The sequence below is a fragment of the Paenibacillus sp. CCS19 genome, from assembly GCF_033239625.1.
GTDB lineage: Bacteria > Bacillota > Bacilli > Paenibacillales > Paenibacillaceae > Paenibacillus_T.
In genome coordinates, this window is the sequence record NZ_BTCK01000042.1 from 1 (window position 1) to 57,553 (window position 57,553).

General features: G+C 52.6%; 54 protein-coding genes and 2 riboswitches. Of the genes, 6 read left to right on the forward strand and 48 right to left on the reverse strand.

The features are described from left to right. On the reverse strand, positions 1 to 1,295 hold a 1,295-nt coding region (locus SBI19_RS23085; RefSeq protein WP_317971885.1), incomplete at its 3' end, for a polysaccharide biosynthesis protein. Positions 1,296 to 1,506: 211 nt separating this feature from the next. Here SBI19_RS23085 and SBI19_RS23090 point away from each other — a divergent pair. Beyond that, on the forward strand, positions 1,507 to 2,097 hold the full coding sequence (locus tag SBI19_RS23090; protein WP_317971886.1) for a copper amine oxidase: 591 nt from the start codon (positions 1,507 to 1,509) through the stop codon (positions 2,095 to 2,097). Between the two features lie 86 nt (positions 2,098 to 2,183). Next, complete coding sequence (locus SBI19_RS23095; RefSeq protein ID WP_317971887.1) at positions 2,184 to 2,912, forward strand: metal-dependent hydrolase; 729 nt, start codon at positions 2,184 to 2,186, stop codon at positions 2,910 to 2,912. A gap of 541 nt (positions 2,913 to 3,453) precedes the next feature. Here the strand turns inward: SBI19_RS23095 and spoVT are convergent. The 12 genes from spoVT to SBI19_RS23155 all read right to left on the reverse strand — a co-directional run bounded on the left by spoVT (position 3,454) and on the right by SBI19_RS23155 (position 18,183). Further along, a complete protein-coding gene (spoVT, locus tag SBI19_RS23100; RefSeq protein ID WP_317971888.1) occupies positions 3,454 to 3,996 on the reverse strand; it encodes a stage V sporulation protein T in 543 nt (180 codons plus the stop codon). A 378-nt stretch (positions 3,997 to 4,374) separates the two neighbouring features. After that, positions 4,375 to 6,081, reverse strand: coding sequence for a cobalt ECF transporter T component CbiQ (cbiQ, locus tag SBI19_RS23105; RefSeq protein ID WP_317971889.1), 1,707 nt, complete (start codon positions 6,079 to 6,081; stop codon positions 4,375 to 4,377). Continuing rightward, positions 6,038 to 6,394 carry a PDGLE domain-containing protein gene (locus tag SBI19_RS23110; protein WP_317971890.1) on the reverse strand — a complete coding sequence of 119 codons (357 nt, stop codon included), beginning with the start codon at positions 6,392 to 6,394 and terminating at the stop codon, positions 6,038 to 6,040. The genes cbiQ and SBI19_RS23110 overlap by 44 nt, the downstream gene beginning before the upstream one ends. Further along, positions 6,366 to 7,025 carry an energy-coupling factor ABC transporter permease gene (locus SBI19_RS23115; protein WP_317971891.1) on the reverse strand — a complete coding sequence of 220 codons (660 nt, stop codon included), beginning with the start codon at positions 7,023 to 7,025 and terminating at the stop codon, positions 6,366 to 6,368. Before SBI19_RS23115 ends, SBI19_RS23110 begins: the two co-directional genes overlap by 29 nt. 241 nt (positions 7,026 to 7,266) lie before the next feature. Beyond that, positions 7,267 to 8,091: an ABC transporter ATP-binding protein gene (locus SBI19_RS23120; RefSeq protein ID WP_317971892.1), complete on the reverse strand. Its 825-nt coding sequence runs from the start codon at positions 8,089 to 8,091 to the stop codon at positions 7,267 to 7,269. Positions 8,092 to 8,103: 12 nt separating this feature from the next. Continuing rightward, positions 8,104 to 9,939 (reverse strand): allophanate hydrolase, encoded by a 1,836-nt coding sequence (gene atzF, locus SBI19_RS23125; protein WP_317971893.1) that lies wholly within the window; start codon positions 9,937 to 9,939, stop codon positions 8,104 to 8,106. Continuing rightward, positions 9,939 to 13,637, reverse strand: coding sequence for an urea carboxylase (gene uca, locus SBI19_RS23130; RefSeq protein WP_317971894.1), 3,699 nt, complete (start codon positions 13,635 to 13,637; stop codon positions 9,939 to 9,941). The genes atzF and uca overlap by 1 nt, the downstream gene beginning before the upstream one ends. 139 nt (positions 13,638 to 13,776) lie before the next feature. After that, positions 13,777 to 14,424 (reverse strand): urea amidolyase associated protein UAAP2, encoded by a 648-nt coding sequence (locus tag SBI19_RS23135; protein ID WP_483312328.1) that lies wholly within the window; start codon positions 14,422 to 14,424, stop codon positions 13,777 to 13,779. 78 nt (positions 14,425 to 14,502) lie between these two features. Next, a complete protein-coding gene (locus SBI19_RS23140) occupies positions 14,503 to 15,228 on the reverse strand; it encodes an urea amidolyase associated protein UAAP1 (RefSeq protein WP_317971896.1) in 726 nt (241 codons plus the stop codon). 30 nt (positions 15,229 to 15,258) lie between these two features. Continuing rightward, positions 15,259 to 16,152: an ABC transporter permease gene (locus SBI19_RS23145; protein WP_317971897.1), complete on the reverse strand. Its 894-nt coding sequence runs from the start codon at positions 16,150 to 16,152 to the stop codon at positions 15,259 to 15,261. Positions 16,153 to 16,167: 15 nt separating this feature from the next. Further along, positions 16,168 to 17,175, reverse strand: coding sequence for an ABC transporter substrate-binding protein (locus tag SBI19_RS23150; RefSeq protein WP_317971898.1), 1,008 nt, complete (start codon positions 17,173 to 17,175; stop codon positions 16,168 to 16,170). 55 nt (positions 17,176 to 17,230) lie between these two features. Beyond that, positions 17,231 to 17,393: riboswitch (guanidine-I (ykkC/yxkD leader) on the reverse strand. A gap of 619 nt (positions 17,394 to 18,012) precedes the next feature. Continuing rightward, complete coding sequence (locus SBI19_RS23155) at positions 18,013 to 18,183, reverse strand: hypothetical protein (RefSeq protein ID WP_317971899.1); 171 nt, start codon at positions 18,181 to 18,183, stop codon at positions 18,013 to 18,015. Between the two features lie 80 nt (positions 18,184 to 18,263). On the opposite strand from SBI19_RS23155, the gene SBI19_RS23160 reads away from it, so the two are divergent. Further along, positions 18,264 to 19,688, forward strand: coding sequence for an ABC transporter substrate-binding protein (locus SBI19_RS23160; protein ID WP_317971900.1), 1,425 nt, complete (start codon positions 18,264 to 18,266; stop codon positions 19,686 to 19,688). Positions 19,689 to 19,783: 95 nt separating this feature from the next. Here SBI19_RS23160 and urtE read toward each other — a convergent pair whose 3' ends face one another. The 5 genes from urtE to urtA all read right to left on the reverse strand — a co-directional run bounded on the left by urtE (position 19,784) and on the right by urtA (position 24,619). Next, the gene (gene urtE, locus SBI19_RS23165) at positions 19,784 to 20,479 is read right to left on the reverse strand and encodes an urea ABC transporter ATP-binding subunit UrtE (protein ID WP_317971901.1); all 696 of its coding nucleotides are present in this window, start codon (positions 20,477 to 20,479) and stop codon (positions 19,784 to 19,786) included. Continuing rightward, positions 20,457 to 21,248 carry an urea ABC transporter ATP-binding protein UrtD gene (urtD, locus tag SBI19_RS23170; RefSeq protein WP_317971902.1) on the reverse strand — a complete coding sequence of 264 codons (792 nt, stop codon included), beginning with the start codon at positions 21,246 to 21,248 and terminating at the stop codon, positions 20,457 to 20,459. The genes urtE and urtD overlap by 23 nt, the downstream gene beginning before the upstream one ends. After that, positions 21,214 to 22,302 carry an urea ABC transporter permease subunit UrtC gene (urtC, locus tag SBI19_RS23175; protein ID WP_483312327.1) on the reverse strand — a complete coding sequence of 363 codons (1,089 nt, stop codon included), beginning with the start codon at positions 22,300 to 22,302 and terminating at the stop codon, positions 21,214 to 21,216. The genes urtD and urtC overlap by 35 nt, the downstream gene beginning before the upstream one ends. 14 nt (positions 22,303 to 22,316) lie before the next feature. Beyond that, complete coding sequence (gene urtB / locus SBI19_RS23180) at positions 22,317 to 23,222, reverse strand: urea ABC transporter permease subunit UrtB (protein ID WP_317971903.1); 906 nt, start codon at positions 23,220 to 23,222, stop codon at positions 22,317 to 22,319. Positions 23,223 to 23,359: 137 nt separating this feature from the next. Further along, positions 23,360 to 24,619: an urea ABC transporter substrate-binding protein gene (gene urtA / locus SBI19_RS23185; protein WP_317971904.1), complete on the reverse strand. Its 1,260-nt coding sequence runs from the start codon at positions 24,617 to 24,619 to the stop codon at positions 23,360 to 23,362. Between the two features lie 528 nt (positions 24,620 to 25,147). Between urtA and SBI19_RS23190 the strand changes: the two genes are divergently transcribed. Further along, entirely contained in the window at positions 25,148 to 26,608 is a 1,461-nt protein-coding gene (locus tag SBI19_RS23190; protein ID WP_317971905.1) for a GGDEF domain-containing protein, read from the forward strand. Positions 26,609 to 26,666: 58 nt separating this feature from the next. Here the strand turns inward: SBI19_RS23190 and SBI19_RS23195 are convergent, their stop codons facing one another. The 20 genes from SBI19_RS23195 to SBI19_RS23290 all read right to left on the reverse strand — a co-directional run bounded on the left by SBI19_RS23195 (position 26,667) and on the right by SBI19_RS23290 (position 47,607). Then, entirely contained in the window at positions 26,667 to 27,788 is a 1,122-nt protein-coding gene (locus tag SBI19_RS23195; RefSeq protein ID WP_317971906.1) for a peptidylprolyl isomerase, read from the reverse strand. A 183-nt stretch (positions 27,789 to 27,971) separates the two neighbouring features. Further along, entirely contained in the window at positions 27,972 to 29,096 is a 1,125-nt protein-coding gene (locus tag SBI19_RS23200) for a peptidylprolyl isomerase (protein WP_317971907.1), read from the reverse strand. Beyond that, entirely contained in the window at positions 29,083 to 32,610 is a 3,528-nt protein-coding gene (gene mfd / locus SBI19_RS23205; protein ID WP_317971908.1) for a transcription-repair coupling factor, read from the reverse strand. The genes SBI19_RS23200 and mfd overlap by 14 nt, the downstream gene beginning before the upstream one ends. A 169-nt stretch (positions 32,611 to 32,779) precedes the next feature. Further along, on the reverse strand, positions 32,780 to 33,010 hold the full coding sequence (fin, locus tag SBI19_RS23210) for an anti-sigma-F factor Fin (protein WP_317971909.1): 231 nt from the start codon (positions 33,008 to 33,010) through the stop codon (positions 32,780 to 32,782). Positions 33,011 to 33,169: 159 nt separating this feature from the next. Beyond that, entirely contained in the window at positions 33,170 to 33,517 is a 348-nt protein-coding gene (locus SBI19_RS23215; protein ID WP_317971910.1) for a hypothetical protein, read from the reverse strand. Positions 33,518 to 33,678: 161 nt separating this feature from the next. Continuing rightward, positions 33,679 to 34,239: an aminoacyl-tRNA hydrolase gene (gene pth, locus SBI19_RS23220; protein WP_317971911.1), complete on the reverse strand. Its 561-nt coding sequence runs from the start codon at positions 34,237 to 34,239 to the stop codon at positions 33,679 to 33,681. Positions 34,240 to 34,435: 196 nt separating this feature from the next. Then, the gene (locus tag SBI19_RS23225; protein WP_317971912.1) at positions 34,436 to 35,104 is read right to left on the reverse strand and encodes a 50S ribosomal protein L25; all 669 of its coding nucleotides are present in this window, start codon (positions 35,102 to 35,104) and stop codon (positions 34,436 to 34,438) included. 83 nt (positions 35,105 to 35,187) lie between these two features. Then, positions 35,188 to 36,588: a bifunctional UDP-N-acetylglucosamine diphosphorylase/glucosamine-1-phosphate N-acetyltransferase GlmU gene (gene glmU / locus SBI19_RS23230; RefSeq protein ID WP_317971931.1), complete on the reverse strand. Its 1,401-nt coding sequence runs from the start codon at positions 36,586 to 36,588 to the stop codon at positions 35,188 to 35,190. A gap of 123 nt (positions 36,589 to 36,711) precedes the next feature. Continuing rightward, on the reverse strand, positions 36,712 to 36,996 hold the full coding sequence (gene spoVG, locus SBI19_RS23235; RefSeq protein ID WP_110046107.1) for a septation regulator SpoVG: 285 nt from the start codon (positions 36,994 to 36,996) through the stop codon (positions 36,712 to 36,714). 127 nt (positions 36,997 to 37,123) lie between these two features. Beyond that, entirely contained in the window at positions 37,124 to 37,519 is a 396-nt protein-coding gene (locus tag SBI19_RS23240; protein ID WP_191207116.1) for a RidA family protein, read from the reverse strand. Between the two features lie 30 nt (positions 37,520 to 37,549). Beyond that, positions 37,550 to 38,374, reverse strand: a complete 825-nt coding sequence (gene purR, locus SBI19_RS23245; RefSeq protein WP_317971913.1) for a pur operon repressor — start codon at positions 38,372 to 38,374, stop codon at positions 37,550 to 37,552. Between the two features lie 202 nt (positions 38,375 to 38,576). Continuing rightward, complete coding sequence (gene ispE / locus SBI19_RS23250; RefSeq protein ID WP_317971932.1) at positions 38,577 to 39,431, reverse strand: 4-(cytidine 5'-diphospho)-2-C-methyl-D-erythritol kinase; 855 nt, start codon at positions 39,429 to 39,431, stop codon at positions 38,577 to 38,579. A gap of 171 nt (positions 39,432 to 39,602) precedes the next feature. Beyond that, on the reverse strand, positions 39,603 to 39,788 hold the full coding sequence (locus tag SBI19_RS23255) for a small, acid-soluble spore protein, alpha/beta type (RefSeq protein WP_110046103.1): 186 nt from the start codon (positions 39,786 to 39,788) through the stop codon (positions 39,603 to 39,605). Positions 39,789 to 39,984: 196 nt separating this feature from the next. Next, positions 39,985 to 40,257: a biofilm formation stimulator Veg gene (gene veg / locus SBI19_RS23260; RefSeq protein ID WP_317971914.1), complete on the reverse strand. Its 273-nt coding sequence runs from the start codon at positions 40,255 to 40,257 to the stop codon at positions 39,985 to 39,987. A 144-nt stretch (positions 40,258 to 40,401) separates the two neighbouring features. After that, positions 40,402 to 41,298, reverse strand: coding sequence for a sporulation peptidase YabG (gene yabG / locus SBI19_RS23265; protein ID WP_317971915.1), 897 nt, complete (start codon positions 41,296 to 41,298; stop codon positions 40,402 to 40,404). Positions 41,299 to 42,093: 795 nt separating this feature from the next. After that, positions 42,094 to 43,005 carry a 16S rRNA (adenine(1518)-N(6)/adenine(1519)-N(6))-dimethyltransferase RsmA gene (rsmA, locus tag SBI19_RS23270; RefSeq protein WP_317971916.1) on the reverse strand — a complete coding sequence of 304 codons (912 nt, stop codon included), beginning with the start codon at positions 43,003 to 43,005 and terminating at the stop codon, positions 42,094 to 42,096. 3 nt (positions 43,006 to 43,008) lie between these two features. Next, the gene (gene rnmV / locus SBI19_RS23275) at positions 43,009 to 43,575 is read right to left on the reverse strand and encodes a ribonuclease M5 (protein WP_317971917.1); all 567 of its coding nucleotides are present in this window, start codon (positions 43,573 to 43,575) and stop codon (positions 43,009 to 43,011) included. 121 nt (positions 43,576 to 43,696) lie between these two features. Continuing rightward, complete coding sequence (locus SBI19_RS23280) at positions 43,697 to 44,848, reverse strand: resuscitation-promoting factor (RefSeq protein ID WP_317971918.1); 1,152 nt, start codon at positions 44,846 to 44,848, stop codon at positions 43,697 to 43,699. 240 nt (positions 44,849 to 45,088) lie between these two features. Further along, positions 45,089 to 45,291: riboswitch (cyclic di-AMP (ydaO/yuaA leader) on the reverse strand. A gap of 180 nt (positions 45,292 to 45,471) precedes the next feature. Further along, positions 45,472 to 46,257, reverse strand: coding sequence for a TatD family hydrolase (locus SBI19_RS23285; protein WP_317971919.1), 786 nt, complete (start codon positions 46,255 to 46,257; stop codon positions 45,472 to 45,474). Between the two features lie 51 nt (positions 46,258 to 46,308). After that, positions 46,309 to 47,607 carry an HD domain-containing protein gene (locus SBI19_RS23290; protein WP_317971920.1) on the reverse strand — a complete coding sequence of 433 codons (1,299 nt, stop codon included), beginning with the start codon at positions 47,605 to 47,607 and terminating at the stop codon, positions 46,309 to 46,311. A gap of 285 nt (positions 47,608 to 47,892) precedes the next feature. Here SBI19_RS23290 and SBI19_RS23295 point away from each other — a divergent pair, with 285 nt between their 5' ends. Next, entirely contained in the window at positions 47,893 to 48,147 is a 255-nt protein-coding gene (locus SBI19_RS23295) for an AbrB/MazE/SpoVT family DNA-binding domain-containing protein (RefSeq protein WP_006038197.1), read from the forward strand. A 292-nt stretch (positions 48,148 to 48,439) separates the two neighbouring features. Here SBI19_RS23295 and rsmI read toward each other — a convergent pair whose 3' ends face one another. From rsmI to SBI19_RS23345, 10 genes are all read right to left on the reverse strand, one after another. Next, positions 48,440 to 49,378: a 16S rRNA (cytidine(1402)-2'-O)-methyltransferase gene (gene rsmI / locus SBI19_RS23300; protein WP_317971921.1), complete on the reverse strand. Its 939-nt coding sequence runs from the start codon at positions 49,376 to 49,378 to the stop codon at positions 48,440 to 48,442. Further along, entirely contained in the window at positions 49,375 to 50,148 is a 774-nt protein-coding gene (locus tag SBI19_RS23305; protein ID WP_317971933.1) for a tRNA1(Val) (adenine(37)-N6)-methyltransferase, read from the reverse strand. Before SBI19_RS23305 ends, rsmI begins: the two co-directional genes overlap by 4 nt. Before the next feature lie 172 nt (positions 50,149 to 50,320). Beyond that, a complete protein-coding gene (locus SBI19_RS23310; RefSeq protein WP_483312329.1) occupies positions 50,321 to 50,707 on the reverse strand; it encodes an initiation-control protein YabA in 387 nt (128 codons plus the stop codon). Between the two features lie 61 nt (positions 50,708 to 50,768). Further along, positions 50,769 to 51,572 (reverse strand): PSP1 domain-containing protein, encoded by an 804-nt coding sequence (locus SBI19_RS23315; protein ID WP_110046093.1) that lies wholly within the window; start codon positions 51,570 to 51,572, stop codon positions 50,769 to 50,771. Between the two features lie 4 nt (positions 51,573 to 51,576). Beyond that, positions 51,577 to 52,554 carry a DNA polymerase III subunit delta' gene (gene holB, locus SBI19_RS23320; RefSeq protein ID WP_317971923.1) on the reverse strand — a complete coding sequence of 326 codons (978 nt, stop codon included), beginning with the start codon at positions 52,552 to 52,554 and terminating at the stop codon, positions 51,577 to 51,579. Between the two features lie 108 nt (positions 52,555 to 52,662). Further along, complete coding sequence (locus SBI19_RS23325; RefSeq protein ID WP_317971924.1) at positions 52,663 to 53,103, reverse strand: YaaR family protein; 441 nt, start codon at positions 53,101 to 53,103, stop codon at positions 52,663 to 52,665. Positions 53,104 to 53,157: 54 nt separating this feature from the next. After that, positions 53,158 to 53,487 carry a cyclic-di-AMP receptor gene (locus SBI19_RS23330; RefSeq protein ID WP_317971925.1) on the reverse strand — a complete coding sequence of 110 codons (330 nt, stop codon included), beginning with the start codon at positions 53,485 to 53,487 and terminating at the stop codon, positions 53,158 to 53,160. A 72-nt stretch (positions 53,488 to 53,559) separates the two neighbouring features. After that, complete coding sequence (gene tmk / locus SBI19_RS23335) at positions 53,560 to 54,192, reverse strand: dTMP kinase (RefSeq protein ID WP_317971926.1); 633 nt, start codon at positions 54,190 to 54,192, stop codon at positions 53,560 to 53,562. A 91-nt stretch (positions 54,193 to 54,283) separates the two neighbouring features. Further along, positions 54,284 to 55,852, reverse strand: coding sequence for an aminotransferase class I/II-fold pyridoxal phosphate-dependent enzyme (locus tag SBI19_RS23340; RefSeq protein ID WP_317971927.1), 1,569 nt, complete (start codon positions 55,850 to 55,852; stop codon positions 54,284 to 54,286). Positions 55,853 to 55,967: 115 nt separating this feature from the next. Further along, the gene (locus SBI19_RS23345; RefSeq protein ID WP_317971928.1) at positions 55,968 to 56,162 is read right to left on the reverse strand and encodes a sigma factor G inhibitor Gin; all 195 of its coding nucleotides are present in this window, start codon (positions 56,160 to 56,162) and stop codon (positions 55,968 to 55,970) included. 229 nt (positions 56,163 to 56,391) lie between these two features. Between SBI19_RS23345 and SBI19_RS23350 the strand changes: the two genes are divergently transcribed. Then, entirely contained in the window at positions 56,392 to 56,922 is a 531-nt protein-coding gene (locus SBI19_RS23350) for a hypothetical protein (protein WP_317971929.1), read from the forward strand. Positions 56,923 to 57,553 lie beyond the last annotated feature (631 nt).

The window sequence follows — 57,553 nt, forward strand, 5'->3', positions numbered from 1 at the left end:
CCGTGCGCGGGCACGAGCGCGGCGTTCAGCGCCGCCTTCAGCGCAGCTGCGCCAAGCAGCAGCAGCGCCGGCAGCTTCACGCGGCCGCAGCCTTGAAGCACAGCCGCCGACACCGTCGAAACCGCCGCCGCAAGCGCCGTCAAGCCTATCCATGCAAAGGTTCCCGTCGCATGATCATCGGCGAACAGCATAACATTGATTGGCCTCGCAAGCAAGGCGATGCCTAGTGCCGCGCCCGTTCCAATCCACCATGAAGCCCTCAGTCCCAGCCCTGCTTGCTGACGTAATTCCTGCCAACGCTCTCCGCGGGCAAGAGCCAGTGACGGAACCATCGCCGATGCGGCAGCGCCGCTAATCATCGCAACAAGCTGGACAAGCGTCTGCCCACGGCTGTATAAGCCGAACTGCGCCATTGCCTCAGCCCCATGCAATCCCGTGCCGATTAATAGCCGCGGCACCATGAAGACGTCCACAACAGCTGCCAGCGGCACGACAATCGCACCGAACGCCATCGGAAAAGCAATACTGGCCAGCTCTTTCATCTCGACAGAGAGCCGCCGCTGCTTGTTCCTATGCGTCTGCTCCCACTTGGCATGGCACTCTGCGGATAAAGTCGCTGCCTGTTCACCATCTGCCGATCCTCTTGATCTGCGCTTGTTCCAAGCCATCAGCGCCATCGCCGCAAGGGCGCCTGCACCGGATCCAGCCATCGCGCCGGCAGCCAGCTCCGAGTCCTCCCACGCACTGGACAATCCCCATGCGAGCAGCGCCGCCATGACCGCTACTCGAACAAACTGCTCCACGACCTGTGAAGCTGCCGATGCAGCCATCTCATTGTGGCCTTGCGAATAGCCGCGAAGGGCCGACAACGCTGGAACGAACCATAGCGCGAAGGCAACGGAACGAATAGCCCCCGATGTGTTTGCATCGCCAACCACCGAGGCGATATACGGCGCTCCAAGCCACAGCAGGGCAAAGCCCGCCGCTCCGGAAGCGCCCAGCAGCCAGAGCGCTGCCCGCCTCGCCTGCAGCGCTCCCGCCCGATCTCCATCGGCGAGGCGTCTGGCGACGACGATCGCAACGGCCGGCGGCAGACCGGCCGTCGCCGCCACAAGCAGCAGCTGATAGAGCGGATACACCGCATTATAAATGCCGAAGACGCGGTCGCCGGCTAGATTTTGCAGCGGTATTTTTTGCAGCACGCCAAGCAGCTTGGACACCAGCATCGCCGCAGCCATCAGCAGGGCGCCGTTCCATGCTTGCTTATGCGCCTCTTGTCCCGTCACACTGTTCATTCTGATCGGTTACCTTCCATTCCATACGATTGCTTCATTATAACAGGAAACGACAGATAAGCGCCCTATCCACGGTCCTAACTCAGCGAAAATAAAGCGTTAACAAGCGCTAGAAATTTGTTGCGGAAAATAGCCGATTTTGTACAACTTTCCAGCGATTTGTGCATCTAACTAAATGTTCAAACAATTATGACTTAGAGGAGGTCCACCATTGAAGGCAAAGACGTTCAAAACCGTCCTCGTTTCCATTGTCGCGTTGTGCTGTTTCGGTGCTAGTGTCGTGTATGGGGATGCGCTGACGAAGAAAATCCGCGTTTTTGTAAACGGTCAGGAGCTGTTCAACCTTGGCGTTGTGGTCGATGACAGACCGTATCTTGCGGTTGATGCTGTCAATAAACAATATAAAGGGATTACGGCATGGGACGAGAAGAAGCAGACCGTCAGCATCAATACGCCTAACGTTCATATGATCACGAAGGACGGTAATTCGATTTTCGGCGGGGTGGATAAAGGCAAGAAGGTTTCCTTCAACGTATTCGCACAGATCGACTCTCTTGAGACCGACATCTCTTCTTTCAAAATCACGCTGGTCGATCCGTACGGCAGCGAGACGCTGATTGAAGAGCGCAAAACGGGTCAAAGCAATTTCCCCGACAAAGGGAAGACGAATTTCTGGATCAACAGCTCTGAGCTTACATACAAATTCACCGTCACCGGCGACTACACGGTACGCTTCTACATGAAACCTGTCGGAGACGATAATTCGTATATCGTTTCGGAGAAATTGATTATCTGCACGTAATCCGAAATATGCAAACATATGTTTGCATATGACTGCTTATTCCACTACAATAGGGATATCGCTTAGTTGAAAGGCGGTGTGCCCTATTGAAAGGCTCCTCGCATCTTGTCGTCAGCACCGGCATATCGCTCGCATTGACTGCACTAATCCAACCAACACTCACACCCATGGCGGCAGCAGCCGCCGTCATCGGCAGTCTGCTGCCGGATCTCGATGAACCGAATGGACTGCTCGCGAACCGTACGTTCCCGAAGGCGGCTATTCGTACGCTTCAAGTCGTTCTCTTGCTCGCAGCAGGAGCTGTCGTCTGGTTAACCAGCGCACAATATCCTTTGAACTTGGCCGCAGGCGCGGTCATTGGATTGTCCGCTTTCGCCTCCATCCGCTGGCTGCGCACAATGCTCATGCTTATCGTGGGCGGCGCGCTCACGGTTGGCGGCGTCATCTACGATACGCGGCTGTCCGCCGCCGGCTTGACGCTCGTCGTCAGCTCGCTCGTGCCGCATCGCGGGTTCACGCATACGTTGTACGCGACAGGACTGTGGACCGCCGCGCTTTATTGGATGGCGCCAGACGAGCTTAGCGTACCGATCGCCGGCGGCTTGTCGTACCTGCTCCATCTGCTTGCGGACGCCTTGTCGCAGCGCGGCATCCAGCCGCTGCCGCCGATTCCTTGGAAGCTCCGGGTCCCGCTCATGCGCTCGGGCAAATTCAGTGCCGCTGTTGTGGAGACGGCAGCCATCGGCTTTACCTTCATTCTCGTCTGGATCGTCTTCGTCCAGATGGGCTATTGGCGGCTGTGGATCGGCTTCTAGCCGATGACGGTATGACTGCCTGCATAGCTGGAATGTCTGCATGAAACAATAAACCTTTTCAAAGCTCGCATCCGTTTCGTCTCCGATGAGCAGCACGATGCACGAGCCTGAGAAGGTTTGTTTTGTTAGCGGTCTGCCGAGCATATTTAAACGGAACGGTTGCCAGAATGGCAATTGTCGTACAATCGTTAAGAATTGAACCTTAACGGTTGCATTAACCGTTAATGGAGGCTGCCAGCACTCTGTTCATCGAGAAATGATCCGATAAGCGCAATAGCAACCGTTCGTATCGGAAGCGATTCGTTTCAAACCAAATAAGCACTGTCACAACCTTCGGACCGCAGACTCGATCTGACAGATAGGCTGCACTACGCGCGCTGCAACTGTCGTCCGGAGGCTCCTGCGCCTCCTCGCACAACAAACAGCCTTCTCCCTGAACCGCGGCATCGGCCTGGCAGGGGAAGGCTGCATATGTGTATGAGAGTTGCGCGCGAGACTTAAACGCGGTCGCTCATCCTCGAATGGCCTCGGTAGAGGGTTTCTATTGCTCCATTTGCTTGCCGAGGAAGCCGGCAGCGGTCTCCGCCATCTTTTGTTCCATTTGCGACATCTTGACGCCGTCATCCTTCGAGAGCAGAACGACCGTTCCGATCGGATCTCCGCCTGCAATAATCGGCGCAGCGACGTAAGAAGCGAACGTCTCGTTGATGTCCTTGATCAGCTCGATGTTGCCGCTTGATGTCTCAACAACCGTCTTGCGATTTTCCATACAATTTTCCAGCACAGATCCAACCGACTTGTCTAGAAATTCCTTCTTGGATGCGCCGGCGACGGCGATAACGGTATCCCGGTCCGAGATAAGCGTGATATGGCCTGTGCTCTCGGACAGCGATTCCGCATATTCCTTCGCGAAGTCGCCCAGCTCGCCAATCGGGGAATACTTCTTCAAGATGACCTCGCCGTCGCGGTCCACGAAAATTTCGAGCGGATCGCCTTCGCGGATGCGAAGCGTCCTCCGTATTTCTTTCGGGATTACTACACGGCCCAGATCGTCGATGCGACGCACAATACCAGTTGCTTTCATGTCTTGTTGCCCCACTTTCCCTGAAGATTTTAAAGTCCACTGGTTACCTGCCGCCGGTAATCGCATTGTGAAGCGTGTCCTAATGACAAATGTATAAGCGTTGAGAAACCGCGTTTCGAGGTTGGTTTTATCGCCAACAAGAATTTGTTCTTTCCTATACCCCGGAAACCCATTAATTCTTATGTGGTAGAAAACCGCCGCTTGTCCGTCCGCTTATATCGAAGAAGGGATGCTTGGAACTTGACCATAGTATTCATCCCCTCCCATATTCTTATTCGTCGCCTTATCGGCGACAAAAAAGGCAAGGTGTTCGCCGTTTGGCAGCATTTATTCGGTCGTTACGCCGGCTGGGAATTCATCGCTGCATTGGGCTCGCAATTATCCTTCCCGCTGGCGTGTTTCTCCATCCATCCGGTTAACAGATCTTAATTTGAGCGCCTCGCTGCCCCGCATAACGAGCTGCCAGATCGCTTGTGCCGCGTCCTGAACCGTTCTTGGCTGAATATGTCCTTGATCCTGCAGCAGCCGGAATGGCCGCACCAGTCTTGGCAGATGCAGATCCGCGCTCGACAACAACTCGGGGTCGAACAGCAGGTCCGGCGTTCCGGAAGCGAGCAGCTTGCCTTCCTTCATCATTAGAATATCCGTTGCCCATTCCGCGGCAAAATCAACATCATGCGTCGCAACGACGATGGTTAATCCATTCCCGTGCATCGTCTCCAGCAGCTCCTGCAGCTGGTCGCGGCTCTTCGGGTCGAGGAACGCCATCGGTTCATCGAGAACGATGACATCCGGTTTCATGGCGAGAACGCCTGCAATCGCAACCCGCCGCTTCTGTCCATAACTGAGTTCGAACGGCGAACGGCCGTTGAAGCCATCGAGCCCGACGGCATGCAACGCCTCGGTCACCCGCTGATGTACCGCATGCTCATTCAGTCCGAGATTGCGCGGACCAAAGGCGACATCTTCGCCAACGGTCGGCGAGAAAATCTGATCGTCCGGGTCCTGATATACAACGCCGATTCGTTGTCTTAACAACGGTGCATTGCCGCTGGACATTCGCTTACCGAATAAGCTCACCTCACCAGAAGAGGGCTGCTCCAGCCCATTGAGCAGCGCAATGAGCGTTGATTTGCCCGCTCCGTTCGGACCCATCAGCGCCACCTTGGCTCCCTGCTCAATGTTGAAAGACATGCCGTTCAGCGCCTGGCGGTTCCCATAATGAAAGGTGACTTCCCTCACCTCAATGGCTGACGTCATAACGCCACCCTCCCTCATAATTGTCGATGTATCTGATGAATTTGATCGATCTGTATCAATGGCTGCTGCCGTAGCGCCTGAACGGATTGGTGTCATCCCCATCCCCCCGCCGAATCCGCCCCGCGCCGCAATCGACTGATAAATTCGCCCGCTCCGGCTGTATGCCCGAACGAACAGAACGCCGAGCAGTTCGCCTAATCGATGCCATGTCCTGCGTCTTCTGCGCCAGTCCTTTAATTGAAGACCGCGGGCGCGCTGCGCATGGAGCATCCCGCTCGCTTCGTCCCGAAGAAGTCCTGTATAACGCATCATAAGAACTGTCATCTCGAGCAGCACGGCAGGCATGCCAATGGCTCGAAGGCTCGCGATAAGCTGATACACCGGTGTTGAGAGGATCAAGTACGTTAGGAGCAGATTGGCGCATATAATCTTCAGCAGCAGGACAAGCGCATGCCTAGCTCCTTCCGCCGTCGCCGTCCAGCCGCCAACATGCATCAGCGCAGTGCCGCCATCCGGATGCTGGAACGGAACAAGCACGATCGTACCCAGCGCGAACGGAATGATAAGCAGCATGCGAGAGAGGATGGATCGCAGCGGTTGTCCGCGCCACAGCATCCACAATAACAAACATCCTGCCGCTCCACTAAGAACGGCAGGATGTCTGAACAGCATCAAGGTTGCCAATAATCCGAGCACCGACAGGACGCGTCTGCGTGACTTCCGAATCGGCTGCTGCTTGGGCGCAGCTTCAGCTGCGTTATGGTTAGTTGTCTCCATTGTGTCAGATGCGATCGATTCTTTCCCATTCATCTGTTCGCTGCTCATGACGCCCTCCTCCACTTCTCGTTAACGAACGAGTTAAACCAAATAAAACAACTGCCATGACGAGAATGCCGATTCCGCCCGCCAATCCAATCCGTACAGCCGTCCATGGGATGCCCGCGACCTCGTAGTCCGGAATGACAGCCAGCTCGTTAACGACTGTTCCCTTCTCTAAGAATCCATGGTCCTCCGCCACACGTTCCAAGCCGTCCGGATGCGGAGATGCCCAAGGCGACAACAGACAGGCAATCGCAATCGTAAGGAAGGCGAGTATGATCCACCGTTTTCTATGCTCGGTTACGCGATAGGCGTTCATGCCCCACTCCTCCTCCCGTCATGGCTGTGTTTCGCTCCATTAGATAACCGGTCACCAGCATCGTAATAAAACCTTCTCCGATTCCGATCAGCATGTGCCAGCCAACCATTGCGGTCAACGCTGTCGCCAGGTTGAAAGTACCGGACAATGCCAACAGGATAGCCACGCCCGCCGAGGCCGCCACAATGGATAGCCAAGCTGACATCCACGCGAAGATCGCTCTCCCTTTTCCTTTCAGAAGCTTAATACCTAACATATAGCTGCCATACCCTACAAAACAACCGATAAAGCCGGTACACAGCACATTTGCCCCAAGCGCCGTAATCCCGCCATCCTGATACACGACGGCTTGCACGAGCAGAACCGCCGTCATAACGATCGTACCGATCCATGGACCGAACAGAATCGATACCATCGTACCGCCGAGAAAATGCCCAGAAGTCGCGCCAGCAATAGGAAAGTTAATCATCTGCGCAGCGAAAACAAATGCACCCACAAGCGCAATAAGCGGCACTCGCTTCGGCTCCAGCGCAAGCTTCGCATGGCGAATGCTGTACGTTACAGCCCCTGCCGAGACCGCTGTTGTTGTAATCCACGTCTTCGCATCAAGAAACCCGTCTGGAATATGCATACGATAAATCCCTCAATTCTTATGTTAGATTATCTAACATCCTCGTTTTCCCATTATCATGCATCCCCTTCTGTTCGTCAAGTAGTTTGAAAGGATCATTTTGGTTGCGATTAGTTACTCCCTTGTCGGATTAGCCGGACAAAATGACGCATGCACCAATCCCGCCGCTGTCGATTAGCCATTAAGCTAATCCGAAAGCAAGCTTCGATTGGTGCATGCATTCATCGTGGCAAGCATCCATTTAGTCATGCTTCAGCAGCTGCGCCAGCTCGCGCTTCATCTGCAGAAACGCCGGTAGCTCACGCACATCTGCAGTCCGTTCTGCCGGAAGGTCTACGCGGAACTCTCGAATGATTCGTCCCGGATGCGCCCCCATCACGACGATGCGCTGCGACAAGAAAATTGCCTCGTCGATATCATGGGTAATGAACAAAACGGTCGTCTTCTCCTTCTCCCATACCTCAAGCAGCATCTCCTGCATCTCAACCTTCGTCTGTGCATCAAGCGCGCCGAATGGCTCATCCATCAGCAGCACTTTCGGACGATTCGCCAATGCCCGAGCAATCGCGACGCGCTGCTTCATCCCGCCCGACAGCTGCTTCGGATAAGCAGAAGCGAACTTCTCCAGACGGATGATCCGGAGCCAATGGCTGGAGATGCCGCGGCGCGCAAGCGTCGGAACGCCTTTGAGCTTCAGGCCATACTCAATATTCTCCCGAACAGTCAGCCATGGGAACAAAGTGTACCCTTGGAACACCATGCCGCGCTCTGCGCCAGGGCCGATAATATCCTCCCCGTCTATCATCAGCTCGCCGGAGGTTGCATCTTCAAGTCCAGCAACGATGCGCAGCAGCGTTGACTTGCCGCAGCCGGATGGGCCGAGAATTGTAACGAATTCGTTCCCGCCAATCGTCAGGTCGATGTCCTTAAGCGCTTGGAACTGGCTCTTGCGGGACTCATACACTTTCTGAAGGTTATGAATGGCGATCCTTCCACACTCCGCACCCGTGCTTTGCTGTGCACGCAGCTCATTCCCTACTGTCACTGCTTCGCTCGTCCTTTGCATCTGAACCCCTCCTTATGATGTCACACTGCTCCGTTGATTCTGATAAGCACGCCAGCCGCCCCACGCCGTAATATCGATCGCGGTCTGCTCGGCATACGCTTCGCAGATAAAGCCCGACACCTCTGTTCCATCCGCCAGCTCGACCTTACCGATACCAAGCGGCGCTGGAATAGCCGCAGTGAAACCGCCGAATGCCGCGACGGGCATCTCCCACACTTCCAAGGCGATCGACGCGCCGCCCTCTGGCAGCTTAATCAATCCCGGCTTCGCCGGCGTTGTAGCCAGCTCCAATAGCCTGTAACGCGCAGCCGTATAGGTTTCTTCTACGAAATGCGCTCCGCACCCCTGCATCTGCTGCTCCAACGGGAACCCTCGCATATGCAAGCCGCATACCGCAACCCGCATCATGGCCGCCGGCACTTCCACAGCAGAGGTTCCAGATTCATTACTCGCCGAAGTAGACTGTATGTCTGTGACAACATCATTCGTGCCTATTAACTCCCGCTCCCCGGCAAACCGCTCGGCAACTCCACGAATAAGACCTTCCTGTTCGGCCGTACCGAACAATGTTATGCCGAACGGCAAATCTTCGGCCGCCAGTCCGGCAGGCACCGCAACAGCGCACAGATCAAGCAAATTGCAGTGGTTCGTATAACGACCCATATCTCGGTTGCTGGCCAGCGGATTGTCACGAACCTGTTCACGTGTCCACGTGCCGCCGGCTGTCGGAAGGACGACCACTGCATCTCTTAGAAGCTCCAGCGCTTCGCGCTTATAGCGCTGCAGTTGGTGAATACCACTGAATAAGGAAGCGGCCGAGTATTGCTCCGCTCCAGCCCTGACGATCTGCTCCGTTATCGGATGTGTCGAACCTGGATTGGCTTCGATGAAGCTCTTCAGCCCTGCCCAGCGCTCCGCTACCCACGGCCCTTCATACAAGAGCGCAGCAGCAGCGGCAAATACGTTCGTATCCACGTATTGGACCGGGATGTCGATCGCCTTCAGCCGCTGAACAGCCCGGACCCACGCCGCTTCATATTCGGCGGCGAACGGACCGTAGAAGGATGGGGGCTCGACCGGCAGGAGCAATCGAGATGGCATTGCCGCATTCGGTGCCGGCAGGCGGCGCGACCATACATCCTCTGCATGATAACCTCGAGCCACAGCATCAACGGTATAAGCATCCGTAAGCTCTGTCGCGAATACCGTCACACAGTCGAGACTCTCACAAGCGGGCACAACGCCTTTCACTGGCCATGCGCCAAGGCTTGGCTTGTAGCCAACGAGTCCATTCAGCGCCGCCGGCACGCGGCCGGAGCCAGCCGTATCTGTACCGAGCGCGAACACCGCTTGGCCGCGTGCGACTGCAACGGCTGAGCCGGAGCTCGAACCGCCGCTGATCAGCTCTGACCGAAGCGCATTGTGCGTCTCGCCGTATGGGCTGCGCGTCCCGACGAGACCGGTGGCGAACTGGTCGAGGTTTGTTTTGCCGATCGGAATCGCTCCTGCTGCGAGCAGTCGCTCGACCACTACCGCATGTTCATCCGGCGTATAAGAGAAGTCCGGACAGGCCGCCGTCGTCGGCGCACCTGCCAGGTCGATATTATCCTTAATGGCGAATGGAATCCCCCACAACGCGCAGTCAGATGGATCCGTTGTCTTAAGCCATTCAAGATAGGGGCGAATCATCTCCATTGAAGGCGGCGTAATCCATATATTCATGTCCACGTCCGCTTCGGATCGGCGAATAATCTCCGCCATGACTTCCTCTGGCGTAATCGTCCCACTCCGATACTGCTCCTGCAGCCAACCGACCGTCAATCGCTCGGGCATGATCGTCTTCTGCATCAGACCGACACCTCCGCTTCAGCAGGCTGCAGGGCAACAATCAACTGCCCAGCCTGCACCGCATCGCCCGGCTTCACATAGTGCGCGCTGACGATAAACCCATCGCAAGGGGCCTGCTGCGAAAACTCCATTTTCATACTCTCTACAATAAGAAGGGCTTCGCCTTTCTTCACCCGCTGACCCGGCTCGACGAGCACCTTCCATACGCTGCCCGGCATGTTGCAGCGTACCGCTTCCGCGCCTTCCGGCAGCTCTTCTTCTCCCGCAGACTGCTGCGTGTCAGGCTCGGATACATATTCAGCAAGGCCAAGCTCGTGCCAACGATCCCGCTCCTCTTGGAACGCCGCCTGCTGCGTCTTGCGGAAGACATTCGCGCTGTCCGCAATCGAGTCCAGGAACTGCAAGTATTGACCAAGGTCGAATGACGTCTCCGTAATCGACACCTCATAACGGCCGCGCGGGAAGTCTTCCCTCAGCTGCAGCAGCTCATCGGCGCTGACCGGATAGAATTGAATCTGGTCGAAGAATCGAAGCAGCCACGGTTTGCTGTCCTTGAAGCTGTCTGTTGCGCTGCGCAGCCGATTCCACATCTGAATCGTCCGTCCAACGAACTGATAGCCGCCCGGACCTTCCATCCCGTATACGCACATATAAGCGCCGCCGATGCCGACCGCATTCTCCGGCGTCCATGTACGTGCCGGATTGTATTTCGTCGTAACGAGCCGATGACGAGGGTCAATCGGCGTCGCGACCGGCGCGCCGAGATAGACGTCGCCAAGACCCATGACCAGATAACTCGCTTCATAGACGATGCGCTTCACATCTTCGATCGAATCCAGACCGTTCACACGGCGGATAAACTCCAAGTTGCTCGGACACCATGGGGCATCCGGACGAACACCTTGCTGATAGCGCTCAATCGCCAGCTGTGTCGCAGGGTCATCCCAAGACAGCGGCAGCTTAATAATGCGGGAAGGCACTTGAATGGATTCGAGCGGCGGCAGCTCGCGATCCAGCTCCATCAGTCTCGCGCAAGCTTCTCGCATCGTCATACGCTCTCGGTCGACATGAACCTGCAGCGAACGGATGCCAGGCGTGAGGTCAACGACAGGGATCGTTCCATCTGCCGCAATCGCCTGCATGAGGGCATGCACTTGGAAGCGCAGCTTCAGATCAAGCTCCATAGGTCCGTATTCAACGAGCAGGTTCTCGTCTCCGCTGCACCGGATCGTAATCGGGAACGGACGGTTCACGCTCTCCTGTACGAGAATCGGATACTGCGGATCGAACGGCCGTTCAGCCGGCAAATTCATTGCCCGGGCAATAACCGCAACTGTGTCTACCGTCAATTGAGAAGTACCCAGCGCGTCCTCGCCGATCGCATTCAGCCATACATTCTGTGCATGGCGGAGACCATCCGCCTCTTCCAACGTCAGCAGACGGAATCGGACTTTATCGCCGGGACGCAGCTGACCGAGCTTCCAGAATTCTGCCGAAGCGGTCGTTACCGGGCAGACGAATCCACCGAGACTCGGGCCATCGGGCCCAAGCAATATCGGCATGTCGCCCGTCAGATCAAGCGTACCGACCGCATAGGCATTATCGTGAATGTTCGAAGGATGAAGTCCCGCTTCTCCTCCGTCTTCCCTCGCCCACAGCGGCGCAGGTCCGATCAGACGAACGCCCGTACGCGAGCTGTTGAAGTGTACTTCGTAGCTCGTTGCCGCAAGCTCTGCCAGGAACGCAGGCTTCAAATATTCCTGCGTGCTGTGCGGACCCGGGATAACGCCGATCGTCCACTCACGCGTCAATACCGGACGTTCGATTAATGGCAGTTCCGCCTGATAGGCACTCAGATCAACAACAGAACCAGAATCATCCGCACGTTCCCCTACCCGAACGCCAAGCACATCACCTGTACGCAGCGCCCGTCCGCCATGGCCGCCGAAGCCGCCAAGCGTAAACGTCGACGAGCTGCCGAGAATATGCGGCATATCCAGTCCGCCTGCTACGAGCAGGTAAGCACGCAGTCCTGTCTTCGCCTCTCCGAAACGAAGCACCTGTCCGCGCCTTGCAAGTACCGGCTTGTATAGCGGCACTTCGCCGCCATCGAGCTGCGCATCCATGTCTGCGCCGGTTAGGCAGATCCAGATGTCGCTGCGGAACGTGTAGGAACCTCCGCGCAGCGTCAGCTCGATGCCCGCCGCATCATCGGCATTGCCGAGCAGCCTGTTACCGATGCGGAACGACAGCGGATCCATCGGACCGCAAGGCGGCACACCTACATCCCAATGGCCTCTGCGGCCGGGGTAATCCTGTACCGTCGACTGCACGCCGCCATCGAGCACTTCAATCGCATGCTCGGATGGCTCGAAGCCGCTGAGCAGACGGGTGTACACATCGCCTTCAACAACAGCCTGCTCTTGCAGCAGCGACTGCAAGTAAGCTAAGTTCGTCGTAATGCCGTACATCCGCGCCTCCGACAGCGCCTTGATCAGCTTCGCAATCGCATCGGCGCGGTCGCGGCCGTGCACGATGATCTTCGCCAGCATCGGATCGTACAGCGACGTCACCGTAATGCCATCTCTCACCCACGTCTCATTGCGCGCAGCTTCCGAGAATACAGCCTGGTCCAACAGGCCGGCGCTTGGACGAAAGCTGTGATGGCAGTCCTCCGCATAGATGCGGGCCTGCATGCTGTGCCCCTGCGGCGTCGGCACGAATGAATCAAGTCCATGCAGCTCATCGGCCGCTTCTTTGACCATCCACTCCACCAGATCGATGCCGAGCACTTCCTCCGTTACGCCATGCTCGACCTGCAGCCGCGTATTCACCTCGAGAAAATAAAACTCGCTCGTCGACGGATCGTACAGAAACTCCACCGTCCCGGCGCTTCGGTATCCCGCCTCCGCAGCAAGACTGCGTGCCGCCTCGAACATCCGCTCACGCACATCCTGCGCCAGCTTCGGCGCCGGGCTCTCCTCAATGACCTTCTGATTGCGGCGCTGAATGGAGCAATCGCGTTCACCGAGCGCAGCGACTTCGCCGAACCGGTTGCCGAAGATTTGCACCTCGACGTGTCTCGCCTTGGCGATATATTTCTCCAGGAACACGCCGCCGTTCTTGAAGTTCGTCTCCGCCAGATGGCGGACCGATTCGAATGCATCCCGCAGTTCGCGTTCATCGGCGCACACGCGCATGCCGATACCGCCGCCGCCGGCGGTGCTCTTCAGCATGACGGGATAGCCAATGCCTGCAGCGGCGATTACCGCTTCTTCTAGCTCCGTAATCAGCGGTGTGCCTGGCGCAAGCGGCACGCCCGCCTTCTCCGCCAGCTCGCGCGCGGAGTGCTTCAGACCGAACATCTCCATCTGTTCGGGCGTCGGGCCGATGAACGCGATGCCGCGCTCGCGGCAGGCGCGGGCGAAGTCCGCATTTTCGCTCAGGAAGCCGTATCCGGGATGAATCGCTTGTGCGCCCGTCTGCTCCGCCACTTGCAGAATAAGCTCCGCATTCAAGTAGCTGTCCTTTGCCGCCCCTTCTCCGATCAGCACCGCTTCGTCGGCTTGATCGACGTGCAGACTGTCCTGATCGGCCTGGGTATAGACGGCCACGGAGGCGATGCCCAGCCTGCGCAGCGTGCGCTCAATGCGGACGGCGATGGCGCCGCGATTGGCGATAAGTATTTTGTCGAACATTATGATCCTCTCCATCCCCATGATTGCTTACGTCTACGACTATCTATCCGCACATGTTCACAAAGTTCGGTTGTCAGCACCGAGAAGGAAGATTCGATGCGACTTTGCTTCTTGTGCTGCTTCGTGACCAGTAAGCGGACTACTCGTTCCAGATCAGGACGCGCACCGGCGTCGGATTGTAGGCATTGCACGGATTGTTCAACTGCGGACAGTTGCTGATGAGCACCATCGTACGAGCAATCGCCTTCATCTCTACATAAGCGCCAGGCGATGAAATGCCGTCAGCGAACGTCAGTCCGCCATCCTCGGATACCGGCACATTCATGAAGAAGTTCACGTTCGGCGCCAGGTCGCGCTTCGTGTACCGATCATCTCCCTGCTTCGCCAGCTGGAGCATGAACGTATCGCGGCAGTTGTGCATATGCAGCTTCTCATGCGCATACCGGACCGTATTGCTCTGCGCCGAGCAGCTTCCTCCTACCGTATCGTGACGGCCGCATGTGTCAGCTACGATCTCGACCAGTGGTTTTCCAGATTCCGCTCTCAGCACGGAGCCAGTCGTCAAATAGATGTTCCCTTGTGCCGCAATCGTTGCGATCGCACTGTAGTGATCTTCCGGATTGTCCGCATCGTAGAACAGCGTATCCGCCGCTTGGTTTCCTTCCATATCGACAATGCGCAGCACTTGACCTGGCTCAAGCACTTTCATCCACCCGTCACCTGCCGGTATTACCTCATTCACAATTGCTACCGATCCTTCGCGCGGCAGCGACGCCGCTTCTCTCATGACTGACATAAGCGATCCCTCCCCATTCGATTGTGCAGCGTTCGTTCGCCGCCTTGCCTAGCGCTCTTCAGCTCTATCTCACACGCCCAGCAGCGTGTAATATTCCTGCGTATTCTCGAACGCGCGGCGATTCTCGCCTCTATGGTTCATACAGTAGTCGTTGTCCTCAACCGGTTCCGCCTGCAGCACTTCAATTAATACAGGTACGGAAGGGTATTCCGTTCGCGGATCCAGCGGGTTCGGCGTATTCGACAAGATGAGCAGCGTATTCATCTCCGTTCGAAGCGTCACCGATGCGCCTGCTGAGCAATGATCAACGTCATAGCGCATAGTACCCGAAGCATCAACCGCTACTTTGGAGAAAAGGTTAACGACCGGCATCATGTCTCTTGGCCGCAGCCCGTTGCGTACGAGCTCGACGGCGAAATTCTCCTGCCCGCTGCGCAGCCATTCATTCCGCTCCACTTGATAATTGGTGGTGCCATACTTCTCATCGGTCGCTTCCCTATAAGAGTAACCGCTGATCGGATCATGCCAGCCGAGGCTGTCTTCCACGAAGCTCGCCAACACGCGACCGTTGTCGCTCATCAGCACATTGCCTCGCGTATAATGCGCCGTATACTGAGCCTTCAGCGAATCCGGCATGTTATATCGTTCCGTAAGATCATCCGCGTGGTACAACTGAATAGCCACATTCGCCCCCGCTTCCAGTGCCGTGAATCGGATCAGCTTGCCGCGTCCGATCGTGCCCGACCATTTCCCGCCGGGACGTATCGTTGTGCTCCATAGTGCATTGCCTGCCATATTGAATGCCTCCTTATCGAATCGTTTATATTACACCCATGGGAAGAAACGTTTGTTCATTAGTGCGAATATTCTGTCACTTATTAGGCCAAGCAGTCCGATGACGATGATGCCTACGAAGATTTGATCGGTGTTAAGATACCGCTGCGCCTTCATAATGGCGTAGCCTAGACCGCTGTTGACCGCTACGAGCTCTGCAACGACGAGGTAAGTCCATGCCCAGCCGAGAATGAGGCGAAGCGTGTGCATGAGCTGCGGCTGAATAGCCGGCAGCAGTACCGTCTCAATGACTTTCCAGCGGCTTGCACCAAGCGTGAATGATGCCTGTACAAGATCATGCGGGACCCGTCGCACATTGTCGGCGACCATAAGAACGAGTTGGAAGAAGCAGCCGATAAAGATCAGCATCACTTTGGCCCATTCGCCGATACCGACCCACACCATAATAAGCGGAATGAATGCAACAGCCGGCATGTACCTTATAAACTCCATAGGCGGTTCAACGAACGCTTCTCCGAACTTGAATGTGCCTGCGAATATCCCGATTGGGATGCCGATTACGCAAGCCAGCAGGAAACCGCCCATGACGCGGAACACGCTGATGCCGATGTGATGCCAGTAGTCGGAGGTGCCGAGAAGGTGGATCATCTCGGTGAGCACTTTATCCGGCGTGGGCAGGAAGATCGGATTGACTGCCTCCGTGTAGCTAAGCGCTGACCAGAGAAGAAGCAGCAGCAGGAAGGAGGAGCCGGCCGTTATCGCGAACGGCCTTGGCCCAATCTCCTTGAATATTTGCATGCGATGCGGCTTGCGCCGCTTCGCCTTCGGCAAGGCCGCCGCTGACCCCGCCCCCGATGGAGGAAGGTCAGCGAGCGCCGCCGTTCTTGGTTCATTCGTTTGTTGTGCAGCTGTGGATGCGCGCATTGCGCTTCGCCTCCTTTATTGTCCTGACACGAACGATGAATCGAAGATCGCGTCGAAATCGTCAATTTTATCGATCATATCAAGCTTCTGCAGAAACTCCGCCGTCTTCTTAGCCGTGAATGCCAGCGAAGAATAGTCCTCTTGCTTGCCGAACGCTTGAACGTTGTCTTCCTTCGTAAACAGCTTGATGCTGTCGAGACCGAGCTTGAAGTCATCCGACGTCGTCTCCGCTTTCTCTGCCAGCAGCTTAACAGCCTCATCCGGATGCGCCTTGAAGTACTCCAGCCCTTCGAACCAAGCGTCAACGATATGCTGCACGTCGTCCGCGCGGTTCTTTACGACACTATCTCGGAACACGAGCAGATCGGGAATAAGACCCGGTGTATCTTTGGAAGAGAACAACACTTTACCTTTGCCCTCGTTAACCGCCTTCGTCTGGAATGGCTCCCACAGCACCGATGCATCGGTTTTGCCTGTAATGAAAGCCGGACCTGCATCATTGACGGTCATGTTCACAAAGTTAACATCACTTTCTTTCATTCCACTCTGCTCGAGCGCTGTCAGCAGCAGCAGATGGTCGACCGTTCCGAGCTCCGTCGCGACCGTTTTGCCAGCCAAATCCTTCACGCTCTGAATGTCCGGCTTCGCCACAATCGCATCGCCGCCATTCGAATTGTCATTCACGAGTACCGCCTTCAGGCCGATCCCCTTGGACACAGGTGCGAGCGTATCGCTCAGCGTCTGCGAGTTCGCATCCACCTTGCCGGTCGCGAGCGCCTGCAGCGAATCGCTGTACACCGGGAACCACTTCAATTCCACGTTCACGCCATGCTTCTCGAACAAACCCTGCTCCTCGACGAGGTACCACATATACCAGCCCGGCCAAGGGCTGAGGGCAATGGTAATCGGCTCATCCGCACCGCCCGCCGCCGTTTCCTTCGACGATCCGCCGCACCCTGTCAAGGCTGCGGACATCATAATCACAAGCACCATAGCTAGCATCCAGCCGCGAAATTTTCTCACCGACTCCACTCCTTTTATCTGTATCAAAGTATAAGAAAAAGCCTGGGAGACATGTGTCTCCCAGGCTTTTGTCCTTCCGTGTATGCGCACTCTCTGACCGCTTATTGCAGCGGCCGATCAGCTATCGCACGCCATCTCTCGGACCAGTCTTGAACCCTCTAACACATGCCTTTCGGTGTGCAATTTGGGGGATCAACGGAACCCTAGACAGCTTTGTCGTTCTATATCCTTGAAGCTCCCGGTTAGAAGGGGCTTGGTTAGAACCTTTATTTGGTTGTGAGGAAACCTAACACTTAACCATAGTCTATTGGTAAATTCATCATGTGTCAACACTTATGTTAGATAATATAACATCAATAAAATGACAATTTATTGAAAAAGTCGAATTTTGGGCCGAAAAGTCAGACAAAATGTCGAACGAGCGTTGTAAGTTCGTTGGCCTAACTGAGGGAGGAAAAGAGGGAGAGGACGGCCAAATGTCAGGTTTCATACGATTTTGGACCAAAAATAGGGTAGTACAGGTCGGTCAGTTTTCCCCGAACGAGCTGACAGAACAGGTCGCACATCGCCGCTTCTACCTCACCTACCTACACCAATAATTATAGTAATATTACCCAATTTTTCTAACAAATCCAATATCGATAATCAGGCCTCTATCCATGCAATATTAGCCTGTTGCGGTCTTCACCGCATTGGTTTTCGTGGTAATAGATGGTTGCAAGGAAGCGATGCTTACAGGAATTCCCCAGAAGCGATTACAAATCACCAGGTTCTTGTGAACTACATAACGGTCACCCTACGGTACAAAATCAAGAGCCTCCTCGATCGGCTCTCTTATTACACCGTCAAATACTTCCGTACCACTTCGTCGCTCAGTTGGTCCAACTCGCCTTCCCAAGCAACAGCGCCTTTATCGAGAATGTAGAAATAATCGCCCACGCTTCGGACGAACTCAAGACTCTGCTCGACGAGCATGAGAATAACGAGAATTCGTAAGGTTGTTTTCAAACCCGAACACCATTAGTATCTATTTATTAACATACTTTTGTTTCCATAAAATCAAAATAAAGAAAGAGGGTGAACGCAAGGTGAACAGAAATGCAATTGGAAGAAGTCCCCGAATTCAATTAATATTATCGCTGCTCTTGCTCCTGCTTATATCTGCATGCTCATCGGATGTCGACGACTCGTCCGATAACATCGACTATATGGATGACAGCCTATTTGATAATAATCAGAATGAGTTAACCATAGATAAGCTGGATATATGGTGGGATCAATCTTCCGGCATTCCTTTGAGTAGCTTCTTGGCTCCACAGTTGGAAAAACAATTCAAGGATACGGTATTCAAATACACCGAGTTCCACACGCCGTTTATATTTGCCTCCCCTGATAAAAGCGATCTGTTTGTGAAGCTTCGGTCGGCGCCTAGCCCTGATCTTATTATATTTAATAGCCGATTTCTTCCTTTGTTATTAGAGATCGGGTACTTGGACCCTATTATTAACAACCGAATCACTGATTTGAACATTCAGGAATCGGCATTAGCACAAATCAGCTCAACAGCACCTGATCACGAGTTGTATGCACTTCCGTACGGACAAAACGTAACTGGATTATTTTATAACAAACATATATTTGACGAGATGAATACCCCCTATCCAACAAACGGCATGACCTGGGAGGACGTCATTGCTCTTGCCCAGCGCATAACCAACCCTGAGAAATGGTCGTCACTCAATACTGCTGATTTTGACCTAGTAGCGAGCCAACTTCCAATTCACTTATATGACCCTGCGACACAGAAATTTGATTTCGAATCGGACGAATGGAAGAGGATGGAGAATTTCGTCAAACAGTTGAATGAACTTCAGAGCAAAGGGAAAAGTCTCGAAACATCTGCCAACAGCAGCATGTCCGCCTTCGCCACCGGCAGAATGGCTATGGTAGCAGGCTCCCTGTATGACGATACGTTATTGAAGCAGGGCTTCTATGATCAAGAGGACAGCAGAGTCTCTAATGGCGTGGAATGGGATGTTGTTAGCTATCCTGTGTTCAATGATGATAAGCTCCTAGCTCCAGCTGCTCAATCGCTGTATATCGGCATACCGCGCTCAGGAAAGAACAAGGAGAACGCCTACAAGGTTATGAAGCACCTATTGTCTGAGGAGGTGCAGGCCGATAATATGCGGAACGGACTAGCAAGCCTGCGGGCTGATTCCGTATCTTATGTCGATGAATTCGGGCAAGCATCATCATTACTATCAGGTAAGTCAACAGCATCGTTTTTTAAAGGGATGCAGGAAGGGACATACGACCCAAGTCTTGACGATTACTTCATCATGGGACACTGGCTTGAAAGCGTCGTTAACTCCGAGACTTTCTTAGCCGATCAAACCTTGGAAAGGGCAAAAGAGCATCTACGCAACGATATTTCGGATTATATAAAGAAACGAACGAAGCTCATCGATCAAATGAAAATAATGACAACCGAGCTGCAGGCAATCGAGTAGACAAACATTCCACCCATCAGCAAACCTGAAGCATGCCCGCCCACAACGTAGAAGCCCGGCATGCTCGCATACCAGGCTCCTACAAGGACTTACTTCTACACAGTCAAATACTTCCGCACCACTTCGTCGCTCAGTCGGTCTAACTCGCCTTCCCAAGCGACAGCGCCTTTATCGAGAATGTAGAAATAATCGCCTACGCTGCGGACAAACTCAAGACTCTGCTCGACAAGCAGAATAGCCGTCTTGCCGTCCTGTTTAATCGAGCGAATAACGTCCCGTATGTCATCGACAATGGACGGCTGAATCCCCTCGCACGGCTCGTCGAGCAATAGAAGCTCCGGCTTCGACGCGAGCGCACGGGCAAACGCCAGCTGCTGCTGTTGACCGCCCGACAGATCGCCACCGCGGCGCTCATACATGGACGGCAGCACCGGAAACTTCGCGATCGCTTCCGGCGGAATGCCAGTGCCCTTCTCCCGCGACGCCTCGAGTCCGACCAGAATATTCTCGTATACCGTCAGTTGGCTGAAGATTTCCCGCCCTTGCGGCACATATCCAATCCCTCGCTTCGCCCTTCGCGCCGGCGCCGCCTTCGTCAGATCCGCACCGCTGTAGGACACTGAGCCCTTGCGAGCCTTCAAAACGCCCATAATGCTCTTCATCAACGTCGTCTTGCCCACGCCATTACGGCCAAGCAGACAGACGACCTGCCCTGGCTTCACCTGAAGCGATACGCCTCGAAGAATAATACTTTCGCCATAACCGGCCTCAAGCTGTTGAACGGCTAGCATCCGCATTCCTCCTCTGCCCCAGATAAACCTCGGCCACCCGATCATCGCTCTGAATGTCGTCCATCGTGCCTTCTTTCAGAAGCTTACCTTCATGCATAACCGTTACTTTGCTTGCAAAATTACGCACGAACTCCATGTCGTGCTCCACAACGACGATCGTCCGCATCTTCGCGATTTCCTTCAGCAGCTCGCCGGTCTTATCGGTTTCCTTGTCCGTCATGCCCGCAACCGGCTCGTCGAGAAGCAGCACGCTGGGCTCCTGCATCAGCATAATGCCGATCTCGAGCCACTGCTTCTCGCCGTGCGACAGCCCTCCGGCTCGCCAAGACGCTTTGTCCTGCAGCCCGATCATCCCAAGCTGCTGCTCGATCCGCTCGCGGTCTTCCGCCGTAAGGCGGGCGAACAGCGTCGCGAATACGCTGCGGCGCTGGCGCATGGCGATCTCTAAATTTTCGAACACCGTCAAGGTTGGGAAGATGGATGGCGCTTGGAACTTGCGGCCGATGCCCAGTCCGGCGATCTGATGCTCCTTCTTCTTCGTCACATCGATCACACTGTCGCTGCTGTTATAAGTAACAGAGCCCGACGTTGCTCTTGTTTTGCCGCAAATAACATCGAGCATCGTTGTCTTGCCCGCACCATTGGGACCGATCAGAAAACGAAGTTCTCCCCGCTCAAGCGTCAAATTCATGCCTTGTATCGCTTTGAATCCGTCGAACGATACGGTGATATCCTCACACTGCAGGATGACGGACGGCTTCTTGCTCATGCTCGCTCACGCTCCTCTTGCGGAATTTAAGACGCTGGAACAGACTCGTGACGCCGCCTGGCAGGAACACAACGACTACGATAAACAGCCCGCCCATGATGAACGTCCACGCATCCGGGTATTGGGCACTAATTTCACTCTTAGCTCCATTCATAAGCACCGCACCCAGTGCAGCGCCGATCAGCGTACCGCGGCCGCCAATGGCAACCCAGAGCACCATCTCGATAGACGGAACGATGCCGAGCATCGAAGGCGAAATAATGCCGACGTGAAGAACGAACAGCATCCCCGCAAGCCCTGCTAATACCCCAGAAATCGCGAATGCGGTCATCTGATACAACGCTGGATTGTAGCCGATGAAACGAACGCGGTTCTCCCCGTCGCGGATCGCTCGCAGCACCTTGCCGAATCGGCTCTTGACGAGGAACCGACACAGCACGAACGCCACGACGAGGAAGATTGCCGTAATCCAATACAGCATCTGCTTCGTATCCGGCGATGAGATCGACTGGCCCGCAATTTTCGAATAGCCCGTGATCCCGTTGGTACCGCCTGTATATGCCTGCTGCCCGATCAGCAGCGTCGTCGTAATAATAACGAGCGCTTGCGTCAGAATCGTAAAGTAAACACCGCGGATCCGGTTGCGGAACGTAACATAACCAAGACCGAGCGCTAACAATCCAGGAATTAATAGCCCCGCTATGAAGGCAAAGCCTAGCGATTCGAACGGCTTCCAGAACGCCGGCAGCGCGGTAAGGCCGCTCCAGTCCATAAAGTCCGGCATCCTCCCGCCGCTTGCCTGCAGTTTCAGATGCATGGCCATTGCATAGCCGCCAAGGCCGAAGAAGACTCCGTGTCCTAGGCTGAGAATGCCGGTGTAGCCCCAGATCAGATCAAGACCAAGCGCAACAATTGCGAATGCGAGAAACTTCGCGAGCAGATTCAGACGAAAATCGCTCAAATAAAGCGGTGCGGAGAACATAGCCGCCGCCGCGACAGCATATCCGATAAGCGCCCATATGCGGGCACGACTCCAAGTTTGACTCCTCATCATAGCTGTGGTCACCTCTAATCCAATGATCGTGTACGCATCGCAACGAACCCTTTGGGCCGCCATTGCAGGAATGCGACGATACATACGAATACGAGCACTTTACCAAGCGAAGCATTCGTCCAATACTCGAACAGCGTATTCGTCATGCCGATGCCGAGCGCGCCGACCAGCGTACCGACCAGCTTGCCGACGCCGCCCAATACGACGACCATGAATGCATCGACGATATAGTACGTTCCGAGCGAAGGACCGATCGGACCCACCAGCGTGAGCGCACAGCCGGCGATGCCTGCGATTCCGGAGCCAATGGCGAACGTAACGGCATCGACTCTGCGGGTCGAGATGCCGAGGCAGGCCGCCATATCGCGGTTCTGCATAACGGCACGCATGTTGCGTCCCGAACTGCTGCGATAAATATAGAAGTACATAGCAAGCAGACAAATAATGACGAGACCGATAATGAACAGCCGTTTGTACGGCAGCACGACGCCTTCCATGATCGTGAGTCCACCGTCCAGCCAGGACGGACTCGTCACGCCGACATTCGGCGCACCGAAGATGGAACGCGCGAGCTGCTGCAGCGCCAATCCGACACCCCAAGTCGCAAGCAGACTGTCGAGCGGCCGCCCGTACAAATGCCGGATGAGCGATAGTTCAAGCAGCCATCCGAACAAGAATGCTACGGCGAAGCTTACCGGAATTGCGAGTATATAATAGTAGTCGAACATGGAAGCAGGCAGCGCGCTTTTAAACATATTTTGCGTCACATACGTTGCGTATGCACCGATCATAATGAGCTCACCATGCGCCATATTGATGACATTCATTAGACCGAACGTAATTGCGAGACCTAGTGCGATCAGCAGCAGTATGGAGCTGACACTGAGCCCATTGAACAGCTGCGTAACGTAAATTGCCATAAAGTCCACCCCACAGGCGAATCGATTATAAGCAGGAAGAAAGGAGTATCCGAGATTGCTGCTGCGAATACTCCTATCCTCCTTCCTCACTACTGATGTAAGATTATGTTCTGCCTCCCAAGGTTAGCTGCTTAGCGCTAGTTGCCCGAACTAAGCGTCGCTGCCCAAGTGTAGCCCTTTAAGTATGGATCTGGCTTAACCGGCTCGCCGGAGTTCCACAATTCCTTGAACATGCCGCCGGATTGCACCTCGCCGATGCGAACCGTCTTATACAAATGCTGCGTTGCGCCGTCAATCTTCACTTTGCCTTCTGGCGCATCCCATTCAAGCTCTTTCGCCGCTTCCTTCACCTTCGCAACGTCCGTGGAGCCTGCTTTCTCAACAGCAGCCGCCCACAGATATACCGCATCGTAACCAGCTTCGATCGGGTCCGCCGTTACGCGGTCAGCGCCGTACTTCTTCTTATAGTTCTCAACGAACGTCTTGTTCTGAGGCGTATCCGTCGTCTCGTAGTAGTTCCAAGCCGCCAGGTGGCCCGTCAGAACGTCTGCGCCGATACCGCGGATTTCTTCCTCCGCTACCGATACGGACAACGTCGTCAGGTCCTTCGATGTAATGCCTGCGTCCTTCAATTGTTTGAAGAAAGCAACGTTGCTGTCGCCGTTAAGCGTATTGAAGACGACATCCGGCTTCGCTTCTTTGATTTTCGTAATGAGCGTGCTGTAGTCCGTGTGACCGAGCGGCGTGTATTCTTCGCCTACCAGCTCGCCGCCTTCGGCTTTCAGCTGCTCTTTAATGATTTTGTTAGCCGTGCGCGGGAATACGTAGTCGGAACCAAGCAGATAGAATTTCTTGCCGCGGTTCTCGAGCAGCCACGTTACAGCCGGCACGATTTGTTGGTTCGTCGTCGCACCCGTGTAGAAAATGTTCGGCGAGGATTCCAGCCCCTCGTATTGAACCGGATACCAGAGCAGACCGTTCAGCTCCTCGAATACCGGCAGCATCGCCTTCCGGCTTGCCGACGTCCATCCGCCGAATACCGTTGCGACTTTATCTTCGGACAGGAGCTTGCGCGCCTTCTCTGCGAATGTCGGCCAATCCGACGCGCCATCTTCGGTTACAGGCTCGATCTGTTTGCCAAGGACGCCGCCCTTCGCATTGATCTCCTCGATCGCCATCATCTCGGCATCTTTAACCGACACCTCGCTGATCGACATCGTGCCGCTGAGGGAGTGAAGAATACCGACTTTAATCGTGTCACCACTCGCTGTCGTAGTTCCACCTTCTGTGGTGGACGCCGGTTTCTCTTCCTCGCTCGTTCCACAAGCCGCGAGACCAAGTGCAAGGACTAGCATTAGCAGTGCTGTGCGATGAATGCTCATTTTCTTTTTCTTCATACTCCCACTCCCCATATACGATCTGTTTCCGAACAATAGCTTTACAATTCGTTCCATCATTCGTGATTCCCATTATAGGGGTGGGTAAAGTTTCATGTCAATATAGTTTACATGAATAATTTGGATTAGTCGTGTAATCTTAAAAAGTTTAACCTTTATCGCCTTATTGTGTTAGATAACATTACATATATGACATGAAGTGTCCTGATATTCGGGAAAAAGGAGACTGACCGCTCGAATTATGTCATTTATCATAACAGAGTTGCTATGCGAGATTATTCGTGTTTTTGTATGCGGTTTCTATCCATTCAAATCGTTAGTTCCTTGGATTCAGCGTGGACTTGAATAAACGCGTTTGTTCAAGGCTGCATTTCTGGAAAATGTTAATAAAATTTTTGAATATCCCTTTAATTATTCTAAAATTTTGGTTTCCATACTGGACATCGCGCATAAACATGGTAGTATATTGGTGATTATTGCTAGTTAAATACTACCATTATCAGGGTGTGACTTATGATGCATCTCCGGATGCCGAGATTAGGCCTACGGTATCGATTCGCAGTTGCGATTACCGTCGGCATACTCATTCCAACCTCTCTCGTCAGTTTGCTTACCTACCGGCTCATCGATAACGAAGCCGAACGAGCAGCTCTTACAAGGATCGAGCACAGTCTCTCCGCTATTGATCACCAGCTCACCGCTACGATCGATACCGCCGAAGCCGATGCACAGTGGTTATCGAGGCTATTCACGGGCGATACAAGCGGCAGCTCCTCCATAGTTCAATACGATCTGCGCGCAATGATTGAGCTATTCCTGGAAGAGCACGAACAATACCGTTACATCGTTGTACGTTCTGACCACAGACCCGATCTTGTCTTCTCGCGGCCATCACAGCCTAAGCCTGCCGTTCCAACATCCACGAATACAACCGACAGCGCTTCCACTCACCAACTGATTGTCCATCCACTGGCGTCCGCACCCAATGGTCAACTTGAAGCAACGATTGAAACCAAGCTGCCCAGCCGCAATGGCTATCTCATCATCGGCTTGTCCTTGGAGCCAATTGCTGCAATGCTCAACGATGAAGCAGCCGCACAAGGTATCCGTTACCTGCTCACAGGTGTTAACGACACCGTACTTATCGATTCTAGGCAAGGAAGCAGAGACACCCTTCCAGATTCGTCAGCGCTCCAGCTCGTAACGAACTCACTTACCGATTGGCAGATCGCCGCCGAGACCCCAAATGTCAGCATCTATCCTGCCGCGATGTCTGCGATTCGATCGATCGCTTTTATTAGCGTTCTTACGATTCTGATTGCCCTGTTCGCATCCGCTCTGCTTGCTGCTCGTTTCACTCGACCGCTCCGAACCTACCATGAGGCGTTTGGACGTATGGCAGAAGGGGATCTGTCGTTCGCCATACCTGCCACTTCAGGTGACGAGTGGGGAAGACTGGGCGCTTCGTTCAATCGGATGTTGAAATCGCTTCAATTGTATGCGTTTTCCGATCCGCTGACAGGACTGCCGGATCGCCGTCGCATGCTTCAGCTTATTGAACAGCAGTTTCGGTTGAACAAATCCGGTGATTCGCATCCATTTGCAATCTGGTTCATCGACGTCGATAACTTCAAGCAAATGAATGACACGAAGGGACATGCCTTCGGTGATGACGTCGTTCGTCAGGTCGCCATCGAGCTGCAGAAGCTGATGCCATCGCCGAACGTCGTTTCCCGCTTCGGCGGAGACGAGTTCGTCATGCTGATGCCCGGCGCTAATGATTTGTCCTTGAAGGCGAATGCGACGAAATTGCAGGAACGGTTCGAGCGGGGCATTCAAGTTCGCGGCGAGCTGCTGCGCGTGCAGCTCAGCGTCGGGGTGGCGGTCTATCCGAAGGATGGCGAGACGCTGGATCAACTAATTGCAAGCGCTGACATCGCCATGTACAAAGCGAAGCGTAAAGGGAAGAACAACATTCAATTTCATTGACTCAACCAAGAAACCCCGACAATCGCTTGTGCGATTATCGGGGTCTTCTCGTCTTCTATTATTTGCTTGTTTCGGTGTCAGTCGCAGCTTTCGTGTCATCGCCAGCTGCTGCATCATCAGATGCTTTCGTATCGTCCGATGCCTTCGCGTCATCACCCGTTGCAGCATTACCGTTCGCATCGCTGCCCGTCGTGCCCGTGCTGTCGTCCGTTGCTGTCTCATCCTTAGGCAAGTTGATCGATTCGATCAGACCATCGAGCTCTTTGCTCATGAATGCTTCCATCTTCGCCGTGATTGCCGCGGTCTGAACGTCCGCCTTCGTATCCTCGGCGATCTCTTCATAGTTCTTATTTTCACGGCTCTCTACTTGAATGACATGGTAGCCGTAGTCCGTCTTCACAGGATCGCCGATCTTGCCGATTGGCTGCGTAATCGCGGCTTGCTTGAACTCCTCAACCCATTTGTTCGGGCTGTAGTTCTCATACAAGCCGCCGTTATCCTTCGAACCCGTGTCATCGGAATATTCTGTAGCGAGTGCTTTCCAGTCGCCGCCTGCGTCAAGCTTCTGCTTCACTTCTTGCGCACGCTTAAGAGCTTCCTCATCCTTACGCGTCTCTGCGCCCGTCGACATATCGACCGTTGCGATCAGAATGTGGCGAACGGAAACTTTGTTGTAGCCCGTCTTGTTCTTGTCGAACTCTGCTTTCAATTCTTCCTCGGTTACATTGCGCTCCCAGTACTTGCGAATCGTAACGATCTGCTTGTAGAACTGACGAACGTCGTCGGATTTCAGACCCGCTTCCTTCGCGGAATCCTTCATCGCCGTGTTGTCCTTGATTGCTGCTTCATATTGCTCGACGAAAGAATCGGAATCTGTTTTAGCTGCATCCTTATCCTCTTGGCTTGCCCGATCGAACAGTACCTTGTAGCCTACGTACTCTTTCAAATAGTGCTCTTTCGCCTCTGGAATCTGAATATACATCGAGAACGTCTGGTCGAGCATCGAGTAGAACGCGATGTACTTATTGAATTCCGATTCTGTCACTTGTCCACCTTTATAGGTAGCAACGACCTTGTCTTCTTTCTTGCCGCAAGCCGACAATGCGGATACGACGAGAAGCAGGGCCGCCATAAGCAAAAATCCGCGACGCCATGCGGATAAACGTGTTGTCTGTGCCATTATGAATCCCCTTTCAAAATTTCAACTTCTTGTATTGTAACAGATTGCTAGAGGGTTGGCTATTCACTTTAGTAGCTTCTGGAAGGTCATTTGGTGACATAAAGCGAGCGTCGCAGCGTGTTCGTCTGCACATGAAAAAGCGCACAGAGATGACCCTCCGCGCGCTTTCCCTCAACCATTTGATTACTTCGTGGTGCTTTCTTCTTTCTTCTCTGCATCCGTGCCCGTCGAAGTACCCGAATCGGTGCCCGTGTCAGCTTGTCCGCTGTCCTTGCTCGTATCACCCGAGCCGTCCGTCTTATCGGTCGTTGCTTCCTTCGGAAGCTCGACCTTCGTAATCAGGCCTGGCAGCTCATCGCTCATGAACGTGTTCAGGTTGTTCGTCGAGATCGATTGACGAAGCTCTTTCTTGATATCTTCCGGCACCTGCTCCCAGGTGCGTGTTTCGCGTTTCTCCACCTTGATGACGTGGTAGCCGAACTCCGTCTCGACAGGATCGCCGATCTTGCCGATCTCCTGCGTATTGGCTGCCTTCTTGAACGCTTCGACCCAAACGCGCGGCGCTTGGTTCTCATAGAGGCCGCCCTTCTCCTTGGAGCCCTCGTCATCCGAATACTTCTTCGCGAGAGCTGCCCAGTCGCCGCCCTTCTCGAGTTCAGCCTTTACTTCCTTCGCTTTCTTCAGAGCGTCTTCCTTCTTCAGCTTCTCTTCGCCAGTGGAAGGATCCTTGAAACCGATCAGAATGTGGCGCAGCGTTACGTTGTTGAAGTCCGTTGGCGCTTTATCATAGATCGCCTTCATCTCTTCGTCCTTCACGCTTTGCTCCGAGTTCTCCATGACCGTAATGATCATGCGGTAGAACCACTCCGCGTCATCATTCGTCAGACCGGCCTTATCCATCTTCGCTCTCATATTCGCGTCGCTCTTCGCCGCTTCCTCGAACTGCGTGACGAACGTCTTCACATCGTCCGATGCCGCATCCTTCGCCTTGTCATCCGCACGGCTGTACAGAATCTTGTAGCCGACATATTCGCGCAGGAATTGCTCCTTCATGCCTTCAATGGACAGATAAGCTTCTGCCGATGGGTTAACGATCGAGAAGAAGCTGATATAACGGTCGAACTCTTTGTCCGTCACTTTGCCGTCCTTGTACTCCGCAACTACCGTGCCTTCTTCGGAAGCAGGCGCTTTCGTTTCGTCTGTTTTCTTGCCGCAAGCGGACATGACGACCGCCAGCGACAGCAGCATTACCAGCATAGCGGACAAGCCGCGTCGGCCAGCGAAGCTGCGCTGTTTATTGTGCAACATCTTGGAGTGCTCCCTTCGATTTTGACGCATCCTTGCAAGCTTCAAGAAATTTCTCCAGCAGCTCAAGCTTCTGCTCCTGCGACAGCCCTTTGCCGCGAAGCAAAATATATGGCTGACCGCCAGCGCTCGCCTCGTCGAACAGCTTGAACCGGTTCTCGAATTTGAGGCAAAGCTGATCCAGCTTCTTTTTGTCGAACCGGCCGACCTCGGCAAGCTTCAGCATCCAATCGTCCGCCTTCTGAGAAATCTGCTCGATGCCATAATCGCCGCCATACGTTTTCAGCCGCGCTACAGCAAGCAGGTTCTCAACGGCGGCCGGCAGATCGCCGAAGCGGTCGACGAGCTCTTCGCCCAGATCCTCTGCTTCTGCAATAGAGCGAATGCTGGCCACCTTCTTGTAAATCTCGATCTTCTGAATGCTGTCATAAATATAATCCGACGGCAAGTATGCATCGATGCTGATGTCAATAACGGTCGACACCTTGCGCTCGACGACCTGCGTCGTTCCTTCAAGCTGCGATTTGCGGGCAGCCACTTCATCAGCGAGCATCTGCGAGTATAGATCGAAGCCGACCGAAGCGATGAAGCCGTGCTGCTCGGCCCCGAGCAGATTGCCCGCTCCGCGAATCGCAAGGTCGCGCATTGCGATTTTGAAGCCAGAGCCGAGCTCCGTGAACTCCTTGATCGACTGCAGCCTTTTCTCCGCTACCTCGGTGAGCACCTTGTCCCGTTGATACGTGAAGTACGCATACGCGATTCGGTTGGACCGGCCAACCCTTCCGCGCAGCTGATACAGCTGGGACAGGCCCATCTTGTCCGCATCATGGACGATAAGCGTATTTACGTTCGGAATGTCGACGCCTGTCTCGATAATGCTCGTGCTGACCAGCACGTCAGATTCGCCGTCGAGGAAGTCGAGAATCGTCTTCTCCAGCTCCTGCTCCGACATCTGTCCGTGACCGACTGCCACCCTCGCATCCGGCACAAGCGCCTTAATCTGATCGGCCATCTGGTGAATGCCCTGTACGCGGTTGTACAGATAGTATACCTGTCCGCCGCGCGCTAATTCACGTTCGACCGCTTCCCTGACAAGCGCTGCGCTGTATTCGAGGACGTACGTTTGAACCGGGAACCGGTTCTCCGGCGGCGTCTCGATAACCGACAGGTCGCGAACGCCCAGCATCGACATATGCAGCGTACGTGGAATTGGCGTTGCCGTGAGCGTCAGCACGTCAACGTTCGTCTTCAACCGCTTCAGCTTCTCTTTATGCGAGACTCCGAAACGCTGCTCTTCGTCGACGATGAGCAGGCCCAGATCCTTAAATACGACGTCCTGCGATAGCAGACGGTGCGTGCCGATAATGATGTCGACCGTACCCGCCTTGATCCCTTTCATCGTCTCCGTCTGCTCCTTGCGGGAACGGAAACGCGACAATACTTGCACCTTGAACGGATAACCGGAGAAACGCTCGCGGAACGTCTCGTAATGCTGCTGGGCAAGTATGGTCGTTGGTACCAGTATAGCCACTTGCTTGCCTTCTATAGCCGCCTTGAACGCAGCCCGTACCGCTACCTCTGTTTTGCCGTATCCAACGTCGCCGCATAAGAGACGATCCATCGGACGGGTCATCTCCATGTCCTTCTTGATTTCCTCTATGGCGCGAAGCTGGTCCCGCGTCTCGTCGTACGGGAACATCGCTTCGAACTCCTGTTGATATGGCGTATCCGTGCCGAAAGCAAACCCAGGGCTTGATTGACGATCCGCATACAGCTTAATAAGCTCATCGGCAATATCTTTGACCGACGAACGAACCTTCGTCTTTACTTTGTTCCATTCGTTGCCGCCGAGTTTGTAAATCTTCGGTTCCTTGTCCTCTGCGCCAACATACTTCTGAATCATATCAATCTGTTCGATTGGGATGGACAGCTTATCGCCGCCTGCATACATGACATGCATATAATCTTTATGAATGCCGCCAATGACAAGCGTACCGATGCCGAGGTATTTGCCGATACCATGATTCTGGTGAACGACATAGTCGCCGACCTTCAGCTCGGTGTAGCTCTTAATCCGTTCGGCGTTGTCGATCTTCTTATCGACACGCGTCGCCTTCCGCTGCTTCTGCGAGAACATCTCGCCCTCTGTAATGACGACCAGATGAATAGATGGCAGCTCGAAGCCAGCCTGCAGATTGCCCTCTAAGAGCATCGGAGGCTCAATATTGTAATCCTGCAGCACCCGGCGCATCCGGTCCATCCGCTCGCTGCTGCCAGCCAGCATCATAACGGTCGCTCCAGCTTTCTTCCAGCGGTCCATCTCTGCCTTAAGCACGTTCATCTGCCCGTGGAAGTTCTGCGTCGCACGACACATGAAGTTCAGAATGTTCTGCGGCTGCGTATGCGGAATTTGGCGCAGGAACAACGACAAGAACACCGTCTGATAAGCGCGGTGATGCAGAATTTCATCGGTCTCGCGAGCGAGCGGCAGCCCCGGAAGCGACTTGCCGTGCGACAGCAGATGGGTTGCCCACTCTGCCTCGTCCCGCTCCAGCTGGCGGGCCGTCTCGATGAGACGCAGCGGCTCATCCATAATGAGAAGCGTATCCGAATGAATATAATCAAGCAGCGTATGACGCTCTGGATAGAGCAGCGAGACGTACTTATACATTTCGCCAAAATACTGCCCTTCCCGCAGCTTCTCCATCTCGCTGCCGATCTCGGCGCGCAGACGTTCCTTGGCCGTGCGATCGGTCATGCGCTCCAGCTGCTTCTCGAGCAGGCCTGCCGCCTGCGCTGCTGCGTTCTGGAATCTGCGTTCGTCCGCAGGAAGCTCGCGACACGGCGTCACAACGAATGAATCCAGTTTATCGAGCGAACGCTGATCTGCCGGATCGAACGTACGGATCGAATCGATCTCGTCATCGAACCATTCCACGCGGCATGCTACCGGCGACGTCAGCGGATAGAAGTCTACAATGCCGCCGCGTACGCTCATCTCGCCTTTGGACTCGACGCGGTCGACTCGTTCATAGCCGATGCTCGTCATCCGGCGGAGGAACGTATCGATCGGCAGCGTGTCGCCGACCTTCAGCTCGATTTGCGCCTCTGCCATAATGCCTTTGACCGGCAAGTAGCGTCGCAAGCCGCTGAACGGAACGACGACAATCCCGCGATACCCTTGGGACAGCCTGATCAACGCATCTATGCGCTGTGCCAGCGTCTCGGGACTCGAGACAGCAGATTCGGCGGCCACCAATTCGTTGGCGGGATAAAGAAGAACATCGCCCGGAGGCAGCAGTTCATGCAAATCTTCTACAATTTTCTGGGCTGCGAACATATTGTGCGTGACGACCAGCATCGGCCGGTCCAAATCGGTGCGCAGCGCTGACATGAGCACTTGACGGGATGAACCAGCTAAGCCCGATATGAGCTGTTCTCGCATACCCGCCGTAACGCCCGATAGAACAGTCTGATAGTCGGCATCTGCGGCAAAAGCCTTAATTAACGCTTTCAATGGAAACGGCACCTTCCTTCTGCGATGCGTACACTATCGCACCGTGTGACGATGAGAAAAACCTCTATCGAGGCCATTCGAGGCGAATTGACCGCGTTTAGAGGTGAACACACAAAGAAGCCTCAGCCATCCCGATGCCTAGGCTAAGGCTGTCGCTTGTATTCCAAAGCTATTGGAGCGGATTCGGTATAAGCACTAGCTCCGGATTTGCTTCAATTGCTTCGCGGCAATAATCACAAACCACGTTAACAATGACGTCCCCATTTGGGTTATACGCTATTATATCGCTGCGCTCCTCGGGGGTCAAGAAATGGAAACCGAGCTGCTGCTCCGTTACCGATGCGTTATCAATCGTCCCTACCGTGGACCGGCAATGCGGGCAAATGTAGTTCACAGCCATATGTATGCCTCCTGACCAATCGTTATACACGTTAGTATGTCCCAATTTGGGACGATATAACGATCGGCGGAACACAGGTTTCATGCTTATCAAATGAAAAAGTCTGATTCAACAGCCATTGAAGTGGCGATCGAACAGACTTTTTCATCTGTGCCCGTATTAACCGATGAGCGCAAACGCCTCGACGCCTGCTGGAATTGTCCGCACCCGCTGCAGGATGCCTGCCGGGTTGAAGGTACGGAGCTGATAGCTGACTTGCGTAAGCGTTCCGATATTGTTGAACACGACGACGCCGAACGGATCGAATACGGCTTGGGACACGACTCTGCCGTTACGGATTAGTTGGGCAAAAAAGTTGGTCGTACGAAACGGTACGCCGCTGGTCTGCACCCATACAACCGTAAGTCGGCTTAAATTCGGACTCGAACTCGTTGTCGACGACGGACGCGCTACTCTTACAACCGTGCCGCCCGGCAAAATAAACGGAGGGCTAACCAATTTAACCACCGTTCTCACTCCTCTCGATTCTTGTACCATAGACAGCTTATGCGAGAGGAGGTAAGCCCGAATGGACGAATGGGGGCAAAGCTTGCGATTACGGCTTGCACCCAGGCTGGAAAGCTGATTCGCAGTGAGGTTAACTTATAGGTTATTGCCGGGATAGCCGATTAACCATTAAATTTGGCCATCGTCTGCTCGAACGTTGCTTTGAGCGCGAATTCTGCCGCATCGCAGGTCTGATCGATCATCGTGGACAACTTGTCCTGCTCAGCCTTCGGGAAGTTGGCTAGAACGTAGTCAGCAATGTTGCCGCCCGGCTGCGGGCGCGTAATGCCCATACGGATACGGTTGAACTGCTGCGTGCCGACATGCTGAATGATCGATTTAATGCCGTTGTGCCCGCCTGGGCTCCCTTGGTAGCGCAGACGAATGCGGCCGATCTCCGTATCGAGGTCGTCATAGATGACGATCAGATCTTCAAGCGCAACTTTATAGTAATCCATATAGGCGCGGATCGATTCGCCCGACAGGTTCATATACGTCATCGGCTTCATCAGGACTACCTTCGTACCCCCTACGTTGCCTTCTCCCACCAGTGCCTTGCACTTGCTCTGCGTCACGCTTATGCCCCAGCGCTTGGCGAGTTCATCGATCGCCATGAACCCGACATTATGCCGCGTACTTTGATATTGCGTTCCCGGATTACCCAGTCCAACGAACCATTTCATAATGGATGATTCACTCCTATAATTGCTTTGACATGGTCTCGATCAACAACATTAAGTATAAAGTCGATAGCTTATATAGCCTTTGATTTACACAAAAAGGCTGCATCAGCAGCCTCTCTTGCGGTCGTGTTACGATTGCAGCGTATACATACGGGAGCTTGTGAGGTGCAAGCTGTTACAACAGAACCAGCGGCGACTACGCGTCCTGGCCGCCGACGCCTGTCTTGACCTCTTCCATCTTCGCATGCTTCGAGCGCGATTCCGCTTCGTGCAGTTCGACTGCCTGCGCCTCTGCTTCCTCTTCCGACAGCTCCAGCTGCGGTGCAAGAATAGTGACGACGACCTGCTCAGCATCGGAACGAACCGTCACGCCTGCAGGTACCGGAATATCCCTGACCAGCAGGTTCTCGCCAACGCCAAGCGACGTCACATCCAGCTTGATAACCTCTGGCAGCTGGTCTGGCAAGCATTCGATCTCCAGCTCATGGGCGAGCAGCTGCAGGATGCCGCCTTCTCGTTCGCCTTTGCTGTCGCCGGCTGCTTCCAGACGTACATGCGTCCGAAGCTTCTTGTTCATATTGATCTGGTGCAGATCGATATGAACGACATGATGCGTCAGAGGATCACGCTGCACCTCGCTGATGACGACCGATTCCGATAGACCGCCTGGAATCGATACGGTCAGCACCGCATTCGGATGCGTGCGCAGCAGAGGCAGCAGCTCGCGCTCTGCGAGCGCGATCGGTGTCGGTGCGGCCAGATTTGGCCCGTAAACTACGCCCGGCACCTTGCCTTGGCTGCGCAGCTCACGAATCTCGCGCTTCGTTCTTGTTGTTCTTGTCTCAACTGTCAATGGTATGCCCAATTGGATAACCTCCTTCGCTTTCCCCCATAGGCTTACCTATAGCCAAGCGAAATAATCGGGCATCCGGACAGTTTTTCCCTCATCTATTGTTTGGCGAGACGTTCCTTCTTCGCTTTCGCGCGTGCGCGAAGCTTCTCGCCGTAGCCCGCCTTGTTCTCCTGACGGACACGAGCGATCGCCATGTCGTTCGCAGCTACATCCTGCGTAATTGTCGAGCCTGCAACGACATACGCTCCGTCACCGATCTTCACCGGTGCGATCAAGTTAACGTTGCTTCCGACGAAGGCGTTATCGCCGATCTCGGTGACCGATTTATTGAAGCCGTCGTAGTTGACCGTAATCGCGCCGCAGCCGATGTTAACATCCTTGCCAACGAAGGCATCGCCGACGTAGCTCAGATGGGACACTTTGCTGCCGTCGCCGAGCGTAGCATTTTTGAGCTCAACGAAATCACCGATCTTGCACTCGCGGCCAAGAACGGAGCCTGGGCGAAGATTCGCATAAGGGCCGACCGCGCTCTCCTCGCCGATAATCGCATCGACTGCAACCGAATATTTAATCGCTGCGCCATTGTCCACCTTCGTGTTCGTCAGGTCTGCCTGCGGTCCGATTACGCAATCCTCACCGATTACCGTCGCGCCGCGAAGAATCGTTCCCGGATGAATAATCGTGTCCGAACCAATGACAACACCCGCTTCAATATAAGTGGCTGCCGGGTCAATGATCGTAACGCCGTTGATTTGATGTTGACGCACAATGCGAGCACGCATGAGCTGCTCTGCTTCTCCGAGGCCAACGCGGTCATTCACGCCGATTCCTTCCGAGAAATCGGTTGCGATGTAAGCTCCGACCGTCTCGTCCTGCTTACGAAGAATTTCGAGAACATCCGTAAGGTAGTACTCGCCCTGCGCATTGTTGTTCGTCACAAGCTTCAGCGCTTCGAACAGCTTGCGGTTGTTGAAGCAGTACATGCCCGTATTGATTTCCGTAATCGCCGCTTCTTCAGCCGAGCAATCCTTCTGTTCCACGATACGAAGCACTTGGCCGTTCTCGCCGCGGATAATGCGACCAAGCCCTTGCGGGTTCGGAACGACAGCCGTCAGTACCGTTGCGGCTGCGCCCGCATTCGTATGCTGCTCCAACAGCTTGCCCAACGTTTCTGCTGTTACTAGCGGCGTATCGCCATAAAGAATGACCGTCGTGCCTTCCTCTTCGCCGAGGAGCGCCGCAGCCTGCTGCACCGCATGGCCTGTACCAAGCTGTTCTGCTTGCAGCACGAATTCAGCGCGATCGCCTAGGGTAGCCTTGACCAGCTCTGCGCCGTGTCCGACAACAACGACTTTGCGTTCGCACGCCGTTGCATCTACTGTATCGAGCACATGCTCCACCATCGGCTTGCCGCACACTTGGTGAAGTACTTTATATAGCTTAGATTTCATTCGCTTGCCTTGTCCTGCTGCAAGCACAATCGCCATCAATTTCAATGTCATTAACCTCCTGCCAACATTCGCTTAAGTAGAAATAAAAAGCCCGTTTATTCTGTATTTGACTATATCTTATTCATATGCAAAAGAAAAGAGAGCCCGTAGGCCCTCTTCGTCTCATTATTACGCTCCTTCTTCGATAACTTCCTCTTCCGCAGCAGCGCGTTCGTACTCAGCGAGTACGGCAGCTTGGATTTTCTCCCTGGTGGTTGAAGAAATCGGGTGAGCGATATCCCGGAATTCTCCGTCCGGAGTCCGTTTACTTGGCATAGCGACGAACATGCCATTGTTGCCGTCAATAACACGGATATCGTGAACGACGAATTCATTATCAATGGTGATCGAAGCGATCGCCTTCATACGGCCCTCCGAGTTTACACGTCGGAGTCTGACATCTGTAATTTGCACTTGTGTTCACCACCTTTGCCTCTTGAAGACTTGGTGTATACTTCCACACTTTAGAGCAAATTCCTTCTATTTTTTTGGAAAAGTTATGCTGATTTATATATTTTTTTTTGCACTAGAAAACTTTTCGCTATTGTTCGACAGATACCGATGCGATCAATTCTATTTCGACAAGTACGTCCTTCGGCAGGCGCGCAACCTCTACTGTCGAGCGTGCTGGTTTATGGTCGCCGAAGTACGATCCGTAGATCGCATTAACCGCTCCGAATTGGTTCATATCCTTAATAAATACCGTTGCTTTCGCCACATCTGCGAACGTTGCGCCTGCTGCTTCGAGCACCGCTTGAAGGTTGCGGAACACCTGATGCGTTTGCTCCTCGATGCCGCCTTCTACGAGTTGTCCATCTGGACCTAGTGGAATTTGACCCGAAGTAAAGAGCAGATTTCCTACCTTTGCAGCATGCGAATAAGGGCCAATCGCAGCAGGTGCACCCGCCGCATTCACGATTTCCGGTTTCAGTTTCATTCGTGATTCCTCCGTCCAAATTATTATATTTTATTTAAAGAAATTACCTGGAATGACCACCGTTTGTTTGGACTTTAAGTCTACTGCCGTTACCTTCGCCAGCGACACATAATCCTCCAACAGACGCTCTTCGGTTCCCAATTCGCCTGACTCGACGAATACGCCGACGCCGGCAACCTTCGCATTGAACTCTCCGAGCAGATCCATCATGCCCTGAATCGTTCCACCGGCTTTCATGAAGTCATCAATAATAAGGACTCGGGCGCCTTCACGCAATGTGCGTCTTGCAAGCGACATCGTCTGGATCCGTTTGTTGGAGCCGGATACGTAGTTGATGCTCACAGCAGAACCTTCCGTCACCTTATTATCACGACGAACGATAACGACCGGCAGATTGAGGCAAGCCGCAGTCGCATAAGCGAGCGGAATCCCTTTGGTCTCTACCGTCATAATGACGTCGATTTCGCGACCAGCGAACGCAGTAGCGAACATACGTCCCAGCTCGGACAGCAGCTCAGGTTGTCCAAGCATATCCGTCATGAACAAATAGCCGCCAGGCAGCACGCGTTCCGGCTGCTCCAATTGGCGGCACACAGTTTGAATCGTCTCCATCGCCGTATCCTGGCCGATCTTCGGCGTGAATTTCACGCCTCCTGCCGCGCCTGCGAGCGTATGCAGTTCGCCGATTCCTTCGTCTTCGAACACTTCTTTAATTATCGCCAAATCCTCGCTAATCGAGGACTTAGCGGATTGATAGCGATCCGCGAATGCGGTCAGCGAGATGAGTCTATGTGGACGGCTCAGCAAATACTGTGTCATTTCTACGAGTCGAGCACTTCGTTTCAGTTTTTTCAACGTATTATCTCTCCTCGCCAAAATCCGAATATTATAATGAAAATATACCACTTTTATACGGATTTAATCAAGGTGAAACGGCTGTTTCCGACCTCAGAGGCGGGTAATGCGTTTCATTCTAGAGGGATCCGAGCTTTAGGCTTAATAAAGTGATGCATTATACAAATCCTGGATTTCAAGAAACGAACATTTGTTAACTGACCTACGTCAACATCCGAACGACGTACACCTCTTTGCAGAACCCGCGGAGTCCGTTATAGATGCGCGCCAGCTTCGCTTCCTTCGACACAAGGCCGAATACCGTTGGTCCGCTGCCGGACATTAGTACACCCTCTGCGCCTAGCTTCTGCATGCTCTCCTTGAGCTGAAGCACTTCGGGATAATGTTTCAAGGTCACTTCTTCGAGCACATTGCCGAGCGATGCGCACATATCATTGAACGAGCCTTGCGCGATCGCACCCAGCATGTCCTTCATAGACGGATGCCACTTGAGCTCTGATGCTTTGAAACGGCCGTACACATCAGCAGTCGATACGTTAATCGGAGGCTTCGCCAGAACAACCCAGCATTGCGGCGGGTTCTCGATGCGCTCTAGACGCTCGCCGCGGCCCGTCGCGACAGCCGTTCCACCGGTTACGCAGAACGGAACGTCCGATCCGAGCTCTGCGCCAAGGACACATAGTTCCTCGTCCGAGATGCCGAGTCCCCACAGTCGGTTCAAGCCGCGAAGGGCTGCCGCTGCATCGCTCGATCCGCCAGCAAGACCTGCGGCGACTGGTATTTTCTTATCCAAATGAATATATACGCCCTTGCGGACGTCATAACGGTCTTTAATCAGCTTCGCAGCCTGGAATGCGAGGTTCTTCTCATCGAGCGGTATGTATCCAGCCTGACTCGAAATAATGATCTGATCGCGCTGCAGCTCTTCCATCTCCAGACGATCGGCCAGATCGACCATCGTCATAATCATCTCGACTTCATGAAAGCCGTCGTTGCGCTTATGCAGCACGTCGAGCAGCAGATTAATTTTGGCAGGGGCCTTCTCGTATATTTTCATCATTTTCACCCGTTCGTATGGTTAACTCCACCTATTATAACAAACGCAGTCAAGAAATGCGAAAAAGAGTGAAGCTTGTAAATAGGCCGCCTCTATGCAAACAAGCTCCCGCCATTAGAACGGAAGCCTGCGCGACTGAAGCGTAGAACGGATATACGTGATTGACCTTGGCTATTGGTTCGTTTTGTTCGCAGCAGCCTGCTCCGCGAGTTGAATCGCCCGCTTCACCATATTGCCGGCATCCTTGGCGCGAATGCCTCCCCAGCCTTCCTGCTGAACCGTATCGTAGAAGCCCAGATCCTTGGCCAGCTCATATTTCAAGTTCTCGGACATCGTTCCTCGTCTTCTTCTGCTCATTGTTTTTCACTCCTTACATCAGGATCTTTGAACGGAGTTCAAAGTCACTCTGCTGCTACATCAGGATCTTGATTGCTGAACCGCCACTGCGACGAATAATGGCTTGATGCTTCATTAGCATGCCCTTGGCAAATAAAAAAATGCGCATCCTATTGGACACGCATTAGAAGCAGCCGGCCGATGCCGACTGTTGAAGCTATTGTATATAGTTGATGCGCACTTGCCCTTCTTCGTTGCACACATGGACTTCGACGGATTCGGTCAATATGTCCGCATAACTGTATGAAACGCGTTTAAATGCGCTCTCTTCCTGATCCAGCTTGACAATGAAAACAGATGGGTAGATTTCTTCCAGTACTCCGGTACGTTCGACGGTCTTTCGTCGGCCTCCATTCGCGCGGAGCCGAATCTTAGATCCGACATGGGCTTCTAAGCTGCGTTTGATTTCCAACAGCGCATTTTTTGCCATTGTCCACTACCACCTCTTTCCTCGTCCATTATAACGATCGAGGGAGGCAGTGTCAAATTGGTCAATAATTATATCAGCCAACAAAAGTTGGTGTCAATAGTATTTTTCGAATTTCTAGGCTGGAAAATAGAATCATATAATCGTCTACGTTATAACATTCGCTTGCGACGTCTGCTTCGTCCACTTCGGCTTCGGCAGTCCTTTGCGCAGACGACCTATCGTCTCTATGCCGCCGATCCCTTCAATCCCGCTGATCGTACCTTGAATCACTTCAGGCAGGTCGATCGTCTCCCGAATCGGCGTTGCGCTCGCTTTGATTGCGATATAGACAGGATCGAGCGCATGAATGAGAATACGACCCGGCGAGCTTGCAAAATTGGAGCCTGCCTGCAGCAGCGCTTCATAGTGAGATTGGCACGCACCTGCAATGACGACGAGCGAGTCGCGGTTTTTCTCATAGTCGCGTGCTACGCGAACGGCGTCAACGAAGTTTTTCGAATTCTTATAGCTGCTGATGCTGCCTAAGTCTTCACTCCGCCTGTTCTTCAATACACCGTCGTGTCCGGTAATGACGACGATATCGGGCTTCAATTCCGGCAGCAGACGATACAATAGCTCAGGCATTTGCGCCTCATGGACGTGAATACCGTGTGCTGGAACACGCATCTGGGAGTACAGCTGCATACTTTTGCGCATATAATTGCCGTCGCCGTCGAGATGAAGCACTTTGCCCGGCATTTCATAAAACGAAGGATTCGATGTCGACTGGGCAGCCAGCCGAATGGGTCCATCCTGCTCATGGACTGGCCGACGATTCTCCTGCATTCGACGCAGCGATTCTTTGACCTTAATACGAACCTGCTGGGATGCTGGCGTCGAATCCGGATCGTTCACGACTGCCAGATCAAGAAGCGGCGAGTCCGCAAGCAGCCGATAATCCGTGCCTTTCAAGACAGCTAGTTGGTTTTCTCGTAATTGTTCAATGCGGAACAGCACGTCACCGCCGTATGATTTGCGGACGACCAAGTCCCCTTGCTTCATGGGCAGATCACCTCTTCGTGTATCCTATGGGTGACCTTCCTAGAAGGTGACACCAATATCAGAGGGCATGGCCCTCTGAACTCCCCTTGTTAGGGGCTGCGCCCCTTGGACCCGGATTTAACAAGTGCTCTGCCCTATGACTCGAATTATTTGTCCCTGGTGGGACCTGACTCTTTTTTCAAAAACAATTTAAAACCATTTTCGACCCCACCCAAACCCTCCCCTGGTCTCAGGGGAGGGCCCCGAGGGCCCGCCCTCTGGACTCCCGGAGGACTAGTTTAGCTACGTTTGACGGATTGGGATAGGCTTAGATGAGCCTAGGGTACGTTCGAACGTCCGCATACGATTCGACGCACCAGAGTCAGTACGTGCTAATACTCGCTTTAGTCCCTGCAGGACACGCTTTACTTTTGGTGCTCCTACAGTTTGATCCCCTCGGTATCTGAGGGCTTTAGTAGGGAAAAGCAGTTCGAACGTATGTATACCATTTGGCGGGACTGAGCTATTAGGTGCTCATACTCGAATGTCCGCAACATTTTCTGCCCAGCCGCCGTTGTAATTGTTACAACAGAAAAGGTGTGTTATGCCTGCATAACATGCTGTGGTTGTAATCCGTACAACAGAAACAACGGTTGAAAGGCGTCTCGGGGTCGGTTGTAGCCATTGGCAGCTCCTGTTGCACGTTTTACAGCGGGAGACGCTGTAAACAAATACAGCCCCTATTCCGTTGCACATAATGCAATGGAATAGGGGCATTGTTATTTCAAGTGTCGATCGGTGGCTAGCCGTGTAAACCTAACCTTGCAGGCCGAGGCCGGCTTCGTAAAGGGCAGTGCTTAGTTTGGCGAATTCGTCTAGGGAGAGCGTTTCGCCGCGGCGGCCTGGGTCGATGTCGATCTGCTCCAGCAGCGTAGTCAACGTTTCACGCTGGTCTTTGCCGAGCCAGGACGATAGGTTGTTCATGAGCGTCTTGCGGCGCTGTGCGAAGGATGACTGCACCACGCGGAAGAAATGCGCCTCGTCCGGCGTTTCGACAGCGGGCTTATCCCGCAGCGCCAGCTTGATCACTGCCGAATCGACATTGGGCTGCGGGATGAACACCGTATGCGGTACGATGCATACGATGCTCGGTACGCAGTAATATTGCACGGCGACGCTCAAGCTGCCATAATCCTTGCCGCCTGGCTTGGCCGCCATTCGGTCTGCAACTTCCTTCTGGATCATAACGACGATATTCTCCAGCGGCAGCCGTTCCTCTAGCAGCTTCATAAGAATCGGGGTTGTCACGTAGTAAGGTAGATTCGCCACTACGCTGACGCCTGACACATCATTGAAGCGCTCTGCGAACAGCTGATTCAGATCCAGCTTGAGCACGTCCGCATGAATAACCTCAACGTTATCTTCGCCTGCGAGCGTATCGCGCAGAATCGGAATGAGACGGTTGTCGATCTCTACTGCCGTCACCTTGCCAGCCGATTGAGCCAGATGCTGCGTGAGTGCGCCAATACCTGGTCCAATCTCGAGTGCACCTTTGGTCGAATCAAGCTCAGCAGCCGACACGATTTTGTGCAGGATGTTCTGGTCGATTAGAAAGTTCTGTCCAAGACTCTTCTTGAACTCGAAGCCGTATTTCTTCACGATATCGCGTGTCCGCGAAGGGGTAGCTACCTCTACCGCCGTATTCTTCTTCTGTTCATTGCTGCTCATTAACTAGCCACGCTCCTGTTCCAGCTGCTGTTCCATTTGCCGCCATGCTTCTATAAACTCCGTCTTCGTAATTCGGAAGCTGACGCATCGTTTGTAGAAGGTTTTGCCGTTCGCATAACCGATTCCGAGCAGCTTGCCAATTACCTCTCGACGCTCAGACGCCTGAGGATGAACGGTAAGTCCCGCTTCTATAATATCGTCCCAAGTTACTTCGACCGATCCGCCTTCTCCTGCCAGCTGCTCCGTTCGCACATTAGCCAGCGCTTTGCGAATGGCTTCCGGCGATGCATTTTCGACACCGATATCGCCTTTGTACATCGCTTCCTCCTGAGGAAGAAACGCATGCTTGCAGCCGGGAACACGCTGCGCGACGATACGCCGAATGCGTTCACCTGCATGATCCGGATCTGTAAAAATAATAACGCCGCGGCGTTCCATAGCAAGCTCAACCCGCTTCAGCACCTGTTCGCCGATCGCAGAGCCGCCGGTTTCTATTGTATCTGCCTCGACAGCGCGCTTAATAGCCGTCGTATCGTCTTTGCCTTCAACCACAATTATTTCTTTAATCATCTTGCGCCATTCCTTCCCGCGAGCATACAAAAAGAAGAGGCATCGCCTCTTCTTATGATGGCATATTTGGCTGTGAATTACGATACATATCTGATACTGCTATCGGATAACGCGACACCCACTAGCTGGAGGACGGTTTGTTAGGCCCGATGATGTACACCGTATAGCCTTTCTTCGAACCGAACTCTTCCGCGTAGTCTTCGCTCTCGTAATAAACGTCGATCTTGTTTCCTTTAACCGCGCTTCCCTTATCCTCCGCACGACGGAATCCGATGCCTTCGATGTATACCCACCAACCGATCGGAATAACGTTAGGGTCAACGGCAATCGTCCGTCCTTCCTTCACTTTCGTGCCGGAAGCGGTAATGCCGTATTGCGGATGGTTCGCGCTCTTGCCCGTCGACTTCACGCCGGCGGAATAGGCCGTAAGCGTAACATTCTTCAGCACTTTCTTCGCCTTGAAGGAAATGCCTTTCAAAGATACCGTCTGCGGGCCGCTCGAAGCCTTGGCCGATAATGTCGTAACCTTCGGCTGCGCCTTCTTCGTACCGACAGCAACCACTTGGCTAACCGCCGGCCGCTGTACGGCTTTCTCGACGAGCGCTGTCGATACGAGCTTGCCGTCCTCGTACACGCTCTCGAATTGTTTCACAACGACACCATCAGTGCCGCTCTTAACCGTCTTCTCCTTACCCTGCTCAAGGGTAGGATCTTCTTGCTTCACGATCGTGAAAGGAACCGTATGCTGGGAGCTCGTTACTTTACGCTCCACACGTACGACCTTCACCGCCATGTTCGGTGTCAGGTCAGCCGTCAGCGCCGGATATACTTTGTCGTAGCTACGAACCGGAATATTTAATTCCTCGATCGCCGCTTGCACGGTATCCTCGGTCGTGTACACAGTCCAAGTCTTGCCATCAGCTGTTACGGTCACTGGATTCGCCGTGTCGATGACGACACGATCTCCATCCTTAATCGCTGCATTCAAAGGGATCGACACCTTATCATGCGGCCCAACCGTAATAGCTTGTTCATCCAGTAGGCGTTGCAGGACCCATTGCTTCGTTTTCACGATGCTCTCTTGTCCATTCACTACTACGGAGACGCTTCTCTCAGCCGTTCCGTACAACAACACCAATAACATGAAAGTCATAGCGATTGAGATAATTATACTCAATGTGATTAACCGCACGTTTTCATGCTTCCATCGCAATGCGAATGACATGCTGGATGATCGTTTCCCATGGGTGTCCTCTTGCGGAATTACGCCCACTTCTTCGGTCCTCCTTCAAAGTCCCGCCGTCGAGTGTTTCGCATGATACAATTGACGCGACTATAGTATATTGGCATGACGAATCATGCTATCCAGTCCCTCTCACCTTCACCTCCATTGCTAACCCTATGTCGACGTAAACTTCTTTATTCGAAAAGAAAAGAAGCCATCGACAGAGGATCATCTGCTTCGTGGCTTCCCGTTTGGTCGCGACTAAACATGGAAAGTGGGATTCGAAGGTTGATCTCTCTATTTCGCTTACGAGGTTAGCTGTCGGGTTCGGGCAAGAGAGTTGCCCTATCGTCACATTGCAGCGGATCGACCGCTATGCAATGCTTCCAAATTCACCCCATCGGTTATGCTTCCATGCGCACAAATCACTGTGCAGCATTTCCACATATGGTTCCCCCGTTCTCCGTTAGGAGATTAAGCGTACTACTGGAAATCCAATACATTGTGTAAGTTCTGAAATGAATCATACCCCGTGTTCGCATGCATTGTAAAGAACAGATAAAAGACGATTTAAACGATATTTAAGGAAATTCAGCGAAAAGAGAAGCGGTTTTGGGGACAAAATCAACTTTTATCACGCGTAAGGTCCCGATTCCTCACGATTTCAGCCATTATTGATCAAAACGGAAACATTTTCTAGCGTTTAGAGACGTTAAATATCCAATTTCTTCAACGCTCATTCCTTTAATTGCCGCAGCGGCATCAGCTACCAGTGCGACATAGGAGGACTCATTTCTCTTCCCTCTATAAGGGTGCGGTGCCAAATAAGGGGAGTCCGTTTCGATGAGCAGACGGTCGTCCGGCACTCGTGAAAGCACTTCCTTTGGAACCCTTGCATTGGTAAATGAAACCGGTCCGCCGAACGAAATATAGAAGTTCATATCGAGACAAGCTTTGGCCGTTTCCCAGCTGCCGGAGAAGCAGTGCATAATGCCTCCGACCTCTTCCGCCTTCTCTTCCTTCAATATACGTACGACGTCCTCCGAAGCATCTCGGTTATGAATGACGATCGGTTTACCGACTTTGCGCGCCAGACGGATCTGCTCGCGGAATACGCGATGCTGGACATCCTTCGGTGAAGTATCCCAGTGGTAATCGAGACCGATTTCACCGATAGCCACAACCTTCGGATGCGACATCAGCGACTCGATCCATTCGAGATCTCCCTCCTGCATATGGATGCTCTCAACAGGGTGCCAGCCAACAGCCGCATAGATAAAATCATGCTTTTCCGCCAATGCCATCGTCGTCGGAATCGTTTCGCGGTCAAACCCGATATTCACCATAATTTCGACACCCGCTTCTCTTGCTCGTGCGATAACTTCCTCACGGTCATTGTCGAATTTGTGATTGTCCAAGTGCGTATGCGTATCAATTAATGTAACTTTTCCGTTCATGTTGTCTTACTTTCTCCTTCCTATATATAAAACGTTTATTTTCTTCGAGTTCTAATAGCCAAAAATCGCGCGTATGCGGGCGTCGAGCCTATGCGCAACCGGACGCAGCAGATCGTCTGGGAAATACCAGCGATGCTTGTCCTGATGCAAGCCGGTCAGCGAACGAATAATATCCGAACGGGCCGAAATTTCCGATAAACCACCCTCCGAGTCAAGCAGCAGAATCGGCGGCTTGTCGCTGTTCTTCTTCCCATTACCCGCATCGGGCCGGTACACATCATAAGGAAGGTCGAATGGGAAATCAACCTCGAGATGGTAGTCGGGATGCAGGCCCGCTTGACGCAGCTGCTGCCTCGCTTCTTCGAAGAGGGCATCATTATGATCGCTTACAATGACTTCTTTATACAACCGCCTATGTAGGAACCTGCGGCACAGATCCGACAGCCATTCATCCCGCTCGTCTGACCACGCCATGAATACCGTCTGAGCTAACGCTTCATCTAATAGGAAATAATCACTCGTCGTGAGTTCCCCTTGGAACAGCTTCAACAGCGGCGTTGGCAGCCAGTCGAATGTATAACCATTCTGGAACAATTCTTTGGCCCTTCTGAAGATGTGACGCAGTATAATTTCCGAGCTTCGCGTTACGGGATGAAAGTAGATTTGCCAGTACATTTGATAGCGCGACATCAAGTAATCTTCCACTGCGTGCATGCCGCTTTCTTTGACCACGATACGCCCTTGATGAGGACGAAGCACGCGAAGGATCCGCTCCAGGTCAAATGTTCCGTAATGAACCCCCGTGAAATAAGCATCCCTCAGCAAATAATCCATCCGATCCGCGTCCATCTGGCTCGATACGAGGTTAACAACAATCGGTTTATCGTATTGCTTCTTAATAATAGCAGCGACACGTGCCGGGAAGGTCTCATCCACTTCGCGCAGAATCTGATTGACCTCTGTCTCTCCCATTATAATACGGCATGTCCAATCCTCATGATCGGTGTCGAAAACCGCCTCAATGGAGTGCGAGAACGGTCCATGTCCAAGATCATGCAGCAGCGCCGCGCATAGAGCAGGCAGCCGTTCCTCCCGAGGCCAGTCTTTGTATTCATTGCGCTCGAACTGCGAGATTATACGTCGTGTAATTTCATAGACGCCAAGCGAGTGAGAGAATCGGCTGTGTTCTGCACCATGAAAGGTTAGGTACGACGTTCCTAGTTGTCGAATCCTGCGAAGCCTCTGAAATTCTCTTGAATTAATAAGATTCCAAATCAGCTCATCCTGGACATATACCGATTTATGTACGGGATCCTTAAAAACCTTCTCTTCTGCTAGCAATCGCTCCATGTAAATCACACCCCTTAAAAGCTAATTTGTTCAAAATTTCGACACAGGACTATGTTTTTTGTCGAAAACTGTCGCATGTTCATTTCCAAACGTAATCAGTTTGTTGTATGATATTTGTATTGTTTTAATGCCTTGTTTACAGGAAATACAGAAAATGCAGCGCACTATTTACATTTTTTCTATATTGACTGATCTGGGTATTCTTGGTACTATATATTTCATAAAAAGTAAAACTGTGTCGAAAGTTGACGAATTAATAATTATGTTGAGAGAGGACTGATTCCTATGATGAAATCTACTGGTATTGTTCGTAAAGTTGACGAGTTGGGCCGTGTCGTAATTCCAATCGAATTGCGCCGTACGCTGGGTATTGGTGAGAAGGATGCGTTGGAGATTTATGTGGACGGAGAGCGCATCATGCTCAAGAAATATGAGCCAGCTTGTATCTTCTGCGGCAACGCAGAGAACGTTGCATACTTCAAAGGAAAAATTGTTTGCAATGTTTGCCTATCAGAATTGCCTGCACCTGTGACAAAATAAGAATTATAGGTTATAATATACTTATCCACATGTTAATTCTAACCTTTTTCATACTCCTTACGCCTTCCAGCGCTTAAACCCGGCCTGGAAGGTCTTTTTTTTTGTCCAGATGAAAACGTCCGCATCCTGCTCCACGCATGGCATTCTCCCCGAATCGCGTCCATCAAATCTACCGCCTCAAAAATCTTCGTTAGCTGTCTTACTCTCTGTGGACAAAAGGTGGATAACCTTTCGAGTTACCACACCTTATAACTGCTGACGCCTATCAAATTATTTCGATAGCCGATTTCTCTCATTCACTTTCGTCTTTACGCATGACCGCATTGTATACGTCCCGCTTCTGCATCGAACGGTCAGCTGCCGTTCGCTTGATTGCTTCCTTCCGATCTAGTTGAGCTTGCTCCTCGTAATGCCGCACATGAGCATCGAGCGATAGTGCCGACCACCATAGCTCGCCTGCCCCATTCGGAACGCCATCGGCTGTATCTCCCACGCTGCTATCCGCTGAGTAGCCAGCTGCTTGCGCCGTCCGCCCCTCAACGACAACAACATATTCGCCAAGCGGAGGATGCTCGTCCAGCCAAGCGATACATTCCGTGATCGTACCGCGGGCCGCTTCCTCATGGCGCTTGGTCAATTCGCGGGCCATAACAATTCGGCGATCACCAAGCACCTCGAGCATAGCAGGAAGCGTCTTCGTAATCCGATGCGGGGACTCATACATCATAATCGTGCCTTGCTCATGCGCGATGCTTGCCAGCCATTCATTCAAGGCCTTACGTTGTCTTGGCGGGAAGCCTGCGAATAGAAACCGTTCAGTAGGCAGTCCTGATATAATCAATGCGGACAGCGCCGCATTAGCGCCTGGCACGGGTACTACTTTAATTCCCCGCTCCGCCGCATCGCGAACCAAGTCTGCGCCTGGGTCAGATATAGCTGGCAATCCTGCATCGCTAACAAGCGCAATCGATGTTCCTTCCTCCAGCAGCCGTATAAGCTCTGGTCCGCTCGCTTTCTTGTTGTGTTCATGGTAGCTGACCAACCGTGTCTGAATTTCAAAATGGGTCAGCAGCTTACGCGTCTGCCGCGTATCTTCCGCTGCAATTAAATCCACTTCACGCAGTGTCCGAATGGCACGGAAGGTCATGTCCTCCAAATTGCCGATTGGCGTTGCCACCAGATAGAGCGTTCCGCCGCTCTCCCCTGCAAAACTCCGTTGAACCTGTATCATTCGTTCTCCTTCCCGTCCGCGCCTGCGGCCCACGATCCATTGCTGCCGTAGTACAGCCGCATCAGCTCTTCGGTGTATTGCCGTTCCTTCGTATATACGATAAGCGGAGGCAGAAGCTTCACCGATGGCTTGCCATCCCTTATCGCTTCAATTAATAGCATATTAGCCTCAGCTTCGGCATGCGCATGGACGAATCGGATTCGTTTCGGCTCAAGCTTCCAGCGACGGAACGATTCCAGAATGTCCATTAGTCGGTTCGGCCGATGTACCATAGACACTTTGCCTCCGGTCCGTACAAGCCTTGCACACGCCTCTACGACATTATCGAGCGTGCAATGCACTTCATGTCTAGCTATGGCATAATGCTCATTCTCATTCTGATCACCAGTTTGAGCTGGCATATAAGGCGGATTGACCGTAACCGCATCGTAGATGCCGTTGCCAGCTGTTTTCGGATATTGTCGCAGATCAGCCTCGATAATGCGAATCTGGTCGCCAAGCTTATTATACGCCACACTCCGTCTAGCCATATCCGCCAGCCTCGGCTGAATCTCCACTGCGTCGATTGACGCCTGTGTCCGTGTCGACAACAGCATCGGAATGACACCATTGCCCGTGCACAAATCAATAACCCGCCCACGCGGAGGAATAGACGCAAATCTGGCGAGCAGCACCGCATCCATCGAGAAGCTGAACACATCTCGACTCTGGATGATTTGAAGCTCCTTCGTCATCAGATCATCCAGCCTCTCGCCTGGAAGCAGCTCCATTTCCGCGTTATTCGTCACCTTTTGCTCCTGAACTCCGTTGTTTAACCCTTTATCGACATCCACCGTCAACGATCCTCCACTCCTACCTATCCTCATTGTTGCCAATAAGACTGCCTAAACAAAACAAAGACCCATTTAAGGGTCTTGTTCGAAATATAGAAATCGAAATGCGTTATTTATTCAAAAACGAGAGACAGAATAAACAATCGCCTTCCGTCCGCAAATGCCCGTAATAGACATTGCATATATGAAAGCCTTCATGATATAGACGGGCAAGATTATCATGACCGCCGCCAATAACGGGGAACGGCTCAGCCTCCGGAGAAGACGGGGGAAGTACATCTAACTGCTCCATACTTTCCGTTTGATCCGGTACTTCGTCCGCAGCCGCCGGCTCCTGTTGTGGCTCCAGGAAAGGGGTCCCCTGTCTTAGCAGCTTGCGCAATTGATCATTCTCTATACTCAGCCGCTTATTCTCCTCGAGCAATCTTTTAATATGCAGCTTCATTAACCCGAGTTCGGCGTGAACGGCGCCCGCGCGGCCTTCCAGCTCGTCCATTTGTACAAACAGATCATTGTTATCCAAATTTGTTCCCACCTCAGGATCGTGTTGGAACGGGTTATTTCACGACGACATCATCCATTGGGAGCTCTTTAGGCTTCCCGCCGATGTCGAGCAGCTGTACGAACACTGTCTTGCTCCCCGCATTAATTCCTGTTACTTTGCCTTCGCCAAGCGAAGTAATGACAATTTTACCGATAGTCGGAATTTCTTCGCGGACACTTTCATAGTTGTCATGCTCATATTTCAAGCAGCACATTAATCGGCCGCATAGACCCGAAATCTTCGTCGGATTAAGCGATAGGTTCTGATCCTTCGCCATCTTGATCGATACCGGTTCAAAATCACCCAGCCATGACGAGCAGCAAAGCACTCGTCCGCAAGGACCGATACCGCCCAACATCTTCGCCTCGTCGCGAACGCCGATCTGGCGAAGCTCAATCCGTGTACGAAACACGCTAGCCAAGTCCTTGACCAGCTCACGGAAGTCAACCCGACCCTCGGCGGTAAAATAGAAAATAATCTTATTGCGGTCGAACGTATATTCCACATCAACCAGCTTCATCTTAAGCTGATGGTTGCGAATCTTCTCCAAGCATGTCGTGAATGCTTGGCTCGCCGACCGTTTGTTTTCTTCTACCACCTTCGCGTCGGCTTCGTTTGCGATACGTATTACTTTCTTGAGAGGAAGGACAACATCCGATTCACCGACTTGCTTTTGTCCCACCACTACTTTCCCATATTCGATACCGCGCGCCGTCTCGACGATTGCATATTGATCTTTCGTTACGGGCAGATCGACGGGATCAAAGTAATAGATCTTGCCCGCTTTCTTAAAGCGGACCCCGACGACATTATACAAGGCATTAGCCCTCCTGTAGATTCACCAGTAATTGCTCCAGCGCCAGCTGCGTCGATACGTGTGCGCGTATTCGCTTGCTGCACTCCAGCACATGCTCCATGCAGTTCACCCATCCATCCGGTGTCCGGGAGAACGCATGCTTGCCAATCCATTCTGACTGATCTATAAAAACGATTTCTTCAAGCCTTCCAGCCTGGTAATGAATCATATCTTTATACCACAATAACAACATAGTGAGCAAAAGCTGCGGATCTTGTCCAACATCAGACTTCACGACCTGCTGCTGAACGGTAACGATCGCTGCAGTGAATCGGCTTAGGCTCTCCTTGCCTAATTGTATCACTACGTTTCTTGTTTCTGCAAACCCATTCTGCTGGATAAGCGCCCTGCACGCCTCTACGCCCGAAGCGATTCGAGATGCGGTACGAGCCTGCATCGACGCAATCCCTTCTGCCTCCAATGCAGCCTGCAGATCCTTAGGAGACAGCGGTACGAATGGGATCATCTGAACGCGTGACCGAATCGTTGGCAGCATCGCCTGTACATTCTCCGTAAGCAGCAATGCAACGATTTCGGACTGCGGCTCTTCCAGAAACTTCAGCAGACTGTTGGCTGCTTGAAGCGTCATTGTTTCTGCTTGCTCAACAATATATACCTTTTGCTGCACGCCTGCGTTTCGGTATGACATTTCACGCTGCAGCTGCTGAATTTGGCCAAGCTTGATTGACGCACCATCCGGCTCCAGCAGATGGAGATCCGGCTGATTGCCATGTTCGAACTTGCGGCATTCGATGCAATGGCCGCAAGCGTCTTCTCCACCCGATGTACAGAACAACGCTTGGGCAAAAGCAAGCGCCAGCGCCTTGCGGCCTGTTCCGCGCGGTCCGCTGAACAGATACGCATGCGATACTTTGCCGCTTCGCAGCGCATAACGCAGCATCGACTTCGCTTTCTCTTGTCCTGGCACTTGATCCATACTCATGATGCAGTTTCCTTCCTTATATTGAGGTAGTTCAAAAAGTCCGCTTTTGATCACGAAGCATCACAAGATGCATAAACCGAACTTTCTGAACTCTCATTTTAATACTCGCTAATACAACAAATTAATAAGCAATCCTCGAATCTCGCCGATCTTGCTTAGAAGTTCCAGTCTTCCCTGCTCGCTCTGCAGCAATTCCTCCGCCATCTCAATGAGCTTCTCATCGATCTCATCGAGCAGCTTGTACCGCTTCATACGGCCGCGTCGGTCGAAGCTTCGCTGCTCCTTGAGCCCGACTCCGCGTCTAACGGTATCCTCGAGAAACTTCTTCACCATCTGCTGGTACAGCTTAAGCTCCCGTACTGTCATCGAGCGTGTCAGACGCTCGCCTTGATTATATATATCCTGCAGCTTGCGTTGAAGCTGTTCCGTCGTTCTTTCCTGCTCGTTCTGCTGCAGCACATCCGAGAAACTCCTGGACACTACTGCTTTATTCAACTGATCCGTTCGCGACCGTTGCTCAAGCGGACGCCATCCTGATTCGATTTTCAAAGGTCGTCACACCCTTTCTTGTTCGCAGATCCCCGATCGCGACCGTTTCTATCTTTAGTAATGCTCGAACCGTTCGACTGGAACGACGAATACCGCCGCGCCGCCCACTTGTACTTCCACCGGGAATGGAATATAGGAATCTGCCGATCCATTCAACGGCGACACCGGTGTAACAAGCTGATCCCTTACTTTGCAGTTCGATCGAATAACCTGAAGCACTTCATGAACCCGATCATCTTCAATACCGATCATGAAGGTCGTGTTGCCGGCACGCAGAAATCCGCCTGTGCTGGCCAGTTTAGTCGCGCGGATACCTTCCCGAACGAGCGCATTGGACAACCGATTACTATCTTTGTCTTGCACGATTGCGATGACTAACTTCATCTTCAATCCCTCCCTAGACCAATGGATAGTTAGCTATGACATAGCTATCTCTATTATTTTGACAAAAGTCTGTTAAATTCCTGCACGGTGCGCACGGATTGTCGTAATACAATCATTTAACACATCTTCCGGCTGTTGTTCTGCGTTAATGATGACAATACGTTCTTTGAAACGTTCAGCCGCTTGTAAGAAGCCTTCTCTCACTTTATGGTGGAAAGACGCCGCCTCCAAGTCGAGCCGATTAATCTCCCGTCCTGCCGATTCCTGGATACGGCGCAGTCCAACCTCCGGCGTTACATCCAGATACAACGTGAGCGCTGGCATGAGCCCATTGATCGCGAAAGCATTGATTGCCATCACTTCATCGAACCCGATACCTCGTGCATGACCCTGATAAGCGAGGCTGCTATCGATGAAACGATCGCACAACACGACTTGCCCCTGTTCAAGAGCCGGCACGACTTTCTCTGTCAAATGCTGTCTGCGCGCCGCAGCGTACAACAGCGCTTCAGTCCGTCCATCCATGCTCGTATTGTCTCGGTCCAGAATGACAGCCCGAATTTGCTCTGCAATCGGAATACCGCCGGGCTCCCGCGTCGTCATTACTTGGTGGCCAGCAGTCCGCAGCGCTTTCGCGATACCGGTAATAACGGTTGTTTTGCCTGCACCTTCTCCGCCCTCTATCGAAATAAACAATCCCGTCAACTTCCACGCCTCAATTCATCTAGAAATATCATCTATATCTATCATAGCAAAAAGCCGTTAAGAACCGTCACATTATTTGTGCTTACCTTACTTACTGTATTACCCGAATCGTCCGGAGTGTCGGATCGGATGCTCCTTGACACTTGGCGCCCATTTCAGCGAGCCTAGCGAGTCTCGTGGCCACTGATTGTTCAATGCGCTCCCCGGCATAGATAAGAGGAATGCCTGGCGGGTAGGGGATAATCGTCTCCGCACTAATATATCCGACGGAGTCCGGCAATGTGACTGTCGTAATGGTATCCCGATTTACACGATCCATCGTGAAAAGAATCGGCTCCGAGATCATTTGATCCACTTCTACCTCATCTTGGGCACTCTCAAGCCGTTGTGAACCAACTCTGCCTTTGTCATGTTCTTTATCATCAGACTCCAGTACTTGTTCTATTGCTTCACATGCAGCAAGGAGTCGTTTCGTTTCATCATCACTCACGTATGGTCCGAACAGCAGCAATACCCGGTGCTCATCGGCCATCTCTGCCCAACATCCATGCGCCTCCAGCATCCGAAGAAGCTCATAGCCGCTTACAAGTCCACGCTCATCATGCAGCAGAACCCGTAGTGGATCAATTCGTATGTCATTGTTCCATTTAGGCCCGTATACGTCTGTTTTAGTCGTCGATACGGATTGATCTTGTTTCTTCCCATCAGACGCTGCAACTAACCGTCCATTCCGCTTCTTCATTTCTACTCTGAATAAAGCGGCCTGCCTCAATCCAGCCTCGAAGAAGGCCGGCCCCTCCTCCTCGATCATTGCCCGGGCAATATCAAGAGAGGCCATTATCGGGAACGACGGACTGGAGCTTTGAATAACCGCAAGCATATCACGCAGTCGTTCGAGATCGATATATCGCTCCCGTACATGCAGCATCGCGCCCATTGTCATCGCAGGCAGCGTCTTATGCGTTGATTGTACGACGACATCGGCTCCTTGCGAGATCGCTGACGCTGGGAATGCTTCATGGAGCCCATAATGTGCCCCATGGGCTTCATCGACCAGCAGCGGAATACCATAACTATGTGCTAGATCAGCATAAGGTCTGATCATTACCGCCCTGCCATAATAGTTTGGCGTACTCAGCATAACCGCTCGCGCTTCCGGATACCGCTGCAGCGCTTGTTCTACTGTATCTAGAGGCGGCACTAGTGCTGTTCCCTCGTCCGTCTCATAGGCTGGCTGCAGGAAGACGGCTCTTGCTCCTGCCAGGCGCAGCCCATTCAATACCGACTTATGAACGTTTCGCTGAACGAGAATAAGATCACCAGGCTCACATACGGTTAGAATCATCGCGATATTGCCAGCTGTACTGCCGCCTACCAGCAGCATGCTCTCGTCCGCTCCGAATAGGTTAGCAGCCAAGCGCTGCGCCTCTGCTATCGCATACTCTGGCGCATGCAGATCATCTGTTGCAGAGATTTCCGTAACATCAATAGACAAAATTCCGCCGAAGCGATCGAACCGCTCATGGCGGATCGCTTGTTCTTCTTTATCCGTCCTCCATGCCTGTCCATTGCGATGACCAGGTACATGAAAGGATACTGGCCGTGAAGCCTCATGCGCAGTGAGACACTCATATAACGGTGCTCTTATTTTTTTGTCCATTAGGCTCATCCTCTATATCGTCTATATTCCATTTATTCATTCAATTAACGGCCTTATTATCATCTCATATCATGCTCCAAATGAAAAAGCCTTTCCGTCATCGGAAAAGGCTTCTTCACGCGTTTCTCTGAATCCAAATTTGCTTCATCTGGTGAATATAGAAAGGATACTTCTCATCAAGTACATCCGTAGCTACAATATCAATCTCGCAGTCATCGCATATGAATTCTGTTACAATTCGGATACCCTCGTCCTCGCTCTTCAGCTCACCACATATAATACACTTACACGTATGCTTCGCTTCCTCCATGATGAATACCTCCTAAAAGCAATTTGCCCTCAGTACGGGGGAATAACGATCATCTCTATTATTATGGTACAAATTCTACTACTTTAGTCAATTGGGCTCTCATTTATTTCAGCGTATGTATGGAACGTCACTTTGGTGATTAGATGGGCGCAATAATCATTCACCATATTCAGTAATGCTACCTTCTAGCCGATAAAGGAGTTGATATCCTCGGAAAGGACAGCCTAGTATGCGACAAACCTTACAAGAACAGAAAAACGCTACCGTATACCAATACCGCCTAGTCAACAAAATAGATATCTACCCCCGACTGCTGCAAACCTACAAAATCGCACCTTTCGTAGGTATCGCAATCGAGATCATTCTCTTCGGGTGGAATGGACTCCTATTCGGATTAATCGGATTGCCCGCAATAACGCTGCTTCGCTTTATTCTGAACCGACTAACCCTGCTGCGAGTGGACAACTATCAACGACAGCGATGGGGCTGGAACATCACAATTCCTTATATGGGCTACAGTCCTGTCTCAGAGGTCAAACTCGGGCTTTATCGCAAAACAGAACTTACGATGTTCTGGATCGGACTTTGCGTTCTCGGTGCTCTGTTTCCCTGGATCAAGCAGTCCGGCTTCTGCGGCCTTCTGCTGTGGCATCTCTGGCTCGCTATTCCCGGCCTTATTATCTGCTTAAAGCTTCGCAGACAGCAACATGATGGCGTTGTTAAGCTGGAGAGCGAGAATATCTCGTACTATCACCGCTAGAATCGGTCGATGATCAAGTCGACCAATGATCACGCTGTAGACTCAAGGAGCTTACCCGACGTCGAATCTTAAACCGATTCTTGAAGTCCAGAGCTTATGCTTCCGATGCAGGTTTCCTACGGAAACCTTTTAACTCATGTAGGGTTTGCCTACACTCAGTTGCCCTAAGCTTTTACGAATGTAAAAGCAGCTTCGGAAGCATCTGCTCTTCGATCCCATTCAATCTTCTCGGTGCTGATTGGTCTTTAATTATCAGTTCCTTCCGCTAACAAAAAAACGCACTTAGTAAACAACAAAAAAGCCGTGTCATAATGACACGGCTTAATTCGTGCTTGACGTCTTCCTGATCAGCACCGAGAAGGTTGATTTAGATCTAACCAACAAAAAGCATATCATAAAGACATAACTGGTCCTCGTCCTACGTACTTGACGTCTCTTTTCAGGACCCTGCGGGCAAGTACCATTGACGCTGAAGGAATTAAAGGCCTATGCCGGTCGATGATCAAGAAGAGTAATCAAGGAGCTCACTCGACGTCGAATCTTGCTCCAGCCTTCTTGGTGCTGATCGACCTCTTTTTAAACTCTTTATCGTTGGTAAGCAACAAACCCTAAAAAACAAAAAAGCCATGTC

What these genes read in the sequence shown, in the direction of transcription:
- SBI19_RS23145 (WP_317971897.1), bottom strand. Translation starts at nt 16,152, where the DNA reads ATGCGCGCATCCACAGCTGCACAACAAACGAATGAACCAAGAACGGCG.
- SBI19_RS23330 (WP_317971925.1), bottom strand. Translation starts at nt 53,487, where the DNA reads ATGAAGTTAGTCATCGCAATCGTGCAAGACAAAGATAGTAATCGGTTG.
- SBI19_RS23340 (WP_317971927.1), bottom strand. Translation starts at nt 55,852, where the DNA reads ATGGACAAAAAAATAAGAGCACCGTTATATGAGTGTCTCACTGCGCAT.
- pth (WP_317971911.1), bottom strand. Translation starts at nt 34,239, where the DNA reads ATGAAATGGTTCGTTGGACTGGGTAATCCGGGAACGCAATATCAAAGT.
- rnmV (WP_317971917.1), bottom strand. Translation starts at nt 43,575, where the DNA reads ATGATTAAAGAAATAATTGTGGTTGAAGGCAAAGACGATACGACGGCT.
- SBI19_RS23295 (WP_006038197.1), top strand. Translation starts at nt 47,893, where the DNA reads ATGATGAAATCTACTGGTATTGTTCGTAAAGTTGACGAGTTGGGCCGT.
- SBI19_RS23240 (WP_191207116.1), bottom strand. Translation starts at nt 37,519, where the DNA reads ATGAAACTGAAACCGGAAATCGTGAATGCGGCGGGTGCACCTGCTGCG.
- SBI19_RS23110 (WP_317971890.1), bottom strand. Translation starts at nt 6,394, where the DNA reads ATGAACGCCTATCGCGTAACCGAGCATAGAAAACGGTGGATCATACTC.
- SBI19_RS23255 (WP_110046103.1), bottom strand. Translation starts at nt 39,788, where the DNA reads ATGAGCAGAAGAAGACGAGGAACGATGTCCGAGAACTTGAAATATGAG.
- SBI19_RS23115 (WP_317971891.1), bottom strand. Translation starts at nt 7,025, where the DNA reads ATGCATATTCCAGACGGGTTTCTTGATGCGAAGACGTGGATTACAACA.
- rsmI (WP_317971921.1), bottom strand. Translation starts at nt 49,378, where the DNA reads ATGATACAGGTTCAACGGAGTTTTGCAGGGGAGAGCGGCGGAACGCTC.
- urtD (WP_317971902.1), bottom strand. Translation starts at nt 21,248, where the DNA reads ATGAGCAAGAAGCCGTCCGTCATCCTGCAGTGTGAGGATATCACCGTA.
- SBI19_RS23140 (WP_317971896.1), bottom strand. Translation starts at nt 15,228, where the DNA reads ATGGCAGGCAATGCACTATGGAGCACAACGATACGTCCCGGCGGGAAA.
- SBI19_RS23350 (WP_317971929.1), top strand. Translation starts at nt 56,392, where the DNA reads ATGCGACAAACCTTACAAGAACAGAAAAACGCTACCGTATACCAATAC.
- cbiQ (WP_317971889.1), bottom strand. Translation starts at nt 6,081, where the DNA reads ATGAGCAGCGAACAGATGAATGGGAAAGAATCGATCGCATCTGACACA.
- holB (WP_317971923.1), bottom strand. Translation starts at nt 52,554, where the DNA reads ATGAGTATGGATCAAGTGCCAGGACAAGAGAAAGCGAAGTCGATGCTG.
- fin (WP_317971909.1), bottom strand. Translation starts at nt 33,010, where the DNA reads ATGGCTGTGAACTACATTTGCCCGCATTGCCGGTCCACGGTAGGGACG.
- SBI19_RS23310 (WP_483312329.1), bottom strand. Translation starts at nt 50,707, where the DNA reads ATGGACGAGCTGGAAGGCCGCGCGGGCGCCGTTCACGCCGAACTCGGG.
- yabG (WP_317971915.1), bottom strand. Translation starts at nt 41,298, where the DNA reads ATGAAGCAAGGGGACTTGGTCGTCCGCAAATCATACGGCGGTGACGTG.
- SBI19_RS23195 (WP_317971906.1), bottom strand. Translation starts at nt 27,788, where the DNA reads ATGGCACAGACAACACGTTTATCCGCATGGCGTCGCGGATTTTTGCTT.
- atzF (WP_317971893.1), bottom strand. Translation starts at nt 9,939, where the DNA reads ATGCAGAAGACGATCATGCCCGAGCGATTGACGGTCGGTTGGCTGCAG.
- SBI19_RS23305 (WP_317971933.1), bottom strand. Translation starts at nt 50,148, where the DNA reads ATGGAGCTGCTTCCAGGCGAGAGGCTGGATGATCTGATGACGAAGGAG.
- SBI19_RS23190 (WP_317971905.1), top strand. Translation starts at nt 25,148, where the DNA reads ATGCCGAGATTAGGCCTACGGTATCGATTCGCAGTTGCGATTACCGTC.
- SBI19_RS23345 (WP_317971928.1), bottom strand. Translation starts at nt 56,162, where the DNA reads ATGGAGGAAGCGAAGCATACGTGTAAGTGTATTATATGTGGTGAGCTG.
- urtE (WP_317971901.1), bottom strand. Translation starts at nt 20,479, where the DNA reads ATGCTAGCCGTTCAACAGCTTGAGGCCGGTTATGGCGAAAGTATTATT.
- SBI19_RS23200 (WP_317971907.1), bottom strand. Translation starts at nt 29,096, where the DNA reads ATGTTGCACAATAAACAGCGCAGCTTCGCTGGCCGACGCGGCTTGTCC.
- rsmA (WP_317971916.1), bottom strand. Translation starts at nt 43,005, where the DNA reads ATGAGCAGCAATGAACAGAAGAAGAATACGGCGGTAGAGGTAGCTACC.
- urtB (WP_317971903.1), bottom strand. Translation starts at nt 23,222, where the DNA reads ATGGCAATTTACGTTACGCAGCTGTTCAATGGGCTCAGTGTCAGCTCC.
- SBI19_RS23290 (WP_317971920.1), bottom strand. Translation starts at nt 47,607, where the DNA reads ATGGAGCGATTGCTAGCAGAAGAGAAGGTTTTTAAGGATCCCGTACAT.
- SBI19_RS23285 (WP_317971919.1), bottom strand. Translation starts at nt 46,257, where the DNA reads ATGAACGGAAAAGTTACATTAATTGATACGCATACGCACTTGGACAAT.
- urtC (WP_483312327.1), bottom strand. Translation starts at nt 22,302, where the DNA reads ATGATGAGGAGTCAAACTTGGAGTCGTGCCCGCATATGGGCGCTTATC.
- uca (WP_317971894.1), bottom strand. Translation starts at nt 13,637, where the DNA reads ATGTTCGACAAAATACTTATCGCCAATCGCGGCGCCATCGCCGTCCGC.
- ispE (WP_317971932.1), bottom strand. Translation starts at nt 39,431, where the DNA reads ATGAAAATATACGAGAAGGCCCCTGCCAAAATTAATCTGCTGCTCGAC.
- veg (WP_317971914.1), bottom strand. Translation starts at nt 40,257, where the DNA reads ATGGCAAAAAATGCGCTGTTGGAAATCAAACGCAGCTTAGAAGCCCAT.
- SBI19_RS23135 (WP_483312328.1), bottom strand. Translation starts at nt 14,424, where the DNA reads ATGAGAGAAGCGGCGTCGCTGCCGCGCGAAGGATCGGTAGCAATTGTG.
- spoVT (WP_317971888.1), bottom strand. Translation starts at nt 3,996, where the DNA reads ATGAAAGCAACTGGTATTGTGCGTCGCATCGACGATCTGGGCCGTGTA.
- SBI19_RS23120 (WP_317971892.1), bottom strand. Translation starts at nt 8,091, where the DNA reads ATGCAAAGGACGAGCGAAGCAGTGACAGTAGGGAATGAGCTGCGTGCA.
- urtA (WP_317971904.1), bottom strand. Translation starts at nt 24,619, where the DNA reads ATGAAGAAAAAGAAAATGAGCATTCATCGCACAGCACTGCTAATGCTA.